We start from the raw sequence: 55,007 nt of genomic DNA, 5'->3' as shown, positions 1-55,007 counted from the left end.
TTTGACCGGCAGCTTTTCCTGTTTGAGCGTCAGCAGATCGCCCATGAGCATCGTCATGCCACCGTCGCCGCTCATCGAGATGACCTGACGGTCGGGATAGGCCGCCGCCGCGCCCATGGCCTGCGGATAGGCGTTGGCCATCGTGCCATGCAGCAGGCTGGTCAGGAAGTTCCGCTGGCCGTTCGCCGTCAGGTGCCGCAGCAGCCAGACCATGGGCGACCCGCCATCGGCGGTAAAGATCGCGTCAGGCGCGGCCAGGCGGTCGAGCGTGTGGGTGACGAACTGCGGATGGATGAGCGATGGATCGCTTTCCTCAGCCTCGTCAGCATAGCCGTCGAGATCCTTTTTCCACTGCTTTCGTGCGGCCTCCAGATGGGACTTGTCGTTTTTCTGCTTCAGCCGGTCCAGAAGCGCATCGATGGTCGCGCCGACATCGCCGACAAGGCCCATGCCCACCGGCGCGCGGCGTCCGATATGCGTTGGATCGCGGTCGATCTGCACAATCTTCTCCTGCCCGGGATAAAACTGCGTATAGGCGAAATCCGTGCCAAGGCAGAGCATCACATCGGCGGCGTCGATCGCCTCGACACCCGCCTTGTTGCCGAGGATGCCGATCATGCCGATGTTGTAGGGATTGTCGGGCTCGATGAATTCCTTCGAGCGGCTGGTGTGGGCGATGGGCGCGGCCAGCTTTTGTGCCAGCGCCACAAGCTGAGGCTTGGCATCGCGCGCGCCGATCCCGGCGTAAAGCGTGACGGTGCCCGCCGCGTTGAGCTTTTCAGCCAGCGCGTCAAGCTCTGCGTCCACGGGGCGCAGGTGCGATTTGGGCCGATGGACGGACCAGGGCAGGTCGTCCTTGCTGTCTTCTTCGAACATGTCGCCATTGACGATGACCACTGCGACGCCGCCCTTGGTCAGCGCCGCCTGAGCGGCCTGCACGGTGATCCGGCGTGCCTGATCTGGATGCGAGATGTATTCGCAGAACACGCTGTATTGTTCGTAGATCTTGCGTTGGTCCAGTTCTTGCGGGAAGCCAAGGCCGGTCTCGGCGCGCGCCACGTCCGAGGCGATCAGAACGACGGGTGCGCCATTGCGGTGGCTCTCGAACATCCCGTTGACGAAATGGAGCGTACCTGGCCCGCAGGTGCCTGCGCAGACCACCAGCTCACCGGTGAAGTAGGCTTCGCCACCCGCGGCCAGACCGCCGGCCTCTTCGTGGCGCACGTGCACCCAGCACAGGTCCGACTTCCGCACCGCATCGGTGAAGTGATTGATCGTATCGCCGACAATCCCCCAGCAGCGTTTTGCGCCGGCTTCCAACAGGGCATCCACAACGATTTCGGCAACTTTGGCCATGTTCGATATCCTTCGAAAAGAGTTTGTTTATTTTGCCCGCGCCTTGGCGAGATCGACTGCCGGTCGGAAACTGCCCGACTGTGCCGCACGCCAGAAATCCGCGTAGATCGTGTCTTCGGGCGCATCCAACAGGGCGCCTTCGGTGAGGAATGGATGAACCCGGTCAAACGGCACCGCTTTTTCAGGTCCCTTGCGGTGCATCAGATGATGCGGTTCCAGATCGCATGGATGTTCCAGCCCGGCAGACGCGACGATCTCCATCAGGGCATCGACGGTCTTGTCGTGGAACCGGGCCGAGCGTTCGCCCTGAACCTCCGGCACCAGTCCCCGCTGGCGGCTGGGGTCCTGCGCGGTGACGCCGGTCGGGCAAGTGCCCAGATGGCAGCGTTGCGCCTGAATGCACCCAACAGAGAACATGAAGGCCCGCGCCGCGTTGCACCAGTCCGCCCCCTGCGCGATGTTGCGCGCCAGGCCCATGCCGGAATAGACCTTGCCGCTCGCCGCCAGCCTGATTTGCGATTTGACGCCGGCCCCCACCAGCGCGTTGCGCATCAGGATCAGGCCTTCGGACAGGGGCATGCCGACCCAGTCTGACAGCTCCAGCGGCGCCGCGCCGGTGCCGCCCTCGCCACCGTCGACAACAATGAAATCTGGGTGGATGCCGGTCTCGATGATCGCCTTCATGATGGCGAAAGGTTCGTGCGGCTGGCCGATGCACAGTTTCAGGCCCACGGGTTTGCCGCCCGACAGATCCCGCATTTTCGCGGCGAATTCCAGCAGTTCGATCGGCGTGGAAAAAGCCGAATGGCCGCGCGGCGACAGGCAGTCCTGATGCGCGGGCACCTGACGGATCTTTGCGATTTCTTCAGTGACCTTGGCCGCGGGCAGGAGGCCCCCGTGGCCGGGTTTGGCGCCCTGGCTCAGCTTGATCTCGGTCATCTTGACCTCGTCGCGCTGCGCGGTCTCGGCGAACTTACCGGGGTCGAAATTGCCGTCCTTGTCGCGGGCGCCGAAATAGCCCGACCCCAGTTCCCACACGATATCGCCGCCGTTTTCCAGGTGATAGGGCGACAGCCCGCCTTCGCCGGTGTCGTGGTAATACCCGCCCTTCTTTGCGCCCAGGTTCAGCGCCCGCACGGCATTGGCCGACAGCGCGCCAAAGCTCATGGCCGAAATGTTCAGGACCGACGCCGAATATGGTTTGCTGCACTGATCCGACCCCACATCGACCCGAGGCGACTTTACCGGGTTCTTGGTGGGCGAGATGGAATGGCCAACCCAGTGATAGGTGTCCTCGTCGGTATTGCGCTCGGTGCCGAAGGGCTGCGTGTCAGTGACGCCATCGGCACGGGCATGGACAAGACGCCGGGCCGCCAGGGAGTATGGCGTGCCGCCGAGGTCGTCCTCGACGATATAGCTGTGGAGGTACGGCCGCAGATCGTGGAAAAGCCACCTGATCCGGCCGGCCACTGGATAGTTCCGTGTGATGGTCCAGCGGGTCTGGAATGCATCGTAGAGCCCCAGCAAGACCACAAGCGCCAGAAGCACCGCCACCCAGATCCACCCAGCGACAAGCGCGACCACGCACAGCACTGCGGCGATGATGGGAACGACCGCCCGTTTGCATGTGTCGAGAATGCTGTTCAGGTGGTCGCTCATGAGATCGGTCTTTCTTTTTTGGGTTCGCGTGCAGTTGGCATCCTCGGAACTTATCCCGGTTCGGCTTTGTGTCACTCTTTCCAGGTTCTTACTTTTTTGACAGGTGGGCGCGTGCTGTCCGTGCCGTGTCGGTTTTCGGAGGATCCCCGCTGTTTCAGAGCCTGCGCTGCTTCTTGGACAGGCTTCAACGCGCGGTTTTGCTCAAACGCACAACCGAACCGATACGACGGAGGTGTGGCGCCTGTTCGGCGCGGATCGAGGCAGCACAGAAACACTATGCGACTGCGCCCGACGTCGGCCTGCCGGAGCGCATCGGGTCGCGCGGGCCAGCGCGTACGATATTTTCACGAATGTAAAACTCCCGACAGTCAGGCGCAGAGTCACGCAGTCAAGAAGCCATCGTCGGATCCATGAAACCGTGGACCTTGATTGAAATGCAGAAATCCGCCCGAGGGGCGCGGGAGACGACACATGCAACTCTTTGCCGGCAATGTTCGCCCTTCTCCGGAGGGCCGCCAATGACCGCCCTTCGACGCCAAGCCGGACCGTTGGTCCATGCTCGTGGCGTCCCACGCCCGGCCGACTGACCTTGCCTCCTCACACACGAAAAAGGAAATCGCCATGACACGCATCGCCACCCTTGCTACCGCAGCTCTTCTTGCCGCGGTGGCCGCCGGACCTTCTGCCGCCCAAAATCAAGAACTGCAGCCCTTCACCACCGTGCCGGATACCCTGCTGACACCGGCGCAAAAGGCGTCTTCGATCATCGGGGCGACCGCCTACGCCAGTCCAGATGAGAATATCGGCACCGTGCACGACATCGTCTTCGACTGGCAGCATCCCGACCGTGTCATCGGCTACATCGTCGACGCGGGCGGTTTTCTTGGGATCGATGCGGCACATGTCTTTGTTCCCGTCGACAGTGCCGAAGTGCGGGTCGACGGTTGGAACGTCAGCCTGATCGTCGACATCGAAGCCTCCATCTTCAAGGCCGACGCAAAGCTCGACTGATCGCCAGCGACGCCGCGAGATACGTCGAACCTTGATCACGTGGCGGGTGCGATAACATGGCCAGCCACCGAAGCGCGGCGGTTGCACCCCAAGGACAAGGGCCAGCCGCGATTGATCCGAAAAATCCCTCGCGTGGGCGCGTTCCCAGTTTATTGCGCCCGCGTCATTTGCAATAACGTGGGCGGAGATTGCGATACGAGCCGCCACACATGTGTATTTCTGCCGAGGTCAATTTCGTGGCCAGTGCCGTCATCGGTGCTGTCGGTGTCGCGACACTTGCCCATGTCCGCCATCCGCGCGATGTCCTGTTTGGCGCGATGCCGCTGCTGTTCGCGCTTCACCAGTTCACCGAAGGCTTCGTCTGGCTGGGTCTTGACGGTGCGATCAGTGAACTGTCGCGGGACAATGCCGCTTTCCTGTTCCTGCTGTACGCACAGGGTATACTGCCCATCGCGATGCCGCTTTCGGTTCTTCTCATGGAAGACGTCCCGTGGCGACGTGTGGCGTTGGCCGCGATCACCGCGCTGGCGTTCGTGTTCGGTGCCTACATGATCTGGGGCGTCATGTCCTTCCCGACATCCTGCTACGCCGAGAACAGGTCTGTCGTCTATTCCAACCCGGTCACGGAAACGATGTGGACGGGCATCCTCTATATCCTCGTGACCTGTGGTGCGCTGGTCCTGTCGGGATTCCACGTGGTCCGTTGGTTCGGGGTCTTGAACCTGATCGGACTGACGGTCGTGTTCCTGATGAAATCCTATGCTTTCTCCTCGGTCTGGTGTTTCTACGCCGCCGTGATCAGTGTCTTGCTTTACTGGCAGTTCCGAACCGGAAAGATCCGGCCCTTGCCCGCCATGGCGTGAGGGTGGGCCCATGGCCCGGGCATGCAAGCAATTGCCCCGACCGAAAAACTTGCAAGAAAGGACTCCGCGCAGCCGGAGTTCGGCGCCGGTCTTAAAACTGGAGCCACGGACTTGAAGGCGGAGTTTGGCGCTCTAGAAAATACCCCGACATTTCAGGGGGTTTCCCTGGATGCGTTTCAAGCGATAATCTGGTTGCCTAGGGGGCAATAATGGACGTCACACAGATCATCCTGCACGATCATGCCGAACAACGCCGTCTGTTTGCCGCGATCAGCGAGATCGACCCAAGCGAAACCGACGCACTGAAAGCCATCTGGGGACGCCTGAAGGCTCTGCTCGACTCCCACGCGGAGGCCGAGGAACGCTTCTTCTATCCTGACTTGCTGAAGACAGGAACCGGTGCCGCCGACGCTGACGACGCCGACGATGAGACGCGCGATGCAATCGACGATCACAATGAGATCCGCGATACCGGCGAAGAGGTGCAGAAATACGAGGTTGGTTCGCCGGAGTGGTTCTCCGCGGTTGCGGCCTGCGAGGTCGCCAACAGCGATCACATGGGCGAAGAAGAGCGTCAGGGCCTGGTGGATTTCCGCAAGCGCAACTCGCTTGAAGTACGCCATGAGCTGGGCGTGAAATTCCTGGCGTTCCAGTGCGCGCACCTGACGGGCGTACCCGTCAAGGACAAGGACGTCGATGCCTATATCAAGGAGCCGGCGCAGACGCTGGATAACGCCTGATCCGCCCCTTCGTGCACGTTCGCCGGTCCCATTCGTTCCGCGGCTCCGTCTTTGGAGCAAACGGTTCCCAAGGCTGCCGGACTTGGGTCCGGCGGCAAGATCCGCGCTGGCGGGACACGACTGATGGGTGTTTCAAGCGACGTGGACCGGCGCATCCTGTCGCCAGCCCTTGCATGGCGGCTATAAAAACTGTCCCAAGCAGGTACGCGCGATGAGCGCACGTCCCGGTGTCGGCGAAGAGCGATCCATGCGGGTTGCAAGCTACAATATCCGCAAGGCCGTGGGGCTGGACTGGCGGCGCGACCCGCATAGGGTCGTCGATGTGTTGGGCGAGATCGACGCGGATGTCATCGCCTTGCAGGAAGCGGATCGGCGGATTGGCACGCGTGCGGGCGTGCTGCCCCTCGATCGCCTGGAAACCGAACTCGGTTACATCATGACCGATGTTTCAATTCGTCCTCTCAGTCACGGCTGGCAAGGAAACGCGATCCTGGTGCGATCGCGTCTGTTCGATCACGTTGCCGAACGTATCCTGTTGCCGACGATGGAGCCACGCGGCGCCGTCTCCGTTCGCCTGCGCCAGCCCGATCTTGAAGTGATCGGCGTGCATCTCGGCCTGACACCGGGAATGCGGCGCAAACAGATGCTGACCCTGCAGAAGCGGCTTGAGGATTGCGATCACCCGGTGCTCCTGGCGGGCGATTTCAACGAGTGGAATTCCGGGCGACTGCCGTTTGCGGCCCCTGCAACCGTCGTGTCTCCGGGTCTCAGCTTTCACGCAAGCCGACCCACGGCTTCGCTGGACAGGTTTGTGCTGGGACCCGGACTGCGCTCCGTTTCGGCTCATGTGCATCACTCTGCGCTGGCGAAACGGGCGTCAGACCATCTTCCGGTCGTCGTCGATATCGCCTTCACAACGCGCAACCCTTGACGCGCTTCCTGCGGCCGCTGCATCTGCTGGTCGTCACCGGCGTCAAGATCTGCGCGTCCTGCCGCGCGATGACGTGTTACCCCAAGTGCGCCTGGCCGGGTTCATTGTGATTGCGGCGCTGCCTCGTGACGGCGTGATGCATGTCCTGTTCGGCGAGATCAACCATGTTCTCTGGCGCCGCTCCGGTTCACCCAAGTCACTGCGGCAGGCGGTCAGGCCCGACCTTGCGCTTCGATGACACCGTCTTTCAGCATCATCACGGTTCCGCGGTCCAATGGCTCCCAACCTTCCGGATCGAGCGGCACCGAGGCGAAAAGATGCAACGGGCCGGACACCTTCGTGATGCTGGCGCCTGCCGCTACCCAAGGCTGCCCTGCGTGGCGCTCATCGAAGCTGCGCATGTTCAGACCGGGCTCGCGCGGCTCAGTCACACCGTCTTCGGTTTCAAAGCGTCGGCGGTCGGCATGCACGAACAGGCGTTCCCCGTCGAAGAACAGAAAGTTGGCACTTCCCAGATCGCACATGTCGCCGGCAAACCGGGTGAAGACATCGAAGCGTGCCGCCGGATCGGTGGCGCCAGATGCGTTCAGGCGGTCGAGAAGCAGCAGGAAGGCAAGCTCGGAGTCCGTGTCGCCGACCCTCTGGCCAAGCAGATCCTGCGTGTCCGCGCGGTCTTCGATCCCCGGCAATCCGCCATTGTGCGCAAATGCGTGGCGTCGTCCCCAAGCCACGCGGTCGAAGGGATGGGTATTGGCCAGTTCCACCCCTCCGACGCTGGCGCGGCGAACATGCGCCATGAGTTGTTTGCAGGGACGCTCGTTGCGGACGACCATGCGGGAAAGTTCGCTGGACGCCGCGGGATCCGGTTCGCGGAAAACATAGCAATCGCGATCCTGGGCGAACAGGATTCCCCAGCCGTCACGATTGCGGTGCTTCTCTCCCCCTTCCGCGGCGAAGAGGTCAAGTTCGTACCGAACCGTGTGCGGCTCCGCAGCACTCATCGCGAACAATTCACACATGGCCTTTGCTCCAGTCTCCGACAAGTTTCTCCGAACGCCCTGTTAGCCAAAGGGTCCGGTCCAAGAACCTAAACCCGAGACCCAGGCGACCGCCACGGTTTTCGCACGCACGCGACAAGTGGTTGAAGCACCCACGCGCTGCCAAGCAGATGCCTGCATAGGACGGTTTGGGGACCGGAAGCTGACACCGCACACCCTCCGCCACAGCTTCGCAATGCATCTGCTGGAAGCGAATACGGATGTTCGCGTCATCCAGGTCCTGTTGGGGCACGCCAAGCTGACCATAACGGCGCGCTACACCCAAGTGGCGACCCACACGCTCCTCAGCACGATCAGCCCCTACGAGCTGATCAAGTTGTTGCAGGACGAGACGCCGCGACGAGGAATGCATTAGCGCCCCGGGTACCGGTGCCCCTGCCAAAGCAGGAGATCTCTGACGTCTTTCGCGCCCATCACGCCGGAGGCGTGCTTCCAGCACAACGGTCCTGCGTGGCGGCACGCCAATGCCGGACGCGTCAGCCTTTCCCAGCTCAAGGTGATGTCAGCGATCGAAGCTTGCCGGACCGAGGATCTCGGCGAGCTGCTGGCCCTTCATCGTGCCGGAGAACTGGCCTTCTTCGGCGATTTCGAAGACTTGCGCAGGCGAATCCCTTCACCGCCTGGCTCGCGCCGTTCCGCAAATCCGAATGGGTCGTCTATGCCAAACCACCTTTTGGCGGACCGGAGGCCGCGCTTGCTTACCTCAGCCGATACACCCCCCGTTTCGCGATCTCGAAACATCGCCTGATCAGCGTCGACGCCGAGACCGTCGCGTTCCGCTGGACGGAATACCGCATCAAGTCCGGTGACAGGCAGAAGATCGTGCGTCTTTCCACGTCGAAGTTCGTCTGTCGGTTCCTGATCCATGTCCTGCCAAACGGGTTCCACCGCATCCGACACTATGGCTTGCTGGCCAGCGGGATCCGCAAGATGAAAACCAACAGGGTCCGTGCGCCGCTCAGAGACCCGATGGCAGACCCGATTCCAGTGCCGGAACACGAGGCCGAGATCGTCACGCTCACCCTGCGTGAACCCTGCCCATACTGCGGCGGTCCGATGCGCATCGTCGAGATCTTCCGTCGGGGACGGAAACCGGTGTCGCGCGCACCACCTAATGGGCAGGCCGCATGACGAAGCGCTCGTCCCTCTGCATACCTAAATGTCAACTGGCCTGCGCAGCGCCGGTGATGTCACCCTGCGCCACTTCCCTCGGATCGACATCCCAGGGGCAAGTAGGTGAAACGCACCTTGCCGCCAGCATCGAAAGACAGCAACCCACCGCCGGTCAACGCCACCGGCCAAATAGCCGCCACCATCTCGATCAGCGTGGCATCAACCGTCATCGCTCTTTACCCATAGCGCTCACCAAGCCCCGCGCGGCTTCATCCTTCCGAGGTTTGTCAACGCGGGCCGCCATCTCTTGGCAGTCAACGTCGCACCACGGCCCGCATCGGAAAACCTTCAGGAGAGCGGACCTTCGCCGCACCTTGGGCGAACGTCCGCTTTTCGCAGGCCTACCCGTGATCCTATCCGACGACCAAGCGACAGGCTTCTGGCACAGACCCGGGTCCTCAGGCCCCCACTGTGAGAGACCAGCAGCACCGCGATCGGTCGCACTCTGGTCGGGTCGAGAAGTACGCTCAGAAGCACGCCCTGTTCGATCGCATCCAGCTGGGAACTGATCTCGTCGCAGATCAGGACGCGCTAGCCCGGGTGGAACAGTCGCGCGAATAAGACCCGCGCCAGCTCGCCGCCTGACAATTGGTCCGGCACTCGGCTTGCACAGATACCCCGGATACCGAGTGCCGCAAGAACCGCGGGGTCGGGTGCCGTGCCCTTGGCCAGGATTTTGCGTACCGTCCAGCGCCGGTCGACCGCCAGTTCAGGCGATTGCGGGGCGTATTGCAATGGGGCTGGGCGGCCCGGTCTTGCCGAAGCCACTCTCCTTCCCTCCAGTAGAACCTGGCCATAGTCGGGTTCCAGGTGACCTGCGAGGATACGGCTCAGCATTGTCTTGCCGCGACCCGATCCCCGCCAAGGCCCATCATCTCTCCCGCGGCGAGGTCAAGGTCGACGCCGCTAAGGATCTGTCGTTGGCCATAGGAGAGGGAAAGTGCGCGGACATTCAACATGACGCAGCCGGTGCAAGTTGGCCTGCCACGGCGCGCAGGAAAACTCTTCTCGCAGACCGGTTTCCGAGAACGCGCACGTCGCTGCCGTCTCGACATGCCGGGCGTGGCGAAAGATCAGGACTCCGGACGCGATCCTCACCAAACCGACAAGGTCATGCGAAAAAAGTTCACCCCGCGCCCGCCGATGGACAGGTCTGCAAGCAGGGACAGGATCCGGCCCGCCGTGGCCTCGTCCGGTCCGACTGTCGGCTCGTCGGCGACGATCCAGTCCGCGCCGGTGGCCAGTGCCGTGACCAGCAGGACGCAGCGCGCCATGCCGCCTGACAGTTCATGCGGATAGAGCCTCGTTGTCTCTGCCGGCAGACCGACGCCGGCCAACGCGCCGGACACGTTGGCGGATCGGCCAGCAAGACGCGCGAACCGTTGGTTCTGACGGCTGACCTGCGCGAGCAGATCCAGCGCATCCAGCCGCTGCGGGGCCAGTGCGATGCGTCGTGGATCGACCGGCGCACCGTCGATGGTGATTTTGCCGGTCCGGGTGGCGTTAGGCGGCAGCGCGCCGGCCAGGGCCTTTGCCACAAGGCTCTTACCCGCGCCGGAGTTACCGGTCAGCCCGACGATTTCGCCGAACTGCACTGACAGTGAGGCTCCCTCTGGCACCGGGCCGGTCAGAAAGCGCACCGACAGGTCTTCGACTTTTAGGCTCATGACAGCCTCTCCAATGGGTCCGACAGTTGGCGCAGCGCCTCACCAAACCGTTCGAAAGCGTGAGCGACCAGCATTGGGCCAAGCCCCGGGGTGGCGGCGACCCGCCAGTGACCGGCCATGACCTCGCGCAGGCTTTCCGACAGCATCACTCCGATCGAGGGCAGATGCGGTTCGATCCCGAGACCGATGAAGCTAAGCCCGGCCTCGTGCAGGATGGTTTGTGGAAAGATTACGACGAACCCGGCGTTGATCTGCGGCACGAGATGCGGCGCCAAGTGATGGAGGGCGACCCAAGCCCGCGAACGTCCGAGCGCGCGCGAGTTGGCCACGTATTCGGAGGCGGCGATGGTCCGGGTCTCGTGACGCAGGACACGGGCGAGCCGCGGCCAATGGGTCAGCGCGACGGCGACGATCACGCCGATCGTCCCGGCTCCCATTGCGAAGGCGATCATGATGAGCAGAACGAAATGTGGCAGGCCGAGCGCGAGCTCGGTCAGCACGCCGACCGCGTGATCCGCAACGCGCCCGAAGGTTACCGCCAATCCAAGCGCCGCTGCGACGAGGGTCGAGGCCCCCGCCGCCAGCAGTCCGACCTGCAGACTCCCAGCGACAGCGGCGACGATCCGGGCGGCGATGTCGCGGCCAGCATATCGGTCCCCATCGGGTGCGCCGCCTGCGGTGGCAGCGCCCGGGCGGCGGTGTTTTTTCGACAGCGCGCTTTCTGGCAGCAGCGCCGCCCCCGCCAGCACAATGCCCAGAAGCGCCAGCGCGACGATCTCGTGACGCATCGCCCGTCGCCGCCGGTTACGGCGGCGGGCAGGCAACGCCAGGGTCAGCTCGGCCCTTTCGCTCATATGGGTCGCCTCAAACGTGGATCGGTCAGATGGGCGGCAATGTCCGCCAAGAGATTACCGGCGAAGACGTACAGCAGCGTCGCCAGCCCGATCCCCATCGGCATCGGCGCGTCCGCCCCCGTCGCCTGCCCGAGGCCGGGCCAGGCAAACACCGCCTCGGCCAGCACCGAGCCGCCGAAGAGCTCTCCGGCCCCAGCGAGGTGCACGGTCATCGCGACCCCGGCCGCGTGCTACAAGCAGGGGCCGAAGGCCAGCCGCAGGGCGGGCGCCGTGGGTCGAAAGGTGCCGCCCGGCGGGCGCCGTGGGTCGAAAGGTGCCGCCCGGCGGGGCTGTCGAGAAAGGCGGTCAGGCTCTGCCTCGTGTGTAGCACCAGCGGCGCGATGCCCACGACTGAAAGGGTGGCAACCGGCAGGATCATGTGACGCCAGCGATCCGCCAACGAGACCTCGGTGGCCAGTTGCCCGGGAGGCGTTGCGCAGCAGGCGGGCAGCCATCCCAGCCCGACGGCAAAGAAAGTGACCAGCGGTTTCGCCACCCAGAACCCCGGGCTGGCGGCAAGCACGACGGCAATGGCGCGGATCACTCGGTCGGGCCAACGCCCGCGCGTCGCGGCAGCTACCAGCGCTAGCAGGGTGCCGAGCCAGAAGGACCGCACAAAGGCGCCCCATAGACGCCAGCAGCCGCGCAGCAATCACCTGCACCACCGGCGCGTTGAAGGTGATAGATTGCCCAAGATCGCCCTGCGCCAGCTGGCGAAGCGCCGAGCGCCAGCGCCTGCCGTGTGCTGTCGCTTGCGGGGTACAGGATCCGCAAGGTCGCGCGCAGCCCGTCTTTCTCACGGATGCCGTCGCCGTCACTGTCAGCCCAGAGTCTCCACAGCAGTGGCGGGATCCTTGCCGGGGATCGCCGCTTTGGGATTGTCCCAGGGCAGGTCGTCGGCGGGGCCCATAGCGGGTCGTCCGTGGCCGATCAGCGCAAGCACCACCAGCGCCTCGCGGTGGAGTGCCTGATTGATCGCCACCCGGATCGCCCGGTCTGCCGTCACGTCGTTGCCGATCGGCATGCCCGCCTCGGTGGTCTCGCCCGTTGCCGGCAGCAGCGGCGTCAGGGCGACGGCAGCGGTATACAGCGGGCGAAGCATGCGGAACCTAACAGCAAGAAATATAGACGCATATCTCATGTTTTGTGGCTCATCGTTTTAAAGCGCGGACTTGCTTACGCCCAGCGTGCCGCCCACGGATACTTGGCCGCAAAGGACCGAAGAAGGTCATGCAGCGGACTACAATCGCCATCGAAGACGACCTGCTGGCCGAACTGGACCAACAGTTGGAGCGGTCCGGCGCAATCAATCGGTCGGAGGCGATCCGCGCCCTTCTGCGCCGTTCCCTGACGCGGGACACGCCACAGGAGGTGGAGTGCATCGGGGTCGTCAGCTACACCCTCGACTTCTCCGCCCGCGAATTGGGACGGCGCGTGCCCCATACCTGCCATTCCAGTCACGATCAGGCAGTTGCCGCCTTGTCGGTGCCGCTCGACCACACGAATGCCATGGAGGTGACCGTGATGAGCGGCCGAGTGGCAGATGTGGAGGACGACGCGCACGGTCTCTTCGCCGAACGCGGCATCCGTCACGGCCAACTGTCCTTGGTGCCGGTGAAAGATGTCCAGCAGGTTCACCAGCACGGCAGAGGCCAACCGCACCGGCACAGTCACCTGACTATCAAGGATCGGTTCTGACCCTGATAAAGTGATCCGAAGCCGTCAGTTGGGCCAAGTTCTCGCAAAATCGAACCGCCGCAGCCGTGAGCGTCTGCGACAGGCCGACATCGGTAGTACCTGCCCGCAATACGAATGCTGGGACCGGGTCGGGGAGCGACGGCCGCTGTTGCGCCAAGGGCTTGGCTCGCTGCGGCGGCGCAGATCGGTTTCGAGCCCAGCTCACCGCCTTGGTCGTTCATGAGCTTCAGCCCCCGGCCGAAAGAACCGGGGGCCTTGAAGTGGCACGGCGCGTCCTGGAGAGGCCAGCGTCGGCCCGGAGATTACATCCCCTGCGATACGGCGAAGCCGCTGAAGCCGCCCATGCCGAGCTCAGCGAGTTCGGTCAGCGCGCCGGTTTCAAGATCGACGGAATAGAGCCCGGCCATATCCTCGCCATCGATCTGCAGGAGCGCATAGGCCATGTCGGTGCCTTCCTCGGGCGAGACGATGTCAAAGCCGCCCCAGTCGGTCACGTCGACCGTTTCGCCGTCCAGCGTCAGGTAGCCGACGCTGGCAAGCTCGCCTGCATTGTTGGCCAGGGTCACAAGCGCGTTGGCCCGCGCGTCGATGGCGTATTGGGCGGTCGATCCGGCCGTCTCGCCGGAAATGGCATTGGTGTAGGCATTGGCGAAGATCTGGGGCTCGGCGCCGGCCGACATGTCGCCCTCGACGTAGAAGGCATCGGTGAAACGGCGGACCGAGTTTGCGCGCTCGTCGTTGTCGCCAAAGCCATCGGGGAAATACACGAGATTCGATCCGTCGGCGCCCACGGCACGGACCGCGTCGATCTGGTTGTTGAAATCGAAGGCCACAGCGCCTTCTCCGATCATAGCATCTTCCATGAAAGTTGCGCCGAGGTCGGTCAGCGCACCCGACGTTGGATCGATTTCGTAGATCGTGCCATCGGCATACCCGAGAAGCTGCCCCGTCACGGGGCGATAGGCGATCGCCCGCAGCGTGGTTTCAAGCGCGTAGGTTTCTACTTCGCCGGGCTGTGCGATATCCGCCATTGTGACGAGCGTTCCGCCATCTTCTGCCAAGGCGTAGCCCATCATGCCCGCATGATCCTGGGCCAGGGCGGCAGAGCCGAAAGCGAGCGAAAGAGCGGCGACGGGAAGCGTGGTCTTGAAAAACATGGGTCATCCTGTTGTTAAGGTCAGCCAGCATCAGTCCGGCCAGATGCACCAAACCACGAATGAACCGGCGGCACGGTTTCAGCCTATTGAAGCTCTTTTTCTCGCGAGGCAGGAATACACGAGGTCTTCGGAAACCCGCTTCGCACCTCTTTCTTGCGTCAGGACCAAGTGAGGACCGCCTTCTTCCGGAGGCATTCTGCGATCGCGATGACGCTGCGACGAGTTTGCGCTTCCGCATGTCTGCTCCGAGCCCATTGCGGCCATGCGACGTGTGAAGCGTACCGCAGATTCAGCGTTTCAAACTGCGCTCCATGTCGATCTTCTCGTAGATGAAAGCACTTCGTGACGCTTCAATGTAACTTTGCAAAACCGGACATTCGCGGTTGCCGTTTCTTGGGCGCCAGTCTGCTCGAGCGATTATCGATTCCTTGCCTACTTTCTCACGCGAATGGCTCTGGTAGAGGCGCAACAGTCGTCTAGAGCTCTCAAAGTATAGCTCCGGCCTTTGGAAAAATCACCGCGGCGGTGCCGAATTTGCGCAAGCAGGATGATGAATTCCAGAATTTTCCATGCTCCCATTCCAGCGTGTCAGGGCTCTCCATAAAGTAACTTTTGGGAACTATTACATTATTTAAAATGATCTTTTGTCACGATGCGAGCGGGCCTACGGTGATCTCAAGACACGGATGAGGCCAACGACAAGACATGAAAGATATGGCGAACACCATGAAACTGCATCAGGGGCTGGCTCGGGCCTTAGCTGCTCACGAGGTCACACACCTCTATGGCCTTGTCGGAGATGCCAATCTCTTCATGGTGGACGCCTATGTCGAAGACGGGCACGGTCGCTATATCGCCTGCACGCACGAAGCGAACGCGGTACTCGCCTCGATCGGCTTTGCTCAGGCGACAGGTCGCACCGGCGTTGCAACGATCACCCATGGGCCTGCGCTGACCAATGTGGTGACTGCACTGGCCGAGGCGGCGCGCGGCGGCATTCCGCTGGTGGTTCTGTGCGGCGATACCGCACCGGGGGACCTGCAACACCTGCAAAAGATCGACCAGCGCGAGGTCGTTGCCAGTTCCGGCGCTGCGTTCGTCGAAATGCGGAACGCGGCCACCGCGATTGAGGACCTCGACCGCGCGTTCCGCATTGCAGCGCACCGGCGATGCCCGGTTGTTTTCAACATGCGCGTCGACCTGATGTGGGAAGACTTCGCTGCGCCTACCGCGCCTGCGCCGGTGCCCAACTGTGCATTTGCACCAGCCTCGGGCGATGCTCTGGAAGAGGCGGCGGGCATGTTGGCCTCGGCCCGGCGCCCGCTGATCCTTGCGGGCCGGGGAGCTGCGAACCCCGAGGCCCGTGCGGCCCTTCTGGAATTGGCGGCGCGCATCGAGGCCCCGGTCGCCACCACGCTAAAGGCGCAGGGCCTGTTCCACGGCGAGCGCTTCGATCTCGGCATCTGTGGCGGTCTCAGTCACCCGACAGCCACCGAGGTCATCATGCAGTCGGACTGCATCCTTGCCTTCGGCGCGAGCCTGAGCAAACACACCACCGAGGAGCGGGCTTATACCAAGGGCAAGCGCGTGGTGCAGATCCTTCCCGATGTGCAGGAAACGCCGCGGCTCGACACGCCGACGCTGCGCCTGATCGGCGACATCGCCGGCACGGCGCGGGCTTTTGCCGAACTTCTGGACATGGCCGATATCCCGGGATCGGGCGTCACCGATGACGACCTGGCCCGGCGGTTGCGCGCCGAGGCCGAGACCTTCGCGCAGGTGCCCGCCGCGGCAAAGACCGCCCCCGGCACCGTCGACATAACCCCGGCGCTGCGCCGCCTGCACCAGGCGTTGCCGGCAGAGCGAGTGCTTGTCGCCGACCTTGGGCGCTTTGTTACCACCGCCTGGCGAAACCTGCCGGTCACCCAGCCGCAGGACCTTGTCTACACGTCGCATTTCGGTGCCATCGGCTGCGGCCTCGGCCAGGCAATCGGCACCGCGACCGCCATCGAGGACCGACCCACGGTTCTGGTCGCAGGCGACGGTGGGTTCACGCTATCGGGACTGAGCGAACTCGTGACCGCGGTTCATGAACAGGCCGATCTCGTCGTGATCCTGTGCAACGACGGCAGCTTTGGTGCCGAGCATGTGCAGTTCACCAACCGCAAGATGAACCCCCAATTGTCGATGATCGCCCGGATCGATTTCGCCACGACCTGCGCGACGCTGGGCTTCGCCACGGTGCGGGTCAGCGATGATGCGAGCCTCGACGCGGCCTGCACCGCCATCGCCGAACGCTCTGGCCCAGTATTGATCGACCTGCGTCTCGATCCCACGATGATCGAGATGTAAGGCCACCCCGAAATTCCGCCCGAACGGCAGGAAGACCGGTCGGTCGCGGCTAGTTCCTCCCCTTTTGCCGCGACCGACCTCAATAAAAGACCAACAGGAGACTCCCTTATGACACTCACGCGACGCAGCTTCCTCAAGACCTCGGCCGGTGCCGCGGCCCTTGGCGCAATCGGCGTTCCAGCCATTGCCCAGTCCGACACGTTCATCGTGAACATGTTCGGGGGCCGCTGGGAAAACGACTGGCGCCAGCACGTCATGCCGAAATTCGCCGAGCAGATCGGAAAGGATTTCGACCTCGACATCGGCCTCGGCATGGCCTGGATCTCGAACTTCCGCGCAGCCGGCCCGGACAACCCGCCGTTCCCGGCCGTGATGCTGAACGAGAAATATACGGCAATGATCCGGAATGACGGGTACTTTGCCAAACTGACCCCCGAGAACGTGCCGAACCTGGCGGACGTGATCGAGCCGGCGATCCTCAAGGGCGGCACCGCCGTTACGGGCATGCTGGCCCCGCTGGTCATCGCCTATCGCACCGACATGGTCGACGAGCCGCCGAAGGGCTGGGCCGACCTCTGGGACGAGCGTTTCAAAGGCCAGCTGGGTCTGTACAAGATCACCAACTCCGCCGCGACGATGATGGCGCTCTGGGCCGGCGAGCACTTCGGCTCGGGCCGCGACGACATCGAGACCGCCGTGGCGAAATTCAAGGAACTCGCGCCTTTCCCGCAGATCGGCTACTCGGCGCAGTTGACGCCGCTGCTGTCGCAGGGCCAGATCGCCGTCGCGCCGATCGACCTTGGCGAAGTCAAGTCCATGCAGGAACAGGGTCTGCCCATCGACTACGTGGTGCCCGAAGAAGGCATGCTGGTGTTCGACCACTCGTTCTCGGTGTTCGAGAACAGCCCGGACAAACAGCTTGGTTTCGACTACGTCAACTTCGTGCTGTCGCCGGAAATCCAGCTGTGGATGGCAGAGAACTGGCTCATCGCGCCGACCAACAAGACTGTCGAACTGCCCGAAGAGCTTCAGAAGTGGCCGCTGCAGCCGGAGATTGTCAGCAAGGCGATCCGCTTCGACTGGGACGAGACGCTCGCGGTCATGCCGGCCTTGAACGACCTCTGGGAACGGACGATCTGAGCTATGGCGACGGTTGAAGTCAGGGATCTGCGCAAGCGGTATCACGATTTTCTCGCGCTCGACGGCGTGTCACTCAAGGCCGAGTCCGGCCAACTGGTGACGCTGCTCGGGCCCTCGGGATGCGGCAAGAGCACCACGCTTCGGTGCCTCGCCGGGTTCCTAGAGCCCAACGGCGGGGAAATCATGGTGGAGGGGGAGTCTATCCTCGGCGTCCCTGCCAACCGTCGCGGCTTTGGCGTGGTCTTCCAGAACTACGCCCTGTTTCCACACATGTCCGTAGCCGAGAACATCGGCTACGGACTCAAACTGCAGAAGCTGTCGAAATCCGAGATCGCGACCCGGGTTCACGACGTGATGGAGTTGGTGCGGCTGGGCGGCCTTGACGACCGCTTGCCGCGCCAGATTTCCGGCGGCCAGCAGCAGCGCGTGGCCCTGGCGCGCGCGCTGGTGCTGAAACCCAAACTGCTGCTGCTCGACGAGCCGCTGGCCAACCTCGATGCGCGGCTGCGCGACGAGGTGCGCTGGCTTATCCGGGACTTGCAGCAGCAATCCGGGATCACCGCCTTCTACGTCACCCACGACCAGTCCGAGGCCATGGCCATGTCGGACATGGTTGCGGTCATGAAGGCGGGCCGCGTGGCACAATTCGCGACCCCGCGCGAGATCTACCAGAGGCCGGTCGAGCGCTACGTCGCCGATTTCACCGGCGAGGCGAATTTCCTGACCTGCCAGTCGGTCACGCCCCAGGCGGAGGGCCGCTACGCCATCACCGCCGCGGGCACCACGCTCGAGCTGGAAGGCGTGCCGGGCATCGGCGCGGGCGCCCCGGCCGAGCTGCTGCTGCGCCCCGAGGCCCTGTCGCTGACCACGCCCGAGACGGGCACCTTCCGGGGCCGGGTTACCAAGTCTGCCTTCCTCGGTGCGGCGCTGCATTGCGAGATCACCCTGCCGGGGGACAATATCCTGAAGCTGGCGGCGGAGCCCAACACGGACGTGCGGACCGGCGACGAGGTCGGCATCGACATCGACCGCAGTCACGCCTGGCTGATGCCCGAGGTCGCGCCATGACCCTGAAGAGCCCCAGGCTGCTGCTCGCCATCCCGGCGATCGCGCTGATCTTCGTCTTCATGATCCTGCCGATCACCAACATGGTCGAGATGAGCTTTCGCACGCCGGGGACCTCTGCGCCCTTCGGCGAAGATTACACCGTGATGCACTACACCCGCATCCTGGGCGACGGCTATTACTGGTCCGTGCTTGCGCGTTCGCTTCTGACAGCAGGCGCGGTGACGGTGCTCTGCCTGATCGTCAGCTATCCCATCGCCTGGCACATGTCGAAGGCCGCCGGGCTGAAGGCGGTCTTTCTCTACGCCTGCATCGCCTCGCCGCTGATGACCGGCGTGCTGGTGCGCAACTTCGGATGGATGATCGCGGCGGCGCTCAACGGGCCGCTCAACGAGACGCTGCTGGCGCTCGGCATCCTCGAACGACCGCTGCGCCTGCTGTTCACGCAAGGACTGGTGATCCTGGCGCTGGTCCACGTCTTCGTGCCCTTCATGGTGCTGCCGATCAACAACGCGCTGCGCAACATCTCTCCGACCCTGGTCGAGGCCTCGTCCTCGATGGGGGCGAACCGCCGCGAGGTGTTCCGCGACATCATCCTGCCACTGAGCTTTCCGGGCATCTACCCGGGCATGATCCTCGTCTACGTCCTGGCCGTGGCCGCCTATGTCACCCCCGCCCTGCTGGGTGGGCAGATGGTCAGCTACATGCCGACGCTCATCATCGGCGAGTTGACCGGCACGTTCCAGTGGCCCTTCGGCTCGGCGCTCGCCATCGTGCTGTCGGTCTCCACCATCCTCGTCGTCGGGCTGTTCACGGCGCTGACCTCGCGGCTCATGGAAAGGTCCAAGGCATGAGCGAGATGACCAACACTTTCCCGCATCAGAAGCCAGTCAACATCGGCTTCGGCGTGCTCATCGTGCTGCTCTACGTCTTCCTGCTGGCGCCGCTCGTGATGATCATTGGTGCGTCCTTCACCGACGGGCTGATGATCGAATTCCCGCCGCAGGGCATTTCGCTCCGCTGGTACGTCGAGTTCTTCAACCGGCAGGACCTGGTGGACGGGCTGCTGATGTCGCTGCGCATCGGCGCGATCACGGCCGTTGTCACCATGAGCGTCGCAATGATGGCGGCCATGGCCGGACAGGTGATCTCGGGCAGGCTTTCGGGCTGGTTCCAGCTGGGCATGACCCTGCCGCTGCTGGTGCCCGAGCTGCTGACCGCCGTCGGCCTGCTGTTCTTCCTCTACAAGATCCAGATGGCCAAGACCGTGCTCGGGTTGCAGATGGGGCATATCCTGATGTCCTTCCCCTATGCCTATGTCTCGATCGCCGCCGCACTGCGGCAGGTGCCTTCCTCGCTCGAGGAAGCCTCCGCCAGTCTCGGCGCGACCGGGTGGCAGACCTTCCGGCTGGTGATCCTGCCGCTGGTGATGCCGGGGCTGGCGATGGGCGGGATCTTCGCCTTCATCAACAGCTTCGATCTCTACACCATCTCGCTGCTGCTCAAGCCACTTGGCGGCAACACCCTGCCCCTCGCGCTGTTCGACTTCCTGACCTACGAGTTCAAGCCCACCGCCGCCGCCGCCGCGACCTTGTCGATCCTGCTGTCGATCCTCGGCGTGGCACTGGTGCAGAAACTCGTCGGCCTGCAACGCGCCTTCTGACCGGCCCCGGTCAGAGGCACCAACCTGCGAAAGACTTTGCCCATGTCCGATCCGTCGGCCCCGCCCCGTATCCTCTACCAGCTTGCCAGCCCGCTTCACCGCACCGCCGGAACAGAAGCTGTCGAACGGCGCGCGGCAATGCTGCAGGGATGGACCCCGTCCGCCCGGGTCGAGATCGCCTCGCTCGGGGATGGCCCCTCTGCCATCGAAAGCGCTGCCGATGCGGCGATGGTCTTTCCGGCCCTGCGCACCGATGCCGCCGGCTGGGCCGACAATCACGACGCCGTAGTCGTCGGCTGCTTCAGCGATCCCGCCGTCGATGCGCTGACCGAGATCGCCGGTATCCCGGTGATCGGCGCGGGCGAGGCGGGCATGCTGGCCGCCGTGCAACTGGGCGAACGGTTCTCGGTGCTCTCGTCGGATCCGACCCCGCCGGGGCTGCGCCGCCGCATCCGGGGCATCGGGATAGAAGGCAGCTTTGTCTCCGAGGTGACGGTGGGCGGGTCGGTCGCCGATCTCAACCGCGATCCCGACACGCACCTGCCGGCCATCGTCGCGCAGGCGCGGGACTGCGTCGCGCAGGGCGCCGACATTCTGGTGCTGGGCTGCTTCGCGCTGTCCTTCATCCCCGGTCTGCCCGGAAAACTGGCGCAGGCGGTCGGCGTGCCAATCGTCAACCCGGTGATCGCCGGGCTCAAGGCCGCCGAGGCGGCCGTTCTCTACCGCGCAGGCCTGCCTCGCGACCCCCAGATCTCCCCAAAGACCCGGAGTACGGAATGACCCCCAAGGACACCACCGCCCCGGCCCCGGACGCCTTCCAGGGCCTCGTCGACACCGCGCGGTTCCAGCGTGCGCGGCGCATCCCGATCCCGGACTTCGCCTACCCCGAAGGTGTGAAGCTCGCGGTGAACTTCACCCTCGATTTCGACGCGATGCTGCTGCGCCGCCTGCTGAACGAACCCTGGGGCCAGAAGGCCAAGGGCGAGTTCGGCGGCCGCGTCGGTGTGTGGCGGATCATGGAGATGTTCGACGCGGAAGATGTGAAGGTCACGCTCTTCACCCCGGGCCGCATCTGCGAGCTTTACCCGCAGGTCCTGCACCACGTCGTCGCCAAGGGCCACGAGCTGGCCGATCACATGTGGGAACACGAGGTCTATGCCGATCCGCAGATCGAGGACGCGCACCTGACCCGCACCCTCGCGGCGCTGTCGCAGATCGCGGGCAAGCCCATCACCGGCACCCGCTCGAGCCACACCCCCGGGCTGCTGAGGTCGAAGGGCGTGGTCTACAACTCTTTCACCTCCGCCGATTACCTGCCGTTCTACGAACTTGACGCGCAGGGCGAGAATCCGATCCTGCAGCTGCCGTTCCACTACGCGCTCGATGACGCGATGTTCTTCAGCTTCGGCTGGCTCGACACGCCCAATCAGGCGCAGCGGGTCATGGATGTGGACGAGGTCTTCGAGATCTGGTGGGACGCCTTCCTGCAACAATACAAGACGGGCGGCTACGTGAACTTCCTGCTGCATCCCTTCGTGTCGGGCCATGCCATGCGGGTCGACATGCTGCAGCGGCTGATCCAGCGGATGAAGACCCTGCCGGGCGTCTGGTTCCCGACCTGTGACACGCTTGCGCAGCACATCCTGACGCAGCACCCCTACACGCCCGCCGCGGAGTAAGCCCATGCCCTGGAAAGACAATTACACCACATCCGACGAAATCGGCATGCGTGACGGCACCATCGCCTGGCCCGACGGGCAGCAGATGGCGCTGGGGCTGACGGTCAACCTCAACCCCGCCGCCAAGGGAACGGGCATCGGCGCCAAGGACCTGGCCTACCCGACCTGGCACTTCGGGCTGACCCAGGGGCTTGATGCCTTCCTTGCGCTCTTTGCCGAAACCGGCGTGCGCGCCACCTTCGCGACGCCCGCAGTGGTGGCCGAGGCCTATCCCGACGTGATCGAACGCATCCTGACCGCAGGGCACGAGATCGCCGCGCAGGGGCTCTTGGGCGAAGACCCGGCCACCCTCGCCCCGGGGCAGGAGGCCGAGCACATGGCCCGCGCCACCGAGGTGCTGACCCGTGCGACCGGGGCCGCGCCCAAGGGCTGGTACGCGCTCTCGCGTCCCGATGACCGCGCCGCCACCGGCTGTGCCACCGATGACACGGTCGCTCTGCTCAGGGCGCAGGGCTACGCCTACTTCGGCAACGGTCTGGCGGATGACGCGCCCTACTACTGGGTGAGCGATGCCCAAAAGGCCGGGGCCTTGCTGGCACTGCCCTACTACTACCATTTCGACGACACCTTCTTCCTGATGTTCCCGCGCGAGGGCACGGGGCTGGAACGCCCGCAGGCCCTGCTGAACAACTGGCGGGCCGAGTTCCGCGCGCAGTACCGCCGTGGGCGCTACTTCAACCTGTGCGTTTCGCCCGCGCGGTCGGGCTGGGGTCACCGCTTCGACAACCTCGCCACCGCCCTGCGCGAAGCCATGGCGCATCCGGGCGTCTGGGCCGCGACTGGTGCCGAGATCGCCGCGCATTGGCAGGCGCGCTATCCCGCCTCCGGGACGCTGAAGCTTGCGCCGAGCATCTGGCAAGACTACGCAGACAGCCTGACCTGACCCATGATGACAAGCGAAGACATCCTGAAGGAAATCATGCGCTGGGTCGAGCTCGACACGCCCACCGGCTCGGTTGCGACGATTGCGCAGCTCGTGGACCTGATCGCCTCGGAGCTGGAGCCGTTGGGCTGTGAGATCGAGCGCATTCCCGGCCGTGACGGCATGGGCGACCACCTGATCGCCCGTTTCGCCGGAGGGAACGGGCCGGGCGTGCTGGTGACCAGCCATATCGACACGGTCTGCGCCCCCGGCACCGTCGAGATCCACCGCGACGGTGACCGGCAGTACGGTCCGGGCATCGCCGACATGAAGGGCGGCGGGTATCTCGCGCTCTGCGCCATGCGAAACATCGTCGAAAGTGGCACCGCGCTGCCGGGGCCGGTTACGCTGATCTACAATTCCGACGAGGAGATCGGCTCGCCCACCTCGCACGCCATGATCCAGGCCGAGGCGCGCAAGCACGGCGCGGCGCTGATCCCCGAACCGGCGCGCGGCGACGAGGCCATCACCTTTCGCAAGGGCCGCGCCAAGTACACGCTGGAGTTCCAAGGCCGCGAAAGCCACGCCGGATCGGCCTTTGCCGACGGGCGCTCGGCGATCTTGCAAATGGCCCGAACCATCGGCGTGCTCGAGGCAATGACCGATCTGGAAACGGAAACGACGGTGAACGTCGGCCGCGTGCGCGGCGGCACAGAACCGAACGTGGTCGCGGGCCATGCCGCCTGCGACATCGACGTGCGCTTTGCAGATGATGCGCTCGGGCATGCGGTCGAGGCACGGCTGAAGGGCCTGGGATCCGACGATCCCGAAGTCAGCATCACCGTCTCTGGCGAGATCGAGAAGCCGAGCCTGGCGCGCACACCGGAGACCCTCGCCATGTTCGCCCGTGCGAGCGAGATCAACGCTGGTCTGGGTGCGCCCATGGTGGAAACACGCTCAGGCGGCGGCAGCGACGGTAATTTCACCTGCGCAGCTGGCGTGCCCACGCTCGACGGGCTCGGGGCGATCGGCAACAACTGGCATTCGCCGCAGGAGCATATCCTCGTCGCGCCGCTGGCGCGGCGCGAGGCGCTGCTGCGCGAGCTCATCCTGACCTATGCGGGCGCACGCCCGACCGGAGACAATTCATGAGACCCAGCTTCGGACAAACCCGCTCGGACATTCGGCGCAACCATGGGCTGCTCACTCCCGAGAGCCACGAATGGATCACCCAGCCCGACTGGCCGGGTGCGGAGCTTGCGGTCCTGATCAGCCCAGACATGGGCGCGAAATTTGCCATGGCGCTGGTGCGCAGCGCGCAAGGCCTGTCAGAGATCGCGCCCGCGCGCGAGGGCATCGCGCGGTTCCTCTTCGTTCTGGAGGGTAGCATCGAAACCTCGACCGGGCAGGAATTGCAACCCGAGGGCTTTGCCTTCCTGCCACCCGGCGACAGCGCGACACTGAATGCCGGCGCGGACACGCGTTTCGTGCTATTCGAATGGCGTTTTCTGTCGCGCGGCGCGCTGCCCGCCGCGGTCTTCGGATCCGTGGCCGAGATCGACAACACCCCCCTGCGCGGCGACGACTGGCTGATGGTGCAGAAGATGCTGCCCACAGATGCGGGTTTTGACGGCGAGTTCAACATCATGAACTTCCATCCCGGCGCTTCGCTTGCCTATGTCGAGACGCATTTCATGGAACATGGCCTTTTGATGCTGGACGGCGGCGGGGTCTACCGGCTGGACGACCGATGGTACCCGGTGGGCGCGGGCGACGCGATCTGGATGGGGCCGCATGTGCCACAGTGGTTCGGCGCCCTGGGCCGCACGCCCTCGCGCTATCTCATCTACAAGAACTACAACCGGTCCCCCCTGGCGGAGCGATGAGCGCCCTAGCCCCCGTAATTGGCAAAGAGCGTCTTGATCGCGGCGGCAAAGGCCACCGAAGAGGCGGTCGGCGTGCGTCCGGCCATGCGGCAGCAGGCCACCGGCGGGCTGTCGAAGGGCAGAGCCTTGAGTTCGACGAAGGCGATTTTCTCGCGGCGGATCTGCAGGAAGCGCCCAAAGACGATGCCGATGCCGATGCCGCTTTCGACCATTTGCCGCAGCAGGGTAAAGCTGTTGGTGTCCATCACCTCGCGGACGCTGACACCGCTTTGCATCAGCGCGTCCTCGAGCAGCTGGCGCATCGGGATCGACGTGTCGGGAAAGATCATCTTTTCGCCGTCGATTTCCTGGAGACGGACGCTGCGCAGCCGTGCCAGCGGATGGTCCAGCGAGGTGACCACATAGGTGCGCCGCTTGAGCGTCGCCAGTATCTCTATCTCGGGCGAGGGCGGAAAGTTGTAGCCAAGCGCGATGTCGATATCGCCGTCCTGCATCCGCGTGACGATCTCGCGGGTGTTCTCGACGATGATGGTGAACTTGAGCCCGGGGTGGTTGTAGCCCATGTCTCGCAGGATGCCGGGCAGAAGGTCCGAGGCGAGCACCTCGTTGACGCCCAGCCGCAGGTGCCCGCGCTGCAGGCCCTGAAGCTGGTGGATCTCGTCCTGTGCGATGGTCAGCTCGTTGACCACCGAAGCGCAGCGAAACAGCAGGATCTCGCCGGCCTCGGTCAGCTCGAGCCCGGCGCGGCCCCGGTCGCGACGGAACAGTTCGACGCCAAGCGCAAGTTCGAGGTTCTTGATCTGCTTGCTTACCGCCGAGGGGGCCACGTGCATCTTGTCCGCCGCCTCGCGGAACGACCCGAGCTGGGCGACTTCGATGAAATGCCTCAACCCGGGCAGGCGCCCGAGGATCTTGCTGGGTGGCATCGGGGTCTCCCGCGATCGAACAGTCAAACGTCAAGGAGCGCATCATAGATGGACCGAACCGGCATTCAACCTGACAGTGCGCTGGCGGGCGCGGTGACCGAGCTGGCCGAAGTGCTTGGTCCGAAAGGCATCTTTACGCAGGCCGGCGACCGGGCGCGCTATGCCTCGGACCAGTCCGGCCTTGTGGGCGACACACCGGTTGCCGTGCTGCGTCCGGCAAGCACCGAAGAGGTGTCGCGCGTTCTTGCGATCTGCAGCCGTCACCGCATCGGTGTGGTGCCGCAGGGCGGGCGCACCGGACTTTCGGGCGGGGCCTGCAGCCCGCAGGATGCGGTCGTTCTGTCGACCGAGCGCATGTCGGGCGTCGTCGAGGTCGACCGCGAGGCGATGACCCTCACGGCTTGGGCCGGCACCCCGCTTGAAGCGGTGCAGGAGGCGGCGCGGGCTGCCGACCTCGACTATCCGGTCGACATCGGGGCACGCGGCACGGCCACCATTGGCGGCACCATTGCGACCAACGCGGGCGGTATTCGCGTTTTGCAGCACGGCATGACGCGGCCCAACGTTCTGGGGCTCGAGGCGGTTCTGGCGGACGGGTCTGTGGTGTCCCGGCTCGGAAAGACGGTCAAGGATAACTCCGGTTTCGACCTTAAACAGCTCTTCATCGGCTCCGAGGGCACGCTTGGCGTAGTCACCAAGGCTGTACTGCAACTGCGCCGCCACGTTCCGCAAAGCGCCTTGGCGCTCTTTGCGCTGCCGGACCACGCCTCCGCGCTGGTGTGCCTCACCGCGGCGCGCCAGCGGTTCGGCTCGCGGATCAGGGCCTTCGAGGGAATGTGGCCCGATTACTGGAACTTCGTCTGCCACCAGACCGCCCTGGCAACTGCGCCGTTGGCGGGGCAGCACGGGTTCTATCTGCTGGTGGAGATCGAAGCGGCCTCGACGCAGACCGAGGAGGAGCTTGAAGCGTTCTTCGCGGACCTTTTCGAGCGAGGTGTGTTCGAGGACGGTGTGCTGGCCAAGTCCCTGGCAGAGATGCGCGCGCTTTGGTCCGTGCGCGAAGCAGTTGGAGAAGTCGATGACGACTTCGGGCACCACATCAACTTTGACATCGGCGTGTCGCCGTCGGCCCTGGGCAACTTCTGTGACGCCGCCGATTCGGTTCTTGCCGAGCTGCCCGAGGCTGTCGGAGTGTTAAAAGTGGGGCACGTCGGGGACGGCAACGTCCATCTGCTCGTGGCGCATGACGGCAGTGCCGCAGCGGAAGAGCGGATCGAGGCCGCGATCTATGGCTTGCTGCGGGATTGGCAGGGGGCGGTCACCGCGGAGCATGGGGTCGGCCGGATCAAGGCACGCTGGTTGGGCCATTGCCGCACGCCGGAGGAACTTGCGCTCATGCGCGGCCTCAAGACTCAAATGGACCCGCTTGGCATCCTCAACCCATCCGTTCTGTTTCGGGATACGGAGATCTGAAGACGAGATAGCCGCCACACATATGGCGCGACAGATGGCGTGCAGGCAGCATATCAGGTCCTCGCGACGGACTACGCCACCGCGAGGGTGGGAGGTGATCTTGTGGCCTAAGTCGGATCGAAGTAGCCGGTAAACGATTTCCTTTATCTTCCTTGAAAATGTGGGTCCGCTTTGAGGCAATGCGAAGGCTACCACATTGGCTGCTGCAACAGCACGGCCCCCACTGGCGACCCATGGGCCTTCGCAGCCGCAATGAAATCGCGCATTCGAAGCTAGCGGCGGCTTGGTCCCGCGTTCGGGACCTTCCGCCCTCGACCGGGTTCGCAAACGCAGCGAATAGTGGCTTCGGTGGAGCTGTGGTGAAGCGCTGTCGATCGCACTGGATGACCGCGTAGGGCAGTTTCTTGCAGTCAGATCGTTCGCCCAAAGGCAGGGAATACGATCAGGACTATTAGGATGGCGATCAGAAACGCAATATTGGGGTCCAAGTCTGGCATCAGGCACCTCTTTCGCGAACTCGGGAATGAGGCACATAAAATCCAGTCAAATCAAGACCGCGGCCGCAATTGAGGGTTACGTGCGCTCCCTGCGGTCGCCAAGCCGGTTTTTAACGCTGAGCCGAAGCTCAAGTTCATCCTGCTGAGAAGTAGGCCGCTGCCTCGGTTGATGTTCAATACACATCAACCGAGGCAGAAAGGCAAAGCTCTTTCGTTTTGCAGACGCTGTCCTACGCGCCTGCGCGAAGCAGTCCAAAAAATCGCAACGGCCAAGATTTCAAAATAACCATCTGAAAGACATAGGAAACGCTGTCACGCTCCGACCCGGTCACGCGAAAAACTATGCACACCGCAAAAACTACGCGCGCGCCTACACCCGCTCAGAAGTCCAGATTCTCCACTGACAGCGCGTTCTGCTGGATGAAGTCGCGGCGCGGTTCTACCACGTCGCCCATCAACTTGGTGAACAGATCGTCAGCTTCAGTCATGTCGTCGATCGTGACCTGCAGCAGCGTTCTGGCGTTCGGGTCCAGCGTGGTTTCCCACAACTGATCGGGGTTCATTTCGCCCAGTCCCTTGTACCGTTGCAGCGACAGTCCCTTTTCGCCCTCTTCCAAGATCGCCTTGAGAAGTTCGAGCGGGCCATGGATCAGCTGTCTGCGGTCCTTGCGCTCAAGCGTCGCAGGGCTTCCGTAGACGGCTTGCAGGCTCTCGGTCAGGGTGCCGGTCCGCCGCGCTTCGCCGGAGCGCAGCATCGGGCCGTCGAGTGTCCGCACCTCCTCGACGCCGCGCAGGATACGGGCGAGACGGACCCCTTTGTCCTGCGTGATCCGGCCGATCCAGCCGCGCTCATACTCGAGGGCCACAAGGTCGAGACGTGCGGCCACCTTGTCGGCCACGCCCTGCAGGTCGGAATCCACCGCACCCGGCACGAATGCCCCGGCAATGGCAGCCTGTTCGAGGATGTGTCGCGGGTAGTGCGTCGGGAAAGCGTCAAGGACACGCTTCAACTGGCGGGCTTCCTCCACCACGCGCACGAGATCCTGACCGACGATCACTTCGCCGTTGCCCTGAAAAAGCTGTGCGTTCTCGATGCCTTGCTGGATGAGGTAGTCCTCAAGCGCGGTTTGGTCCTTCAGGTAGACCTCCGACTTTCCGCGCGCGACTTTGTAAAGCGGCGGCTGCGCGATGTAGAGATACCCCCCTTCGATGAGTTCCGGCATCTGGCGATAGAAGAACGTAAGCAGAAGCGTGCGGATGTGGGCACCGTCCACGTCCGCGTCGGTCATGATGATGATCTTGTGGTAGCGCAGCTTGGAGATGTTGAATTCGTCCCGGCCGATCCCGGTTCCAAGCGCCATCACAAGGTTGCCGATTTCCTGGCTGCCGAGCATCCGGTCGAACCGGGCACGTTCCACGTTCAGGATCTTGCCGCGCAGGGGCAGGATGGCTTGCGTCCGCCGATCTCGCCCTGTCTGGGCAGAGCCGCCGGCGGAGTCACCCTCGACCAGAAAGAGTTCGGTCTTTGAGGCGTCCTTCTCCGAACAATCCTTCAGCTTGGCGGCATTGAACGAGACGTCCATCGCCGTCTTGCGGCGGGTCAGTTCCCGCGCCTTGCGGGCAGCTTCACGGGCCATGGCGGCCTCGATGATCTTGCCGGTGATCTGCTTGGCTTCGTTCGGATTCTCCTCGAACCACTCGCCCAGTTTCTCGTTCATCAGGGATTCCACCGCCGGGCGAACCTCCGACGACACCAGCTTGTCCTTGGTTTGGCTGGAGAACTTTGGATCGGGCACCTTCACGGACAGGACAGCGGTCAGCCCTTCGCGGGCGTCATCGCCGGTGAAGTTGATCTTCTCCCGCTTCGCAATTCCGCTTTCCTGCGCGTATTTCTGCAACTGACGGGTCAGCGCGCCCCGGAAGCCGGCCAAGTGCGTGCCGCCGTCGCGCTGCGGGATGTTGTTTGTAAAGGGCAGGACGTTCTCGTGGTAGCTGTCGTTCCACCACATCGCCACTTCGACACCGATGCCGTCCTTCTCGCCCTCCATGTAAATCGGGTCCGGCATGACGGCCTGCTTCGACCGGTCGAGATACTTGACGAATTCACGCACCCCGCCCTCGTAGTGCAACTCGATGTGCAGCGGTTCCGCGGGACGATCGTCATCGAGGATGATCCGCACGCCGGAGTTCAGGAACGCCAGTTCGCGCAGGCGCTTTTCCAGCGTGTGGAAATCGTAGTCGAGGTTGGAGAAGGTGTCCGTGGACGCAAGGAAACGCACCTCTGTCCCCTGCTCGCCCTCGGCATCGCCTACGACGCGCAGGTGTTCCGAGGTCTCGCCATGCTCGAACTTGGCGTAGTGTTCCTTGCCGTTGCGCCAGATGCGCAGCTCCAGCCAGACCGAAAGCGCGTTCACGACCGAGACGCCCACGCCGTGCAGACCGCCCGACACCTTGTAGGAGTTCTGATCGAACTTACCGCCCGCGTGCAGCTGGGTCATGATGACTTCGGCGGCAGAGACGCCTTCTTCGGCGTGGATATCGGTGGGAATACCGCGCCCGTTGTCGCGCACGGACACACTGGAATCCGCGTGGATCTTCACGTGAACGTAGTCCGCGTGTTTGGCCAAAGCCTCGTCGATGCCGTTGTCCACGACCTCGTAAACCATGTGGTGCAGACCCGAACCGTCATCCGTGTCGCCGATGTACATGCCGGGACGCTTGCGGACCGCTTCCAAGCCCTTGAGAACCTTGATGGAATCGGCGCCGTATTCGTATGCTTCGCTCGGCTGGTCGGACATGCCCATTTCCCTTGTTATTTTGCCCCGATTTATAGACTCCGGGGCCGGGATTGTCACGTCTCAGACACAAGATTTGGTATAAAGTTCAGGGTTTTGAAACTACGGATCCGGAGGGTCCGTCAGAGACCTCTAACGCCTGCGCCCTGTCGCCCAGTTCCGCGAAAAGTTCCGGTCCCGTCCCGGTCATCCACGCCTGCGCGCCAAGGGCGCAAATCTCGTCGAACAGGGCGGCGCGGCGGCCCGCGTCGAGATGTGCGGCGACTTCGTCCAGCAGCAGGATCGGCGGATGCCCTTCGTCCGCTGCCAGTGCCCGGGCGTTCGACAGGATGAGCGAGATCAGCAGCGCCTTTTGCTCGCCTGTTGAACAGTCCGCAGCAAGTACACCCTTCTCGGCAAAAGTGCCGATCAGGTCGGCGCGGTGGGGGCCGACCAGTGTACGCCCCGCAGCGAGGTCGCGTTTGCGGCTCTCCTCCAGCGCGATGCGCAGTTCGGCGGCGGACCCAGGCATCTCGCCGTCGCCATGCACCAGGTCGAGAGTCGCAGCCGGAAACCGCGTTTCCGCGCCGTCCTGCGCCTCTGCGATCCGGTCGAGGGCCGCCAGCCGGTTGACGTGCAGGGCGGCACCCGCCTCGGCCATCTGGCGTTCCAGAGCTGTGTACCAATGTGGGTCGCGCACCATGTCCTTCAGGAGCCGGTTACGCTCTCGCATCGCCTTTTCGTAGTCGAGCGCGGCCTGCGCGTGATCGGGAAAGAATGACAGGGCGATCCGGTCGAGGAACCGCCTCCGCCCTTCTGCCCCTTCGATCCACAGCCGATCCATCGCCGGAATCAGCCAGACGGCACGGGCGATCCGGCCGAGTGCAACCTGGCTGGCTGGCTTGTCATCTATGCGAACGGCGCGCGCGCCGCCGCCTTCCGAGGTGAATGCGATTTCGTGGGCGCCCTGCGGGCCTTCCAGCGCGCCGGTGATCTTCCAGCCCAGCGATTCCGGTCGGCGCGCCATGTCCTGCGCCGACGCGCGGCGCAGTCCCCGCCCGGGCGAGAAAAGAGAGACCGCCTCGATAAGGTTCGTCTTGCCGGAGCCGTTCGGCCCCCAAATCGCAACAGGGCGCAGGTCGACGTCGATTGCCACTCGCTTGTGCGACCGGAAATGCGACAGCGTCAGGTGCGACAGGTACACGGATGCGCCCCAGACTGCGCCACGGTGGCGATGCTCCCGGCAGAGGTCGCGAGTTCTCGGTGAAAAACCTGCGCTCTCCGGGTCACACGCGCATCGGCATAACCACGTAGACAGCGCTGGTGTCGTTGCCTTCCCGCATCAGAGTCGGGTCGCCGGACGAGTTGAACATGAATACCGCGTTCTCGCGATCCACCTGACTAGCGATCTCCAGCAGGTATTTCGCGTTAAAGCCGATCTCCAGCCGCTCGTCGCCATAGGCAACCGCCAGCTCTTCCTCTGCTGCGCCGCTGTCGGGGGCGTTGACCGACAGAACGAGCCGATCCTCGTCAAGCTGCAGCTTGACGGCGCGCGATCGCTCAGACGAGACGGTGGCCACTCGGTCGACCGCCTTGGCGAACTCGGACGCATCGACTTCCAGCTTGCGGGTGTTGCCCTGCGGAATGACACGCGTGTAGTCGGGGAACGTGCCGTCGATGACCTTCGAGGTCAGCGTGATATCGGGCGTCGCGAAACGGACCTTGGTCTCGGACACCGAAACGGCGATGTCCATATCGTCCTCATCCAGAAGCTTGCGCATTTCGCCCACGGTCTTGCGCGGCACGATGACGCCGGGCATGTCCGCCGCCCCGTCCGGCAGCGGCGCGTCGATGCGGGCCAGCCTGTGACCGTCGGTCGCCACGCAGCGCAGGGCCTGCCCGCCATCGCCGTCGGCCACGTGCATGTACACGCCGTTCAGGTAGTAACGCGTTTCCTCGGTCGAAATCGCGAACTTCGACTTGTCGAACAGGCGCCGAAGGACTTCGGCCTTGGCGGTGAAGTTCGACCCGTATTCGGACGACGCCATGACCGGGAAATCCTCTTTCGGCAGGGTCGCGAGATTGAAGTTCGAGCGGCCCGCCGAGACGGTCAGGCGACCTGTGCCCGGCTCTTCGGCGAGGACGACAAGCGCGCCGTCTGGCAGCTTGCGAACGATTTCGTGCAGGGTGACGGCGGACACTGTTGTGCCGCCTGGCTTCTCGACCTGTGCTTCGGCCTTGTCAAGCACCTCGATGTCGAGATCCGTGGCGCGGAACGTGACCGTTTCGCCTTCCGCTTCGATCAGGACGTTAGCCAGGATCGGGATCGTGTTGCGCCGCTCCACGACCGATTGCGCCTGCGCGACCGCGCGCAACAGCGTCGCCCGTTCCATGCTGATCTTCATCGCACTACACCCTCTCCGCCAGTCCGGACGCGCACGTTAGCGCGGAGCGGACCCCGCTCCAAGCCGGTTTTCGCCATTTGTCTGTTGGAATTCCGGGGTCGTCAAGGCACGCCGCCCCGAAACGGCATGCCACGGCTCCAAGTGTTGTGAGGCAGACTCAGGATGCCCCGGATCACGCTTCGAGAGCGCGGCGCAGCATCTCCACGTCTTCGTCGATCTGGCCATCCTGCTGGCGCAGTTCCTCGATCCGCCGCACGCCGTGCATCACGGTGGTGTGGTCGCGCCCGCCGAACCGCCGCCCGATCTCCGGAAGCGACCGCGACGTAAGCTGCTTGCACAGGTACATCGCCACCTGCCGCGGGCGGGCAAAGTTGCGGACCCGCTTCGGCCCGATCATGTCCGACAGACGGATGTTGTAGTGCTCGGCCACCTTGCGCTGGATCTCGTCTATGGAAATCTTCCGCTCGGAGGCGCGCAGCACGTCGGCGAGGCTATCCTGCACCAGGTCCATGTTGATCGGCTTGCCGACCAGCGAGGCGAAGGCGAACAGACGGGTCAGCGCGCCTTCAAGCACCCGCACGTTGGTCGAGATGCGATGCGCGAGGAATTCCAGAACGCCATCGTCGATCTGCAAGCCCGGGTGCATACCGCGATAAACCTCGACTTTCGACTGCAGGATGCCGAGGCGAAGCTCGTAGTCGGTCGGGTGCAAGTCGACGACCAGACCGGACTGAAGGCGGGAACGGATGCGGTTCTCCAGGTCCTTGATTTCGTCCGGGGCACGGTCGGCGGAGATGATGATCTGCTTGTTCTGATCGACCAGCGCGTTGAACGTGTGGAAGAACTCTTCCTGCGTGGAATCCTTGCCGGCGATGAACTGCACGTCGTCGACCATGAGCACGTCGACGGACCTGAACATTTCCTTGAAGTCCATCATCTTCCGTTCGCGCAGCGCCTGCACGAAACGGTACATGAACTGTTCCGCCGAGAGGTACAGCACCGTCAGCCCCGGATTGCGCTGAGACAACTCCCACGCGATGGCGTGCATCAGGTGCGTCTTGCCGAGGCCGACACCACCGTACAGGAACAGCGGGTTGAACGTCACCGGGCCGCCTTCGGCGACGCGGCGCGCGGCAGCATGCGCCAGTTCGTTCGGCTTGCCGACCACGAAGGTGTCGAAGGTGAAGCGCATGTCCAGCGGCGCGCCCGGCAGTTGCTGGTCGCGGGAAGACGTGACCGGCGCCTGTTCCGCTTCGGGAATGTTCAGCGGCTTGGCCTTTTCCTCGGCGTCTTCGCTGGAGTCGTCCAGGATTCCCGCCTGGAACGCCAACCGACGCGCCGACGGTTCCACCGTCGATATCTGTGCCAGAAGCATGTCGCCGAAGTTCTGGGAGACATACGTCCCGAAGAAGTTCGTCGGTGCCTGAAGCGTGACGATTCCGTCAGCCGTGATGCCTCGGAAACGCAAAGGTTGGATCCAGGTCTTGTAGTTGTTCTGACCGATCGTCTTGCAAATCTGCTCTTGGAGGGCGCCCCATTGTTCTTTTTTCATCCGCCAACTGTGTCCTCAGTTCCGTTCCTGCTCTCCGCCTGCCGACGGACGCGGTCACGGGCGATGAGGAACAAAACAGCCCGCTCGAAACCCGTAAGGTTCGAGGTGTGGAGCAACTGCTCCGACGATCCACGGCTTCCCGCGCCCGATGTCCCTTCGGTGCGCAGGTCCATTGACCCGGTCTGTTTCATGGACATGGCCAGGGTTTCCCCTGAACATCATCAAAGGCACGTATGTGCCCCGACAAGTTTGCCCCGCTTTCCCCAATGAATGCGTGGGCTGGCAGCCTTGTCCCCCCATTGCGACGTGACTCGCCCGGTGAAATTACCAACCTTCGTCAGTTTCCGGCAACCGATCTTGTAGCTTGACTCGGTGAATCCCGAAAAAGAATCTGGCGTTCGTGCAACACCTTGAAAACGCAAAAAAGCGCCCCAAAAAAGGGCGCTTTTCGTAAACATGTCATTGGATCTTAAGGCGTTTCAGGCGCCGACCGCCTTCACGCGCGCCGCAAGGCGCGACATTTTGCGAGAAGCGGTGTTCTTGTGGAACACGCCCTTGGTTACGCCGCGCATCAGTTCCGGCTGAGCCACTTTGAGAGCTTCCTGAGCCGCGGCCTGATCGCCGGATGCGATCGCTTCTTCGACCTTGCGGATGAAGGTCCGGATGCGCGAGCGACGTGCCTTGTTGACAGCGAAACGCTTTTCAGACTGACGCGCGCGCTTCTTGGACTGGGGTGTGTTTGCCATGATGATCGGTCCTGTTCGTAGTATCGGTTCGAGTTTTCTGTGACGACGCAATGCCTCTCCAGACCCGAACGGATTGCGGGACCGATTCTTGCCTGAGCGGGCATCACGCGCATGTATGACGGGCGCCTATACAGCAGGCGCCCGGTTTCGGCAAGCATCACGTTCAGACGCATGCCGGAATCGGTGCGATCCGACGTGGCCCCGGGTCAGCGGTCCCGGAACTGGGCCGAGCGCTTCTCCATGAATGCGCCCATGCCTTCCTTCTGGTCCTCTGTGTTGAACAACGCATGGAACGCGCGCCGTTCGAACAAAAGACCCTGCGACAGTGTCGTTTCGTAAGAGATGTTGACCGCTTCCTTGCAGGCGATGGTCGAGATCATCGACTTCTCTGCGATTTTCTCTGCCGCCGCGCGGGCCTCTTCCATCAGCTGCTTTGCCGGGACAACACGGCTGACCAGTCCGGAACGCTCTGCTTCTTCCGCGTCCATGAACCGGCCGGTCAGCGCCATGTCCATGGCCTTCGACTTGCCGACAAAACGCGTCAGGCGCTGCGTTCCGCCAAGGCCGGGAATGACGCCCAGGTTGATCTCCGGCTGGCCGAACTTTGCGTTGTCCGCCGCGATGATGAAGTCGCACATCATCGCCAGCTCGCAACCGCCACCCAGCGCATATCCGGCGACAGCGGCGATGATCGGCTTGCGGGTGCGTCCGATTGTGCCGCCTTCCGTGCCGAAAAAATCCGACATGAACATGTCGACATAGCTTTTGTCGGACATTTCCTTGATGTCGGCACCGGCGGCAAAGGCCTTCTGCGAACCGGTGATGATGATGCAGCGCACCTTGTCATTGCCGTCAGCCTCTTTCAGCGCCTGGCAAACCTCTCCCAACAGCTCGGAGTTGAGCGCGTTCAGGGCGTCCGGTCGATTGAGTCTGATGGTGGCGACGTGGTCTTCTACTTCGACGATGATCGTCTCATAGGCCATGAGAATAGGGCTCCGTCCGGTTCCGTCAGAGGCCAAGCCTTAACACTTCGGCGAAGACGATCAAGCTTATCTTTGGCACTTCGGGCAGAAGAAAGACGACCGTCCCGACTGCACGATGCGGTGGATCGTGCCGGTGCAGCCGGGCGCCTTGCACGGCGCCCCCTCACGCCCGTACACGTCGAAGCTGTGCTGGAAATATCCAAGTTCTCCATCGGCTTGGCGAAAATCTCGGAGCGACGAGCCGCCCGCCGCAATAGCATCTTCAAGCACGTCGCGGACGATCGGAACCAGCGTCGAAATCCGTGCTGCAGAGATGCGGACACAACGTCGCGCCGGATGGATGCCGCTGCGGAACAGAGCCTCGCAGACATAGATGTTGCCCAGCCCAGCGACTATCTTCTGGTCGAGAAGCGCGGATTTGATCGGCGTGTTGCGCCCCTTGAGTCGCTCGACAAGGTGGGATTCGGTGAACGCATTTCCCAACGGTTCCGGCCCGATCCTGGCCAGCAGCGGGTGCGCATCGACAGCCCGGGTGGACATCAGGTCCATGGCCCCGAAACGGCGCGGATCGTTGAAGGTGACGCGGGCGCCGTTGTCCATGTCGAACACGACGTGGTCGTGTTTCTCGGGCATCGGGTGATCATGGACGAACTGGCCCAGGGGATCGCCGGACACCAGCATCCGACCCGACATGCCTAGATGGATCAGCAGAGTTTCGTCCGTCGAAAGGTCCGCGAGGATATACTTCGACCGCCGCCTTAGCTGCAGGACATGCGCACCCGTCAACCGCTGGGCCATCCTTTCGGGGAAAGGCCAACGAAGGTCCGGCCGGTTGACTTGCGCGTGAGCGATGACCTGTCCTTCCATGACAGGGGCCAAACCGCGGCGCACGGTTTCTACTTCGGGCAGTTCGGGCATTGCGCATCTCCGCGGAGGTGAAGCCGACATGTAGTCAGCGGCCGGCCTCCCGTAAAGCGCATGCGCTGGCCTGTGCGACGACCCGGCGCCTTGATCGTGACCACCTCGACGCATACTTCCCTCGCGTTGGCGGTACTTCAATTCCGGCGACCCCATGCAACGCGCCGCATTGCAGAGCGATGCCCACGCCCTATAAGTCTCTGCCACACGAAAGGACGCCTCGCATGAACGAAAATAGCGGAAAAACCACCCATTTCGGCTTCTCTGAAGTGCCCGAGGACGAGAAGGCAGGGCGTGTCCAGGGGGTTTTCCGTTCTGTCGCGTCCAAATATGATGTCATGAACGACGCCATGTCTTTCGGCATACACCGCGTCTGGAAAGATGCGATGATGGACTGGCTTGCGCCGCGCCGCGGTACGAAACTGCTGGACGTGGCGGGGGGCACTGGCGACATTTCCTTCCGTTACCTGAAACGTGCGGGTGGCGGGCACGCGACGGTGCTCGACCTGACGGAACCTATGCTGGTCGAAGGACGCAAGCGTGCAGAGGCCGCGTCGCTGGGCGAGCAACTCGACTGGGTGGTTGGCGATGCGATGAAGCTGCCGTTCCCGGACAACAGTTTCGACGTCTACACTATCTCCTTCGGCATCCGGAACGTCACCCGACCGCAGGAGGCCCTCAACGAGGCTTACCGTGTACTTCGCCCGGGCGGTCGCCTGATGGTCCTGGAGTTTTCGCAGATTCCCAACGAGCTGATGCAATGGGCGTATGACCTCTACTCGTTCCACATCATCCCACGCATGGGACAGGTGATTGCCGGAGACCGCGACTCCTACCAGTACCTCGTCGAATCCATACGGAAATTCCCCGACCAGGAAACCTTCCTCGGGATGGTACGGACGGCAGGCTTCGGCAACGCCAAGTACCGGAACCTCACCATGGGCGTGGCCAGCCTGCATTCGGGTTGGAAACTTTGAGGGGGCCCCACAATATCTGGCGTCTGATCCAGACGGGTGCGACGCTTGAACGGACCGGCGCGATGCGCGTGGTGCTGGATGCCTTCGAAGCGCCCGCGCCGCTGCGCGTGGCCGCCCGCGTTGTCGGCTGGCCGTTCAAATGGCTGGGCGACGAAGGCGATCCGTCGATGCCGCCCGCCGTGCGCGCGCTGAGCGCGCTTGGCCCCGCCTACATCAAGTTCGGCCAGATTCTTTCCACGCGACCGGATGTGGTCGGCGCGGAAATGGCCACGCAATTGCGCGTCCTTCAGGACAAGTTGCCGCCGTTCTCCGTCGAAGCGGCCGAAGAACAGATCCTCGCAGAGATCGGGCTGCCAGTGGACGAGCTGTTTTCCGAATTCAGCGCGCCGGTCGCCGCGGCCTCCATTGCGCAGGTGCACAAGGCCACGTTGCGGGAGACCGGCGAAAGCGTCGCCGTCAAGGTTCTGCGCCCCGGCATCGAACGCGCGTTCCGCCGTGACATCGACGCGTTCTATTTTGCGGCTTGGGTGATCGAGACCCTGTCACCGTCGTCCCGTCGTCTGCGACCCCGCGACGTCATTGCGCATTTCGAAGGCGTGGTGATGGGTGAACTCGATCTGCGCCTTGAATCCGCCGCGGCAAGCGAGTTTGCGGCCAACACGGTGAACGACGCCGGTTTCCAACTGCCGCAGGTCAATTGGATGTTGTCGGGTCGCCGGGTCATGACGATGAGCTGGGCGGAAGGCGTGCCCCTTGGCGACAACGCCGCGATCGATGCCATGGGCCACGACCGCGTCGCACTTTCCCGGCGGGTGCTTGAACTTTTCCTGAACCACGCGCTTCGCGACGGCTTCTTTCACGCCGACATGCACCAGGGCAACCTGAAGGTCGCCCCGAACGGGGATATCATCGCCTACGATTTCGGCATCATGGGGCATATCGACGAATACACGCGCCGGGTCTACGCCGAGATTCTCTTCGGTTTCATCCGGCGCGACTACAAACGCGTCGCCGAAGTGCATTTCGAAGCGGGGTACGTCCCTGCAGACCGTGACATCGACGAATTTGCCCGCGCGCTTCGCGCTGTCGGAGAGCCGATCTTCGGCATGGACGCGACCCGCATCTCCATGGGGAAACTGCTGGCCTACCTGTTCGAGGTAACCGAACGCTTCGGTATGGAGACTAGGACAGAACTGATCCTGCTGCAGCGCACCATGGTGGTTGTGGAGGGTGTCGCCCGGTCGCTCGATCCGCACATGAATATCTGGCGCGTCGCCCATCCGGTTGTCGAGGACTACATAAAAAAGTCCATTGGCCCGCGTGCGGCTGCGTCGGACCTGATGAAGACGGCGGCGGTGATGGCCCGGTTCGGCCCGCGGCTTCCCAAGCTGGTCGAGGCAGCCCTGATCCGACAGTCCCAGCCGGAACCGGAACCGCAGCGCAATCCATGGCCCGCTCGGGTGTTCTGGGCCTCAGGCGGCGCCGCGGTTTCTGCCGCCGTCATCCTGCTTGCCCCATTCTTCGGGTAGGTCATTTTGGTAGATTTTCAAAAGAAAAACGGCGGCACATGTGCCGCCGTTCTCCTATTCTTGATTATATCGACCTGATCGTCGACGCGGTCCGTTAATTGGTGCCGGTCGAGGAGTCGTCGTTGGAACCCGCAGTGATCGCGATGGTCGCGGCAACACCGCCGATGATGAACAGCGGCGTCAGTGCGGAAACCTGCGAGGATGCGAACGGGTCAGCCTGTTGGGCAGAAGCCGGCGCGCTGAAGGAAGCTGCGAGGGCCACGACCGCCGCGATGGTAGAGATCTTTTTCATGACTATGCTCCAGTCTCAGAATGATGGACGCGGTACGCCCTACTCAAGGCAACGTAGCGTTTTCGATGCTGCCTATCAAATGGCAAATTCTGCAGGTGCGCGGAACGGCACCTTGCCGCCTGCAAAATTCACCGGTTTGCGCAATCAGTGTGGCACGTTTGCATGTTTTTTCCGCGCATGCAAAATGCTGATCGCACCAGGACACGCATACACGTTGAAGATGCACTGCCCAGTTTGTGTCCTGACCACGACTCTCCCGTCTCCACACCCGTTTTTCGAATCAGTTTCATCCCGCCGTGCGTCATGGCCGCGCCTGCCGCAGTCCGCCGATCTCTTCCGACGTCGCCTCTGACCCGTCCGCGAAGCGCAGCAGGACCGTCCCGTTGTCGTTCCGCACTTCGTCAATGCGGCTGTAGACACGTGCCATGGTAGATCCGTCAAACCGCTTGTCGATATAGCTCTCGACATCGAAACGGTAGACGCCCACCGGCAGCGCGTTGCCTTCGCTGTCATGCCCACCCCAGACCACGGCATCCTCGCCGACGTCGATATCAAAGCGCTGAACCTCTTCTCCCGCAGCATCGCGCACCACGAGGACAGCACGGTCCGCGTCTTCAGAAAAGTCGGGGCGGATCGTCACCGGTGCAACCCCGTCGAACATGGCAGGCGCCCGCACCAACCCTTCCATACCAATCCAGCGGCCGAACTCATTTAACGAATTTCCCCCAAGGGTTGCGCTGATGTTGCGGAGCAGTTCATTCGTCTGCACTTGCTGTTCAACCGACGAGAACGTTGCCAGCTGCGTCGCATACTCTGTCGAGTCCACGGGGTTCAATGGATCCTGGTTCTGGACCTGTACGGTCAACATCTTGAGGAAAGTCTCAAAGTCGGAACTCAGGACGGCGCGGGTATTCTGCTCGGCGGATTGCTTCTGGGCAGACTGGCCCGATTGGTTGCCATAAAGCGGCGCTGGATCAGAGACTGTAACCATGTTTCCTCACATCCGTATGTCGAGGCCGTCGGCCCCATCGGTTTCAATGCTCGGCAGAGGCGCGAGTTCTTCGTCCACGGCAGGAACCAGATCCAACGGATCTCCAAGGGACGTGTCGCGCTGCCGCTGGTCGTCGCCAAAGGTGAACCCGGCATTTTCATAGCCTGCGTCCGCCAGGTTCCGCGCCAGTTCATCGACATGGCGCCGCATCAGGTCCAACGTCTCTGTCCGATCCGCCTGGATGTTGACCACGATGCCGTGCTCGCCGGAATGCAGATACATTCGGATCCGGCCGAGCTCTTCCGGCGCCAGACGAAGCTCGACCGTTTGGTCGCTCAAACGCGCAAATGCCTCCGTTACTTGCCGGATCACTGCATTGCCGTCGAACCTGAGAATCGATTGGTGTTGAGGTGCGCCGGCATGGGTTGCCTGCATCGTTCCGCCGGATTGCGAACCTCCAAAGGTAATATCGCTTCCTTTGGGCTCGTCGTCGGGAGTGTCATGCGGCACATTCTGTGAGAGGACAGCGGGATTCCCAACCATACCGGGCGCCTGCTCAAAATTGGGTCGGGCGGCAGGACGAGGCGCAGACGCGTAAAAAATTTCGCCCATTGTAGCTTTGCCATCAGTATCGGCATCACTGGCCCGCGGGGTGACAGTGTTTTCACGCTCGTCAATCTTCATCACCTGACGGACGACAACTGTCTCGAGAGGTGCCGATTTCTGCACGGAACTGCTTTCGAAGACGGTATTTCGAGCTGCGGCTTTCAACGGGTTAAACGTTTCGGTTTGGCTTTGAAGAATCGGCCGAGAATCGATCGCGACGGAATTTACTGGCCATTCTCTGTGTTTAGGCTGCACATCAAAGAACTTCGAATCCAGAGACGGCAGAGGATCGGCGGGGACACTCAGCGACGTTTCGGTCCCGATATTAAGACCGGCTGTGTCTCCCCTATCCAAGACCCCGACATCGCCAGCAGGCATTTTTTTCTGGTAATCGAAGTCCTTACCTCCAGTACTACTAATTTCCGGCTCGCCGCGAGTTGTCCGTTCCAGCGGAGTGGAATCGTTCTTTACTGTAACGTCTTGGCTTTTCTCTAGGAATTGGACATTATGAATCACAACATTCGGTAACTTCGGATCGCGTTCTAATTTTTCATTTGCGCCGATTCCACGTGTGGCGTTTCCAATCTCAAACCTACTTTTTGAAGCATCTCGGTCAACCGATCTTCCATATCCCGCTCGACCGGGAAGTATCGCTTCAACGCCGGCAACCTCGGCGTTGACAACGTTTTTTTGATATGCGCTCGATTCACCTGTACTGCGGTCTATAGAAGAGGCATTCGTGAGGCCCACGAAACCTCCTTCCTCCGCTGGCTCATTTCGCAGTATTGGCGTCTCAAGGGACATATCAGTAGAAATCACGCCATCTCTTGCGGTGCGAACCGACCCAAAGGGCTGATGTGGTTCCTTTGATTCTTCATGCCTTGGGATCACCGCGGTTTTTGATACGATGCGCCGACTTGGCACGCTTTCTGACATTTTATTAATATGACTTATGTTTTCCGCGTCTTCCATGCCTGAACTTCGGGAGACCGTTTGCAAAGGTAATTTCTCCAGATTCGAATTTACTGGATAAGCACTTTGGCCGCTCTCTCGTTTACCGCCACGGTTCTCTTCCACTTTCCAGTTTTCTCTATTAGAAATTGATCGGGTAGAGAATCTCGTTTCTGCCCCTTCATTTTTTGAATTGAAGGAGGAAGTATGTCCTATGTACCCTGCCTCCACAATCATACTGTCTTGATCTGAAATTTTCTCTCTGAGATCAGTTACTTTCCTCAATTCGTCATGGAAATATGACTCCACCTTTTCTTCGGCTGTCCGTACATCCTCTACGAGAGTTTGGTTTTTGTCCCCGAGATCCGCTCTGATATTGGATTCGGATGCAAACGCTTTGCGTTTGAATTGAAGTCCAGATTCAATTGCCTTCCCGCTATCGTGTGTATTATCGGACCTGCCATCTTCTATTGATCTGGCGTACAAAAACTCTGACTGATATTTATCGATGGAACTGTCCATATTATTGACCAGCGTCTTTTCAGAACTCGGCTTGTGGCCGTTTCCCGTCGCATAAGAGACCTCAAAGGTGCCGCTGTACTGGTCTGAAAACTCCTGGCCAGTCAAGGGTTTTGAAGCAATCAGATCCACAAACTCTGTTTTTGAACGCGCAGTTTTTTGGGGGAGCTTTTTCGGCACCTCGATAAGGTAGGCATCAATGTCAAGATCGATTTCTGTCGAATCTTCAATTTCAACATGCTCTGAGTCAGACCTTTCAGAATCACTCACGTTTGCCTCGAGAGTACCTGATTTGGCGGGTGTGGTTCTCACGCCTTCATCAACAATCCGAATTTTTGACCCGACAGGGTCATCCGCTTCCGCCTGATACTCATTTTCGAAAGTCTGAGTAAGAAGATTTTCAAGATTGGTGTTTTGATTCTGGCCATTGCGTCCAGAAGTCCCATTCGGGCCCGTTTGGTTCGTCGGATGGATGATCATTACAGCTCCGGGAGTTCTTCCGCTACTGGAACGTACGGCCAACATCCTTACCAGTTCTTTACTGGACTCGCGGCAGAAGGGTCCAACTGAGTCGAATTGGAGACATTGGCCATGGAACTGACACCTGACTTGCCTCTTTCCGCGCGTGGTAGCGAACAGAACCTTCGTGCTGCCGCGTTGGAGCTGGAAGCGAACTTCCTGGCGGAAATGCTGAAGGCGGCCGGCGTAGGGGAAACACCGGAAGGGTTCGGTGGTGGTGCGGGGGAGGACCAGTTTTCGTCCCTGTTGCGGCTCGAACAGGCGCGACGGATGGCGGCAACTGGCGGGGTGGGACTTACAGAAATGATCTTCGAGACACTGAAGGAGAGAGCCAATGGATGAGCGCACACTATCACAACAACTGGAAGAGTTGATCGATGCTGAGCGGACGGCGCTCATCAATGGCGACTTCGATCGGATTGCGGAGCTTCTGGAAGAGAAACAGCGCCTTATCGGTTCCTTGCATGATCTGCCGCTGGACCGCCAGACGGTGGCGCCGCTAAGTGACGGCCTGCGCCGGAACCAGGAGTTGTTCGACGCGGCCCTGGCCGGAATTCGCAACGTCGCTGCTCGGCTGGGTGACCTCAACCGCGTTCGGAAATCCGTGGAAACCTACGATTCTAAAGGGAAAAAGCACAGCCTGGACGCTCCGGACGTGCAGCGCCTGGAGCGTCGCGCGTGAGTTTACTCAAATTATCGAGAGACGAGTCGGAGGTCTTAGCGCTCCTTTAGGACTCAATGGCGAATTTGGCAGCGCACCTGAAAAGGGTGGCGCAGGCCGAGGAAGGTTCGGGCTGTAAGCGTCAGAAAGACGTCAGAGATGCCGTGCGCGGCAAAAGCAACCGGCGCAAAGCGCCTTTTGAACAGCAAGGACAAAACATGTCTAGCATCCTGACGAACAATGGCGCGATGGTCGCGCTGCAGACCCTGAAAACAATCAACTCCCGGCTATCCCAGACCCAGGAACAGATCTCGACCGGCAAACGTGTATCCACCGCAAAGGACAACTCGGCGGTCTGGGCAATTTCCAAGGTTATGGAAGCCGACGTCAAAGGCTTCAAGGGTATCTCGGACAGCCTGAACCTCGGCCAATCGACTGTCTCCGTGGCGCGCCAAGCAGCCGAAACCGTCTCTGAACTGCTCACCGACATCAAAGGCAAGGTCGTCGCCGCGCAGGAGGAGAACGTCGACCGTGACAAGATCCAGGACGACATCAGCGCATTGCGCGACCAGATTGCGGCGGTCGTCGGTGCGGCCCAGTTCAACGGCCTGAACCTGCTGTCGAACACCAGCCTCACGGCAGGGTCCGGTATCATCAACATTCTTTCGTCGCTTGATCGGTCCGGCGACGGTGTGACCGCTTCCGACATTTCGGTGCGCAAGCAGGATCTCGGCACGGGATCGTCCAGCATCGGCGCCACCCTGACCGCGCTGACCGGCGCCAACAACGATGTCACCGGCGACGGTGACGGCGCAGCTTTCGTGATGACCGGTAACAACACCACGGCGCCGACCGGAACCACGACATTTGGAACGGCATCGACCGACACCGTGGTCGCAGGCACCGGTTTCTCCATCGCAATCACCGGCACCGCAGGTAACGGACTGGCGGCAACCACGGACCGCAACGACATTTCTTATGTTGCTCGCGATGGCGACACGATGGCGGAAGTTGTCGCCGGCTTGGCCGCAGCCTTCAACAGCTACGCGACCGCCGATCTGGGCACCGACATTGGCACAGTCGGGGCAGTCGTCCAAAACGGCAACGAGATCGTTTTCACGGGCCATCAAGTGACCGGCGACAACTTCTCGTACACTCTCAACCAGTATGACACGGATGCGACCACGGTTATCGGTGGCAAGCTTGAGGCCCTCAGCGATATCGACGTGACGACGCAAACCGGCGCGGATTCCGCTCTGACGGACATCGAAGGGCTGATCCAGATCGCCATCGACTCGGCCTCTGCTTTCGGTTCCGCGCAAGGCCGCATCGAAACGCAGACCGATTTCATCTCCGGTCTGACAGATGCGCTCAAATCAGGCATCGGCACGCTGATCGACGCAGACATGGAAGAAGCCTCGGCGCGACTGCAGGCCCTTCAGGTCCAGCAACAGCTGGGCGTCCAGGCGCTGTCGATCGCCAACCAGGCGCCGCAGTCGCTGCTGTCGCTGTTCCAGTAAGACGAGCTTTCGGAGGCTGGACCGCTCCAGCCTCCGATATTCAAAAATAATGATCCTCTAGATCAGAAGGTTGTCCTGTGAACGTCCAGACCCAAGCGCTACGTGCCTACGCTCAGAATGCCCGGACTACCCAGACTCCGCGCGGCACCGAATATGAGCTGATCGCACGCGTCACACACCGTATCAAAGCGGCAGCAGAAGCTGGTCCAATGGCATATCCGAAACTTGTCGAGGCGCTCTCCGACAATCAAAGGCTGTGGACCACGCTTGCCATCGACGTGGCCGACGAAGGCAATGCCTTGCCGCAAGACCTGCGAGCCAGGATCTTTTACCTCGCCGAGTTCGTCCAGCAGCAAACGTCCAAGGTCCTGACCCGCAAAGGTCGGATCACCCCCTTGCTCGAAATCAATGCCGCCATCCTGAAGGGACTGAGCGGGCGGAGGACAAACCGATGAGCGGGCTGGTCTTGAAGCTGGGCCCGAGAGAAAGGGTCCTGATCAACGGCGCCGTCATTGAAAACGGTGACAAGCGAAGCAGGCTGTCCATCGTCACGCCCAACGCCAACGTTCTGCGTCTCAGGGACGCGATGCATCCGGACGAAGCCCGGACACCCGTGCGCCGCTTGTGCTATTCGGCGCAACTGATCCTGACCGGCGATGCCCAGCCAGAGGATGCACGTTCCCAGCTCCTGCCAAGGATCGAGGAGCTCAGTCATATTCTCGTTGATCCGGACAGTCGCCGACTGCTGACCCAGGCGACGGACGCCTTGCTGGGCGACCAGTTCTACCAATGCCTCAAAGCGTTGAGAGCCTTGATTCCACGCGAGGACAGGCTTTTGGCTACGGGTACGAAATAATGCCTATCACGCCCATGATCCCGGGATCCGGCCTGATCGGATGGCAGGTCCTTCAGACCACGATGTCCAAGCAGCGGACGGCTTTCAACGCCAGTGCCTACCTTGCTCGGGACACTGAATACTTCAAGGAAAAGATCGGCGGCGTCACGTCTGGCGACGACCTCGTCAATGATCGGCGGCTTTTGAGTGTCGCGCTGGCAGCATTCGGTCTGAGTGACCAGATCGACAGCGCGTATCTCATAAAACGTGTTCTGAATGAAGGAGCGGAAAACGACGACGCCTTGGCCAACAAATTGAAGGACGGTCGATACGTCGCCCTCGCCCGTGCGTTCAGCTTCGAGGAAACCACCAACTTTCCCTTCCAGGAAGAGGGCTTCGCCGGGGACATACTGGCGTCATACGACAAAAGAATCCGTTCCGACTTGGCTGACCTTTTGGAAGAACCGGAATACGCGAACAACCCCATCGCTGCCGAGACGCTGGAAGCGACCGTCCTGGATGGCCTCGAAACCACGAAAACATATTTCAGGGAAACCATCGGATCAGTCACAAGCGTCGACGATCTGATGAAAGACAACGATCTTCTTAAGGTGGCGCTTACCGCTTTCGGGGTCGAGGAGCGCACAAACAGCAAGACCCTCTTGAAGCGCGTCTTCGAAGAAGGTGCAACGAATCCAGGTGCCTTGGCAAACGTCCTTGGCGACAAGGGCCTGATTGCGATGACCAAAGCCTTCGGCTTCGACACCGAACCGACGACTGCAATCCGGACAGAAGAGTTTGCTGACAAAATCATCGACAACTACCAATGGCAAGCGTTCGAGGACGCAGTGAACGAGGTAAACCCAACCATCGGCACCGCGCTCAGTTTCCAACGTGGTGCCCCGGCGCTGGCAGGGTTGTCCGGCTCGGAAAACACGAAATGGTTCAACGTGTTGGGTGATTCCACCATGCGAGAGGTTTTTCAGACGGCTCTGGGCCTGCCTAGCAGTTTCAGCCAGATCGACATCGACAAGCAGGTGGAGATGATGAAGGAGAAAGCCGCCAGCCGTTTTGGGATCACGCAGTTCAAGGACCTTGAAGATGAGGCCATTCGCAACAAAGTCATATATAGCTACCTGCTGCAATCCGACGTCGCGGCAAACGCGGGCTTCGGGTCTCAGCAGATTGCCTTGACGCTATTGTCTTCGATCCAGAACCAGCGCACGTAAAGGCGGCCCGCCATTAGCGGGCCTGCAGACCGGGGCGGCCGCGTTGCGGCGCAGGTGATCGGCGCAGCTTGGCGGATTGGGAGCGCCGCAGGATCAGTTCGAGCCGCTGGAACGCGCGCTGAGGACCAGCCGGCGATGCCTCAGCCAGGAAATCATCGAGATCTGCCCACGCACGGACCGCTTGATCCAGGATCGGGTCCTCTCCCTCTCGATAGAGACCAGCACGGATCATTGTTTCCGACCGGGCGTATGAACCTAACAGTTGCCGTACATCCCCGATCAGCACGTTCTCCGGCTCGGTCGCCGCTTCGGGCAAGCTTCGCGAAACGGAGCGCAACAAATCGATGGCCGGAAACCGGCCACGTTCGGCGATTTGGCGATCCAGCACCACATGCCCGTCGAGAACGCCCCGCAGGATATCGGCGATAGGTTCCTCCATATCCGACCCGGCAACGAGCACGCTGAGAACGGCGGTAATATCACCCGATCCGTCGACACCGCATCCGGCCCTTTCGGCCAATCGCATGATCTGGTGCGCAACCGACGGAGGATGGCCGCGCAGCGCGGGCAATTCGCCCGATGCGATGGCCACCTCGCGGTGCGCCTCGGCAAAGCGCGTAATCGAATCGGCCATATAGAGCACGTGCTTGCCCTGATCACGGAAATGCTCGGCAATCGTCATGGCGGCAAGCGGGCAGCGGCGCCGTTCCAAAGGCGAGCGGTCGGATGTCGCGGCGACGACAATACTGCGTTTCATGCCCTCGGGTCCAAGCACCTTGGTGACGAAATCGAGCACTTCACGCCCCCTCTCACCGACAAGCGCAAGGACCACGACGTCCGCCTGCATGCCCTGTGCGAGTTGCGCAAGAAGCCGCGATTTGCCGACCCCGGAACCCGCAAAAAGGCCAATCCTCTGCCCCTGGGCGATAGGTAGGAGAGTATCGAACACCGACAGGCCGGTTGACAGGCGCGGACCGAGTCGTCGCCTGGCTGCGGCCGGCGGTGGACTGGCCCGGAACGGCCGACGCTTAAGTCCAGGGCCGAGCGGGGCCCCATCCAGGGGCTGACCATAGGCATCGATGACCCGCCCGATCCAGCTATCGCAGGGCGCAAGAGTTGGCGGCCCCAGAACCGCCACACGGTCCCCCTTGGACACACCTTCCGCGACCTCGTCCGGGAGCATGGCGACAAGGTCGTTCCGAATGCGAAGAACCTCTCCGCCAAGTGTGTGTGCGCCGTGATACAGGCGCAGCCGGTCACCGATACTCGCCACCTCCGACAAACCGCTGACCCAGATCGTCGTGCCGTCGACAGCCGTCACCCGCCCGACATCACGCACGGGTTGCATCTGCGCGATCCGGGCGCGCAGGCCGCTGATCTCTTCATCCATCGTACGCTCCGTTCAGGGTCCGCAAACCGTTTCTAAAGGAATCACGGTTAAGCCTTGATTGAAACAAATCGAGGGAGAATCCCCGATGTTCCAAAATCTGGACGTCTTCAGAACGGCGATGGCGATGGCACGACATGCGGGCGTGCAACAGGCGTATTCCGCTCAGAATATGGCGAATGCCGACACACCCGGTTACCACAGCAAGGCGGTCGCGGAATTCAGTTCGAGTGTACGCCAGGGTCTCTCGGGGCAGCGGGCCACGCGCGAACGGCACCTGAACGGAAGCACCTCGCACGCCCCCGAGATCACCGAGCGCGACACGCCGGCCGATCCGAACGGCAACACGGTCTCCGTCGAAGAGGAGATGATGTTTGCCGTGAACGCCAAGCGTCAGCATGACCGGGCCCTAGCGATCTATCGCAGCAATCTGAACATCCTCCGCTCCAGCCTTGGTCGCAGATAACAGGAGAACCTCATGAGCGCTTTTTCAGACGCCCTGTCCGTCACCTCCGGCGGTCTGACGTCGCAAGCCGCACGGCTGCGCGTCGTGTCCGAGAATATCGCAAACGTCGATACGCCGGGTTACCGCAGGAAACAGCTCAACTTCGCCGTGACGAGAGGAGATTCATCGCTGGCGCGGGTAGAGCCAGGACGTATGGATCTGTCGCGTACACCTCTAGAAGAGGTCTACGACCCTTCGCATCCCCTGGCGGACGAGACCGGAAAGTACCTCGGATCGAACGTCGATTTGATGATCGAATTGGCCGACGCGCGCGAAGCACAGCGGTCGTACGAGGCCAACCTCAAGATGTTCGACCAGACGCGCCAGATGTCGAGTGCGCTTCTCGACCTGCTGCGCCGTTAACCCCCCAGTGAAAGGAGACCAGAATGGACGTCCGTTCGCTCTATGCAGCCCAGAAATACGCCGCTTCGCGCCCCGCGATGGAGCCCGATTCCGCTGATCCGACCAAGATGGAGGCCGACTTTGCCCGGGTGACCGAAGATTTCGTCCAACAGCTCCGGGCGGCGGAGGAGACCTCTCAGGAAGCGATGACCGGCGATGCGGATCCGCACGCACTGGTCGAGGCGCTCGCCCAGTCGGAACTAGCCGTCGAGACCGTGGTGGCCGTCCGCGACAAGGTCGTCGAAGCCTACCAGGAAATCCTGCGGATGCCGGTCTGAACCGTGCTGAACGAAACCGTCTTCTTCGACACCCTGCGCATGGGCCTTTGGGTCGCGGCCGTCACATCGGTCCCGATCCTTGCCGCCGCATTGATCGCCGGTGTCGGAATCGGGCTTCTGCAGGCGCTGACCTCTATCCAGGAGATGACGCTGACCTTCGTGCCCAAGCTTCTCGCCATCGTGGCGGTATTCTGGATGTCCATGAGCTTCATGACCAACACGCTCGTGGGGTTCTTCCAGGAACGCATCTTACCGATCATCGCAGGAGGGTGACATGGAAACCGCCGGTTACATCGCGCTAAGCCGCCAATCGAGCCTGCTGCGTGAAATGCAGGTCATCGCGAACAACATCGCCAACGCCAACACAACGGGTTTCCGGCAGGAGGGCATGATCTTCTCCGAGTACCTGTCTGAAGGGGACCGGCTGGATTCGGTCTCCATGGCGGCGGGACGTATTCACAAGACGTCCTTTGCGCAGGGCGAACTGGAACCCACGGGCAGTGCCTACGATCTTGCCATAGAAGGCGAAGGGTTTTTCCTGGTCGGCACGCCAAATGGCGAACGTCTGACCCGGGCCGGGGCGTTTTCGCCCAGTGCCGAGGGGCTGCTGGTTACGCCGGACGGAAACCCCGTCCTGGACGGAGGCGGAGCACCGATCTTTGTGCCCCCCGATGCCACGGACCTGGCCATCGCGCAGGACGGCACGCTCAGCACGGGCGGACGCCCTATCGGACAGATCGGCGTGGTGCGGCCGGTCGATGAACTGGCGATGGTCCGCGAAGGATCGCAACTGTTCGACGCCACGGCCGGGTTCGAGCCTGTGGACAACCCACGTGTCATGCAGGGGTTCACCGAGGCCTCGAACGTCGACACGGTCCTGCAACTGGCCCGCATGGTCGAAGTCCAACGCGCTTACGAACTGGGCCAGAGCTTTTCCGAACGCGAAGACGAACGCATCAGAGATGCCATCAAGGCATTCATGAAATAGGAGCAGTAGAATGCGCGCCCTGAAAATCGCCGCAACCGGCATGAGTGCCCAGCAAATGCGGGTCGAAGTCATCTCCAACAACCTCTCGAACATGAGCACGACGGGTTACAATGCCCGCCGGGCCGAGTTTGCCGACCTACACTACCAGCAGATGGCCCGGGCCGGGACCGTCAACGCCTCCAACGGGACAGTCCTGCCGACCGGAATCCAGTTGGGTCTTGGAGTGCGGCCCGCAGCCGTGTCGGTGCAATTGTCCCAAGGCGCCTTGTCTGCCACGGGCGGCGATCTGGATGTCGCGATCGAGGGCAACGGCTATCTCGAAGTCACGCTACCGTCGGGTCAGGCTGCCTACACCCGCGACGGCGGGCTGAAACGCACCGGCGAAGGCCTGATCGTGACGTCCGACGGACACCCTGTGGCGCCGGAAATCACGATCCCCGACGACGCGCGCCGCATTTCCATCAATGCCGACGGCGAGGTCTACGCTTATTTCGCCGGGCAGGCACAGGCGCAGCTTCTGGGTCAGTTCACCCTGGCGGGGTTCGCGAATGCCAAGGGTCTGGAAGCGATCGGTTCGAACCTCTTCGTCGAGACCGAGGCTTCAGGCCCGGCGATCCAGTCCACGCCCGGTCAGGACGGACTTGGCACGCTGCGACAGGGCTACCTTGAAGACAGCTCGGTCGATGCCGTCAAGGAAATCACCGACCTGATCGAGGCGCAGCGCGGCTACGAACTGAACTCCAAGGTGATTTCGGCAGCCGACCAGATGCTTGGCGCGACGGCACAGGTGCGTTGATGCGCCTCGCGCTTGCCCTCCTGTGTTCACTGGCCGGCGGCGCGCAGGCGGAGACGGTCGTTGCCACACAGACGATCCGCCCGCAGCAGATCATTTCTCCGGACGCGGTTCGAATGGATCAGGCCACGATATCAGGTGCTTATGTCTCGCTCGACGATGTGATCGGACAGGAATCCCGGTACGTGATCTATCCTGGCCGCCCACTGATGATTGGCGCGGTCGGAGAACCGGCTTTGGTGGACCGCAATCAGATTGTCGAACTGATCTATGCACACGGCGGTCTGAGAATTCTGGCAGAGGGTCGCGCATTGGATCGCGGTGCCGAGGGCGAGCGTATCCGCGTCATGAACAGCGACTCCCGAACGGTACTGTTCGGAACAATCCAGCCGGACGGATCCGTCCTGGTGAAAAAGTGAGGATCTCCATGCTGCGCGTCACGTTTCTGATTGCGCTGGTCGCGACCGCCTCGGCCTGCGCACGCATGAACCATATCGGCAAGGCGCCCGATTTCACGCCCCAGACGGAAAGTACGGAACGGGTCGCGATGGTTGCCTCCGGCATTCCCGAAGCAGCGCCCCCGGGGCGCGCCAGCGACGGCGCTTCGCTTTGGAGCGCGGGGCAGGCCTCCCTTCTGGGGGACCGGCGCGCCATGAAACGTGGCGACATCCTGACAGTCGTGATCCTGATCGACGACAGTGCAGAGATACAGAACAGCACGTCGCGGTCGCGAAACGGCTCTGAATCGCTTGCGATTCCGGATCTCTTCGGCGTGCCGGAACGGATCAACCAGGGGATTACGGACGGTGCCAGTCTGGACAGTGCTGTAGATCTGAACAGCAGCGCGTCGTCAGGCGGGGACGGATCGGTCCGCCGCAGCGAAAGCCTGACGTTGCGCATCGCTGCCACGGTCGTCGACGTGCTGCCCAACGGCATCCTTTCGATCGAGGGCAGCCAGGAGGTGCGCGTGAATTTCGAGCTGCGGGAGTTGCTGGTCTCGGGGTACGTCCGACCCGAGGACATCTCTCGCCAGAACGAGATCACCTACGACAAGATTGCATCTGCACGGATCTCCTACGGCGGACGCGGTCAGATCACCGACGTCCAGCAACCGAGGATCGGCCAGCAGGTGCTGGACGCCATCCTGCCGTTCTGAGGGTTCGATCATGATCAAGAAACTCCTTCCCATCCTCCTTGCCCTGATCGGGACCGGCGCCGGGATCGGCGCCGGCATCATGCTCAAGCCCGCCCCCCCGCCAGAAGAGGAGGTCGCGGCAGTGGACTGCATCGCACCGGAGGGCGCAGTCTCGCATGGCACGGTCGAAGATGCCTCTGAACACGGGGCCGAACCGGTCACGAACGAATACGTCAAACTGACCAACCAGTTCATCGTACCGGTCATGAGCGAAGAGCGGGTGCAGGCGCTGGTCGTCGCATCCCTCAGCGTCGAGGTGACACAAGGCATGACCGAAACCGTCTATGCGCGTGAACCGAAGCTGCGGGACGTCTTCCTGCAGATCCTGTTCGATCACGCCAACATCGGCGGGTTCGACGGCTCGTTCACGGCCGGACAGCGCATGGACATCCTCCGCAGTGCATTGCTCGACGGAGCGAGATCCGTTCTGGGACCCGAGGCGCGCGACGTCCTGATCACTGAAATCGCACGCCAGGACGCCTGACCCCTAAGCATCGTTCCCATTTTCCGCGCGCCGCATGGCGATCCGCAATTGACCCAGCGCCTCCATGGCGTCGGCTTCGCGTGCGCGTGCCTTCCGGATTGCCTCGTTCCTTGCGTCACGGCAGATCGTTTCTGCCGCCTCGGTCCGAGAGAACGCCAGCCGCGCGCGGTCGAGCGTCATCAGTTCCTGCGCCCGCGCCCGTGCCGCCAGCCGCAGCATCTCCTGCCGCTTGCGCGCAAGCCAGCCCTGCCACAGAGTGTCGGCACCGAGGATCTGCCGCGACGTGATCGTGCCCGGATCGGACTGCGCCGCCTTTCGCATGGCGTCAAGCTGCGCCAGCTCTCCGTCGATGCGCCGGCTCTGTTCGAGGTTGCGGCGATGCGCGTCCAGTTCTTGCTCCAGAAGAAGGCGAGTCGCCTCGGCCAGTTCGTCGTACCTGCTCATTTTCCGTAGCTCCGTTTGGCCTTTGCGCGCATGCTTTCCGCGAAGCGGATGGCAGCGGCGACCGGGCGGTAATGTTCGGTTGCGATCTCATCACCGATGCGTGTGGTCGCAAAGAGCGCCCTAGCGGTCGGCGGATCGGAGTGGATCGGCACACCTGCATCGGTCGCAACCTCCCTGATCCGGGCGGCGACATGGTCGGTGCCCTTGGCGACGCAGACCGGGGCGGAGCCGGGCATCCTGCTCCACTTCAGGGCAATCGCGTAATGCGTCGGGTTGACGATCACCACATCGGCATCGGGCACGTCCGGCAGCATCTGGTTCAGCGCCATTTCCTGAGCCCGCATCCTGCGGTGTTGCTTGATGTGCGGATCGCCTTCCGAATCCTTCATCTCGTCCCGCAATTCCTTCTGCGACATGCGGTTCTTCCGGATATGTTCCATCCGCTGCCAGAAGGCGTCGATGCCACCTATGACAACGGCGATCAGGACCACGACCAGAAGGAAGCGCAATATGAGGTCCGTCATGAGCAGGATGGCCTCGGCCGGGGTGCCGAAGACGGTGCCGACGATACTGTCGAGTTGGTGCTGAAGGAAAACCGCGAGAAGGGCCGAATAGATCGTCAGTTTGACAAAGCTCTTGAAGAATTCGAACAGCCCGCGGCGTCCGAACTTGTTCTTCGCACCCTCGATCGGATTGATCCGAGACACCTTGGGCT

At 62.3% G+C, this 55,007-nt stretch carries 58 protein-coding genes and 2 pseudogenes (2 of these 60 running past the window's edge); 35 read left to right on the top strand and 25 right to left on the bottom strand.

What is annotated here, in order from left to right; genetic code table 11:
- Both ABFK29_RS01945 and ABFK29_RS01940 read right to left on the bottom strand, forming a co-directional pair.
- A protein-coding gene (locus tag ABFK29_RS01945; RefSeq protein WP_005858647.1) for a ubiquinone-dependent pyruvate dehydrogenase crosses the window boundary here: on the bottom strand, positions 1–1,356 show its 5' portion. The gene continues 357 nt to the left of window position 1, outside the view; only the first 1,356 of its 1,713 coding nucleotides appear in the window; the start codon lies at positions 1,354–1,356; its stop codon lies beyond the left edge, outside the window.
- A 27-nt stretch (positions 1,357–1,383) separates the two neighbouring features.
- Positions 1,384–3,015: an FMN-binding glutamate synthase family protein gene (locus ABFK29_RS01940; RefSeq protein ID WP_005858646.1), complete on the bottom strand. Its 1,632-nt coding sequence runs from the start codon at positions 3,013–3,015 to the stop codon at positions 1,384–1,386.
- 621 nt (positions 3,016–3,636) lie between these two features.
- Here ABFK29_RS01940 and ABFK29_RS01935 point away from each other — a divergent pair.
- The 4 genes from ABFK29_RS01935 to ABFK29_RS01920 all read left to right on the top strand — a co-directional run bounded on the left by ABFK29_RS01935 (position 3,637) and on the right by ABFK29_RS01920 (position 6,560).
- Complete coding sequence (locus ABFK29_RS01935; RefSeq protein ID WP_050772409.1) at positions 3,637–4,026, top strand: PRC-barrel domain-containing protein; 390 nt, start codon at positions 3,637–3,639, stop codon at positions 4,024–4,026.
- A 209-nt stretch (positions 4,027–4,235) separates the two neighbouring features.
- Complete coding sequence (locus tag ABFK29_RS01930) at positions 4,236–4,889, top strand: DUF6629 family protein (RefSeq protein WP_005858642.1); 654 nt, start codon at positions 4,236–4,238, stop codon at positions 4,887–4,889.
- A 209-nt stretch (positions 4,890–5,098) separates the two neighbouring features.
- Positions 5,099–5,629 carry a hemerythrin domain-containing protein gene (locus ABFK29_RS01925; RefSeq protein WP_005858638.1) on the top strand — a complete coding sequence of 177 codons (531 nt, stop codon included), beginning with the start codon at positions 5,099–5,101 and terminating at the stop codon, positions 5,627–5,629.
- 169 nt (positions 5,630–5,798) lie between these two features.
- Entirely contained in the window at positions 5,799–6,560 is a 762-nt protein-coding gene (locus tag ABFK29_RS01920) for an endonuclease/exonuclease/phosphatase family protein (protein ID WP_347099972.1), read from the top strand.
- A gap of 212 nt (positions 6,561–6,772) precedes the next feature.
- On the opposite strand, the gene ABFK29_RS01915 is transcribed toward ABFK29_RS01920, so the two are convergent.
- Positions 6,773–7,579, bottom strand: a complete 807-nt coding sequence (locus ABFK29_RS01915) for a class II glutamine amidotransferase (RefSeq protein ID WP_005858634.1) — start codon at positions 7,577–7,579, stop codon at positions 6,773–6,775.
- Between the two features lie 184 nt (positions 7,580–7,763).
- Between ABFK29_RS01915 and ABFK29_RS01910 the strand changes: the two are divergent.
- Positions 7,764–7,973: pseudogene (locus tag ABFK29_RS01910) on the top strand (tyrosine-type recombinase/integrase); the annotation flags it as partial.
- Between the two features lie 186 nt (positions 7,974–8,159).
- Positions 8,160–8,749: pseudogene (locus ABFK29_RS01905) on the top strand (IS91 family transposase); the annotation flags it as partial.
- A 59-nt stretch (positions 8,750–8,808) separates the two neighbouring features.
- Here ABFK29_RS01905 and ABFK29_RS01900 read toward each other — a convergent pair.
- From ABFK29_RS01900 to ABFK29_RS01875, 7 genes are all read right to left on the bottom strand, one after another.
- The gene (locus tag ABFK29_RS01900; protein ID WP_157136460.1) at positions 8,809–8,961 is read right to left on the bottom strand and encodes a hypothetical protein; all 153 of its coding nucleotides are present in this window, start codon (positions 8,959–8,961) and stop codon (positions 8,809–8,811) included.
- Positions 8,962–9,322: 361 nt separating this feature from the next.
- On the bottom strand, positions 9,323–9,628 hold the full coding sequence (locus ABFK29_RS25135; protein WP_083803441.1) for an ATP-binding cassette domain-containing protein: 306 nt from the start codon (positions 9,626–9,628) through the stop codon (positions 9,323–9,325).
- Between the two features lie 257 nt (positions 9,629–9,885).
- Complete coding sequence (locus ABFK29_RS01895) at positions 9,886–10,458, bottom strand: ATP-binding cassette domain-containing protein (protein ID WP_005858626.1); 573 nt, start codon at positions 10,456–10,458, stop codon at positions 9,886–9,888.
- The gene (locus ABFK29_RS01890; RefSeq protein ID WP_040604494.1) at positions 10,455–11,312 is read right to left on the bottom strand and encodes an ABC transporter permease; all 858 of its coding nucleotides are present in this window, start codon (positions 11,310–11,312) and stop codon (positions 10,455–10,457) included. Before ABFK29_RS01890 ends, ABFK29_RS01895 begins: the two co-directional genes overlap by 4 nt.
- On the bottom strand, positions 11,309–11,524 hold the full coding sequence (locus ABFK29_RS01885) for an ABC transporter permease subunit (protein ID WP_005858622.1): 216 nt from the start codon (positions 11,522–11,524) through the stop codon (positions 11,309–11,311). The genes ABFK29_RS01890 and ABFK29_RS01885 overlap by 4 nt, the downstream gene beginning before the upstream one ends.
- Positions 11,521–11,967, bottom strand: a complete 447-nt coding sequence (locus tag ABFK29_RS01880) for an ABC transporter permease subunit (RefSeq protein ID WP_347099967.1) — start codon at positions 11,965–11,967, stop codon at positions 11,521–11,523. Before ABFK29_RS01880 ends, ABFK29_RS01885 begins: the two co-directional genes overlap by 4 nt.
- Before the next feature lie 204 nt (positions 11,968–12,171).
- On the bottom strand, positions 12,172–12,453 hold the full coding sequence (locus ABFK29_RS01875; protein WP_005858618.1) for a hypothetical protein: 282 nt from the start codon (positions 12,451–12,453) through the stop codon (positions 12,172–12,174).
- A gap of 128 nt (positions 12,454–12,581) precedes the next feature.
- On the opposite strand from ABFK29_RS01875, the gene nikR reads away from it, so the two are divergent.
- Positions 12,582–13,049: a nickel-responsive transcriptional regulator NikR gene (gene nikR / locus ABFK29_RS01870; protein ID WP_005858617.1), complete on the top strand. Its 468-nt coding sequence runs from the start codon at positions 12,582–12,584 to the stop codon at positions 13,047–13,049.
- Between the two features lie 302 nt (positions 13,050–13,351).
- Here nikR and ABFK29_RS01865 read toward each other — a convergent pair whose 3' ends face one another.
- On the bottom strand, positions 13,352–14,206 hold the full coding sequence (locus ABFK29_RS01865; RefSeq protein WP_005858615.1) for a DUF4394 domain-containing protein: 855 nt from the start codon (positions 14,204–14,206) through the stop codon (positions 13,352–13,354).
- 726 nt (positions 14,207–14,932) lie between these two features.
- Between ABFK29_RS01865 and ABFK29_RS01860 the strand changes: the two genes are divergently transcribed.
- From ABFK29_RS01860 to allE, 10 genes are all read left to right on the top strand, one after another.
- A complete protein-coding gene (locus ABFK29_RS01860) occupies positions 14,933–16,558 on the top strand; it encodes a thiamine pyrophosphate-binding protein (RefSeq protein WP_157136459.1) in 1,626 nt (541 codons plus the stop codon).
- Positions 16,559–16,666: 108 nt separating this feature from the next.
- Positions 16,667–17,698: an ABC transporter substrate-binding protein gene (locus tag ABFK29_RS01855; RefSeq protein WP_005858611.1), complete on the top strand. Its 1,032-nt coding sequence runs from the start codon at positions 16,667–16,669 to the stop codon at positions 17,696–17,698.
- A 3-nt stretch (positions 17,699–17,701) separates the two neighbouring features.
- On the top strand, positions 17,702–18,766 hold the full coding sequence (locus ABFK29_RS01850; protein ID WP_005858609.1) for an ABC transporter ATP-binding protein: 1,065 nt from the start codon (positions 17,702–17,704) through the stop codon (positions 18,764–18,766).
- Positions 18,763–19,617, top strand: a complete 855-nt coding sequence (locus ABFK29_RS01845) for an ABC transporter permease (RefSeq protein ID WP_005858607.1) — start codon at positions 18,763–18,765, stop codon at positions 19,615–19,617. Before ABFK29_RS01850 ends, ABFK29_RS01845 begins: the two co-directional genes overlap by 4 nt.
- Positions 19,614–20,426 (top strand): ABC transporter permease, encoded by an 813-nt coding sequence (locus ABFK29_RS01840; RefSeq protein WP_005858605.1) that lies wholly within the window; start codon positions 19,614–19,616, stop codon positions 20,424–20,426. Before ABFK29_RS01845 ends, ABFK29_RS01840 begins: the two co-directional genes overlap by 4 nt.
- 42 nt (positions 20,427–20,468) lie before the next feature.
- Positions 20,469–21,206 carry an aspartate/glutamate racemase family protein gene (locus ABFK29_RS01835; protein WP_005858604.1) on the top strand — a complete coding sequence of 246 codons (738 nt, stop codon included), beginning with the start codon at positions 20,469–20,471 and terminating at the stop codon, positions 21,204–21,206.
- Positions 21,203–22,105, top strand: a complete 903-nt coding sequence (locus tag ABFK29_RS01830; protein ID WP_005858602.1) for a polysaccharide deacetylase family protein — start codon at positions 21,203–21,205, stop codon at positions 22,103–22,105. The genes ABFK29_RS01835 and ABFK29_RS01830 overlap by 4 nt, the downstream gene beginning before the upstream one ends.
- 4 nt (positions 22,106–22,109) lie before the next feature.
- The gene (locus ABFK29_RS01825) at positions 22,110–23,048 is read left to right on the top strand and encodes a polysaccharide deacetylase family protein (RefSeq protein WP_005858601.1); all 939 of its coding nucleotides are present in this window, start codon (positions 22,110–22,112) and stop codon (positions 23,046–23,048) included.
- A 3-nt stretch (positions 23,049–23,051) separates the two neighbouring features.
- Positions 23,052–24,179: a M20 family metallopeptidase gene (locus ABFK29_RS01820; protein ID WP_005858600.1), complete on the top strand. Its 1,128-nt coding sequence runs from the start codon at positions 23,052–23,054 to the stop codon at positions 24,177–24,179.
- Positions 24,176–24,913 (top strand): (S)-ureidoglycine aminohydrolase, encoded by a 738-nt coding sequence (gene allE / locus ABFK29_RS01815; RefSeq protein WP_005858598.1) that lies wholly within the window; start codon positions 24,176–24,178, stop codon positions 24,911–24,913. Before ABFK29_RS01820 ends, allE begins: the two co-directional genes overlap by 4 nt.
- Positions 24,914–24,918: 5 nt before the next feature.
- On the opposite strand, the gene ABFK29_RS01810 is transcribed toward allE, so the two are convergent.
- Positions 24,919–25,839, bottom strand: coding sequence for a LysR family transcriptional regulator (locus ABFK29_RS01810; RefSeq protein WP_005858596.1), 921 nt, complete (start codon positions 25,837–25,839; stop codon positions 24,919–24,921).
- Positions 25,840–25,887: 48 nt separating this feature from the next.
- On the opposite strand from ABFK29_RS01810, the gene ABFK29_RS01805 reads away from it, so the two are divergent.
- Complete coding sequence (locus ABFK29_RS01805; RefSeq protein ID WP_005858594.1) at positions 25,888–27,312, top strand: FAD-binding oxidoreductase; 1,425 nt, start codon at positions 25,888–25,890, stop codon at positions 27,310–27,312.
- Between the two features lie 877 nt (positions 27,313–28,189).
- On the opposite strand, the gene gyrB is transcribed toward ABFK29_RS01805, so the two are convergent.
- The 7 genes from gyrB to mutM all read right to left on the bottom strand — a co-directional run bounded on the left by gyrB (position 28,190) and on the right by mutM (position 37,187).
- Positions 28,190–30,607 carry a DNA topoisomerase (ATP-hydrolyzing) subunit B gene (gene gyrB, locus ABFK29_RS01800; RefSeq protein WP_040604493.1) on the bottom strand — a complete coding sequence of 806 codons (2,418 nt, stop codon included), beginning with the start codon at positions 30,605–30,607 and terminating at the stop codon, positions 28,190–28,192.
- 85 nt (positions 30,608–30,692) lie between these two features.
- A complete protein-coding gene (gene recF, locus ABFK29_RS01795) occupies positions 30,693–31,787 on the bottom strand; it encodes a DNA replication/repair protein RecF (protein ID WP_005858588.1) in 1,095 nt (364 codons plus the stop codon).
- A gap of 82 nt (positions 31,788–31,869) precedes the next feature.
- Positions 31,870–32,988 (bottom strand): DNA polymerase III subunit beta, encoded by a 1,119-nt coding sequence (gene dnaN / locus ABFK29_RS01790; RefSeq protein WP_005858586.1) that lies wholly within the window; start codon positions 32,986–32,988, stop codon positions 31,870–31,872.
- Between the two features lie 172 nt (positions 32,989–33,160).
- A complete protein-coding gene (dnaA, locus tag ABFK29_RS01785) occupies positions 33,161–34,540 on the bottom strand; it encodes a chromosomal replication initiator protein DnaA (protein ID WP_005858584.1) in 1,380 nt (459 codons plus the stop codon).
- Between the two features lie 479 nt (positions 34,541–35,019).
- Entirely contained in the window at positions 35,020–35,286 is a 267-nt protein-coding gene (gene rpsT / locus ABFK29_RS01780; protein ID WP_005858580.1) for a 30S ribosomal protein S20, read from the bottom strand.
- Between the two features lie 206 nt (positions 35,287–35,492).
- A complete protein-coding gene (locus ABFK29_RS01775) occupies positions 35,493–36,269 on the bottom strand; it encodes an enoyl-CoA hydratase (protein ID WP_005858578.1) in 777 nt (258 codons plus the stop codon).
- A 66-nt stretch (positions 36,270–36,335) separates the two neighbouring features.
- Positions 36,336–37,187 (bottom strand): bifunctional DNA-formamidopyrimidine glycosylase/DNA-(apurinic or apyrimidinic site) lyase, encoded by an 852-nt coding sequence (mutM, locus tag ABFK29_RS01770; protein ID WP_005858576.1) that lies wholly within the window; start codon positions 37,185–37,187, stop codon positions 36,336–36,338.
- Between the two features lie 224 nt (positions 37,188–37,411).
- Between mutM and ubiE the strand changes: the two genes are divergently transcribed.
- Both ubiE and ubiB read left to right on the top strand, forming a co-directional pair.
- Positions 37,412–38,164 carry a bifunctional demethylmenaquinone methyltransferase/2-methoxy-6-polyprenyl-1,4-benzoquinol methylase UbiE gene (ubiE, locus tag ABFK29_RS01765; RefSeq protein WP_005858574.1) on the top strand — a complete coding sequence of 251 codons (753 nt, stop codon included), beginning with the start codon at positions 37,412–37,414 and terminating at the stop codon, positions 38,162–38,164.
- Positions 38,161–39,693, top strand: a complete 1,533-nt coding sequence (gene ubiB / locus ABFK29_RS01760) for a 2-polyprenylphenol 6-hydroxylase (protein ID WP_040604533.1) — start codon at positions 38,161–38,163, stop codon at positions 39,691–39,693. Before ubiE ends, ubiB begins: the two co-directional genes overlap by 4 nt.
- Before the next feature lie 94 nt (positions 39,694–39,787).
- On the opposite strand, the gene ABFK29_RS01755 is transcribed toward ubiB, so the two are convergent.
- The 3 genes from ABFK29_RS01755 to ABFK29_RS01745 all read right to left on the bottom strand — a co-directional run bounded on the left by ABFK29_RS01755 (position 39,788) and on the right by ABFK29_RS01745 (position 43,532).
- Positions 39,788–39,985: a hypothetical protein gene (locus ABFK29_RS01755; RefSeq protein ID WP_005858570.1), complete on the bottom strand. Its 198-nt coding sequence runs from the start codon at positions 39,983–39,985 to the stop codon at positions 39,788–39,790.
- A gap of 301 nt (positions 39,986–40,286) precedes the next feature.
- Positions 40,287–40,976: a flagellar hook capping FlgD N-terminal domain-containing protein gene (locus tag ABFK29_RS01750; protein ID WP_040604492.1), complete on the bottom strand. Its 690-nt coding sequence runs from the start codon at positions 40,974–40,976 to the stop codon at positions 40,287–40,289.
- Positions 40,977–40,982: 6 nt separating this feature from the next.
- Positions 40,983–43,532 (bottom strand): flagellar hook-length control protein FliK, encoded by a 2,550-nt coding sequence (locus ABFK29_RS01745; protein WP_157136458.1) that lies wholly within the window; start codon positions 43,530–43,532, stop codon positions 40,983–40,985.
- Between the two features lie 111 nt (positions 43,533–43,643).
- Here ABFK29_RS01745 and ABFK29_RS01740 point away from each other — a divergent pair, with 111 nt between their 5' ends.
- The 6 genes from ABFK29_RS01740 (at position 43,644) to ABFK29_RS01715 (ending at position 47,816) form a co-directional block, all read left to right on the top strand.
- Positions 43,644–43,913 carry a rod-binding protein gene (locus tag ABFK29_RS01740; protein WP_005858564.1) on the top strand — a complete coding sequence of 90 codons (270 nt, stop codon included), beginning with the start codon at positions 43,644–43,646 and terminating at the stop codon, positions 43,911–43,913.
- Positions 43,906–44,253: a flagellar protein FlgN gene (locus tag ABFK29_RS01735; RefSeq protein ID WP_005858562.1), complete on the top strand. Its 348-nt coding sequence runs from the start codon at positions 43,906–43,908 to the stop codon at positions 44,251–44,253. The genes ABFK29_RS01740 and ABFK29_RS01735 overlap by 8 nt, the downstream gene beginning before the upstream one ends.
- Positions 44,254–44,450: 197 nt before the next feature.
- Positions 44,451–45,752 (top strand): flagellin, encoded by a 1,302-nt coding sequence (locus ABFK29_RS01730; protein ID WP_040604532.1) that lies wholly within the window; start codon positions 44,451–44,453, stop codon positions 45,750–45,752.
- Between the two features lie 77 nt (positions 45,753–45,829).
- Complete coding sequence (flaF, locus tag ABFK29_RS01725; RefSeq protein ID WP_040604491.1) at positions 45,830–46,207, top strand: flagellar biosynthesis regulator FlaF; 378 nt, start codon at positions 45,830–45,832, stop codon at positions 46,205–46,207.
- Entirely contained in the window at positions 46,204–46,608 is a 405-nt protein-coding gene (flbT, locus tag ABFK29_RS01720; protein WP_005858556.1) for a flagellar biosynthesis repressor FlbT, read from the top strand. The genes flaF and flbT overlap by 4 nt, the downstream gene beginning before the upstream one ends.
- Complete coding sequence (locus tag ABFK29_RS01715; protein WP_040604490.1) at positions 46,608–47,816, top strand: DUF1217 domain-containing protein; 1,209 nt, start codon at positions 46,608–46,610, stop codon at positions 47,814–47,816. The genes flbT and ABFK29_RS01715 overlap by 1 nt, the downstream gene beginning before the upstream one ends.
- A gap of 13 nt (positions 47,817–47,829) precedes the next feature.
- Here the strand turns inward: ABFK29_RS01715 and ABFK29_RS01710 are convergent, their stop codons facing one another.
- Positions 47,830–49,206: a FliI/YscN family ATPase gene (locus tag ABFK29_RS01710; protein ID WP_005858552.1), complete on the bottom strand. Its 1,377-nt coding sequence runs from the start codon at positions 49,204–49,206 to the stop codon at positions 47,830–47,832.
- Positions 49,207–49,291: 85 nt separating this feature from the next.
- Here ABFK29_RS01710 and ABFK29_RS01705 point away from each other — a divergent pair, with 85 nt between their 5' ends.
- Genes ABFK29_RS01705 through ABFK29_RS01665 form a run of 9 tightly spaced genes read left to right on the top strand, consistent with a single transcriptional unit; the run spans position 49,292 to position 53,848 of the window.
- The gene (locus ABFK29_RS01705; RefSeq protein WP_005858551.1) at positions 49,292–49,669 is read left to right on the top strand and encodes a FlgB family protein; all 378 of its coding nucleotides are present in this window, start codon (positions 49,292–49,294) and stop codon (positions 49,667–49,669) included.
- 12 nt (positions 49,670–49,681) lie between these two features.
- Positions 49,682–50,071, top strand: coding sequence for a flagellar basal body rod protein FlgC (gene flgC, locus ABFK29_RS01700; RefSeq protein WP_005858549.1), 390 nt, complete (start codon positions 49,682–49,684; stop codon positions 50,069–50,071).
- 23 nt (positions 50,072–50,094) lie between these two features.
- Positions 50,095–50,388, top strand: a complete 294-nt coding sequence (fliE, locus tag ABFK29_RS01695; RefSeq protein ID WP_005858547.1) for a flagellar hook-basal body complex protein FliE — start codon at positions 50,095–50,097, stop codon at positions 50,386–50,388.
- 3 nt (positions 50,389–50,391) lie between these two features.
- Positions 50,392–50,661: a flagellar biosynthetic protein FliQ gene (locus ABFK29_RS01690; protein WP_005858545.1), complete on the top strand. Its 270-nt coding sequence runs from the start codon at positions 50,392–50,394 to the stop codon at positions 50,659–50,661.
- 1 nt (position 50,662) lies between these two features.
- A complete protein-coding gene (locus ABFK29_RS01685) occupies positions 50,663–51,376 on the top strand; it encodes a flagellar hook-basal body complex protein (RefSeq protein ID WP_005858543.1) in 714 nt (237 codons plus the stop codon).
- 10 nt (positions 51,377–51,386) lie between these two features.
- Positions 51,387–52,172 (top strand): flagellar basal-body rod protein FlgG, encoded by a 786-nt coding sequence (gene flgG / locus ABFK29_RS01680; protein WP_005858541.1) that lies wholly within the window; start codon positions 51,387–51,389, stop codon positions 52,170–52,172.
- Positions 52,172–52,588: a flagellar basal body P-ring formation chaperone FlgA gene (gene flgA / locus ABFK29_RS01675; protein WP_005858539.1), complete on the top strand. Its 417-nt coding sequence runs from the start codon at positions 52,172–52,174 to the stop codon at positions 52,586–52,588. The genes flgG and flgA overlap by 1 nt, the downstream gene beginning before the upstream one ends.
- Before the next feature lie 8 nt (positions 52,589–52,596).
- Entirely contained in the window at positions 52,597–53,325 is a 729-nt protein-coding gene (gene flgH, locus ABFK29_RS01670; protein ID WP_040604489.1) for a flagellar basal body L-ring protein FlgH, read from the top strand.
- A gap of 10 nt (positions 53,326–53,335) precedes the next feature.
- Entirely contained in the window at positions 53,336–53,848 is a 513-nt protein-coding gene (locus tag ABFK29_RS01665) for a flagellar basal body-associated FliL family protein (protein ID WP_005858535.1), read from the top strand.
- A 3-nt stretch (positions 53,849–53,851) separates the two neighbouring features.
- Here the strand turns inward: ABFK29_RS01665 and ABFK29_RS01660 are convergent, their stop codons facing one another.
- Both ABFK29_RS01660 and ABFK29_RS01655 read right to left on the bottom strand, forming a co-directional pair.
- Positions 53,852–54,292 (bottom strand): hypothetical protein, encoded by a 441-nt coding sequence (locus ABFK29_RS01660; RefSeq protein ID WP_005858533.1) that lies wholly within the window; start codon positions 54,290–54,292, stop codon positions 53,852–53,854.
- Positions 54,289–55,007, bottom strand: the 3' portion of a protein-coding gene (locus tag ABFK29_RS01655; protein ID WP_005858532.1) for an EscU/YscU/HrcU family type III secretion system export apparatus switch protein. Its footprint extends 373 nt past the window's final position; the window shows 719 of its 1,092 coding nt (coding positions 374–1,092); its start codon lies beyond the right edge, outside the window — the gene reads right to left on this strand; the stop codon is at positions 54,289–54,291. The genes ABFK29_RS01660 and ABFK29_RS01655 overlap by 4 nt, the downstream gene beginning before the upstream one ends.

It is taken from the genome of Sagittula stellata E-37, assembly GCF_039724765.1.
GTDB classification, from domain to species: Bacteria; Pseudomonadota; Alphaproteobacteria; order Rhodobacterales; family Rhodobacteraceae; genus Sagittula; species Sagittula stellata.
The sequence above is the reverse complement of the archived record's forward strand: the minus strand, read 5'-3'. Positions and strand labels throughout refer to the sequence as shown.

Excerpts from the sequence above, each read along its gene's own strand:
- ABFK29_RS01775 (WP_005858578.1), bottom strand. The coding sequence starts at position 36,269 with ATGGCCTATGAGACGATCATCGTCGAAGTAGAAGACCACGTCGCCACC.
- ABFK29_RS01820 (WP_005858600.1), top strand. The coding sequence starts at position 23,052 with ATGATGACAAGCGAAGACATCCTGAAGGAAATCATGCGCTGGGTCGAG.
- ABFK29_RS01940 (WP_005858646.1), bottom strand. The coding sequence starts at position 3,015 with ATGAGCGACCACCTGAACAGCATTCTCGACACATGCAAACGGGCGGTC.
- flbT (WP_005858556.1), top strand. The coding sequence starts at position 46,204 with ATGAGCGGGCTGGTCTTGAAGCTGGGCCCGAGAGAAAGGGTCCTGATC.
- ABFK29_RS01860 (WP_157136459.1), top strand. The coding sequence starts at position 14,933 with ATGAAACTGCATCAGGGGCTGGCTCGGGCCTTAGCTGCTCACGAGGTC.
- ABFK29_RS01925 (WP_005858638.1), top strand. The coding sequence starts at position 5,099 with ATGGACGTCACACAGATCATCCTGCACGATCATGCCGAACAACGCCGT.
- ABFK29_RS01810 (WP_005858596.1), bottom strand. The coding sequence starts at position 25,839 with ATGCCACCCAGCAAGATCCTCGGGCGCCTGCCCGGGTTGAGGCATTTC.
- ABFK29_RS01915 (WP_005858634.1), bottom strand. The coding sequence starts at position 7,579 with ATGTGTGAATTGTTCGCGATGAGTGCTGCGGAGCCGCACACGGTTCGG.
- ABFK29_RS01660 (WP_005858533.1), bottom strand. The coding sequence starts at position 54,292 with ATGAGCAGGTACGACGAACTGGCCGAGGCGACTCGCCTTCTTCTGGAG.
- ABFK29_RS01895 (WP_005858626.1), bottom strand. The coding sequence starts at position 10,458 with ATGAGCCTAAAAGTCGAAGACCTGTCGGTGCGCTTTCTGACCGGCCCG.
- gyrB (WP_040604493.1), bottom strand. The coding sequence starts at position 30,607 with ATGTCCGACCAGCCGAGCGAAGCATACGAATACGGCGCCGATTCCATC.
- ABFK29_RS01750 (WP_040604492.1), bottom strand. The coding sequence starts at position 40,976 with ATGGTTACAGTCTCTGATCCAGCGCCGCTTTATGGCAACCAATCGGGC.
- ABFK29_RS01710 (WP_005858552.1), bottom strand. The coding sequence starts at position 49,206 with ATGGATGAAGAGATCAGCGGCCTGCGCGCCCGGATCGCGCAGATGCAA.
- ABFK29_RS01890 (WP_040604494.1), bottom strand. The coding sequence starts at position 11,312 with ATGAGCGAAAGGGCCGAGCTGACCCTGGCGTTGCCTGCCCGCCGCCGT.
- ABFK29_RS01735 (WP_005858562.1), top strand. The coding sequence starts at position 43,906 with ATGGATGAGCGCACACTATCACAACAACTGGAAGAGTTGATCGATGCT.
- ABFK29_RS01730 (WP_040604532.1), top strand. The coding sequence starts at position 44,451 with ATGTCTAGCATCCTGACGAACAATGGCGCGATGGTCGCGCTGCAGACC.
- ubiE (WP_005858574.1), top strand. The coding sequence starts at position 37,412 with ATGAACGAAAATAGCGGAAAAACCACCCATTTCGGCTTCTCTGAAGTG.
- ABFK29_RS01715 (WP_040604490.1), top strand. The coding sequence starts at position 46,608 with ATGCCTATCACGCCCATGATCCCGGGATCCGGCCTGATCGGATGGCAG.
- ABFK29_RS01745 (WP_157136458.1), bottom strand. The coding sequence starts at position 43,532 with ATGATCATCCATCCGACGAACCAAACGGGCCCGAATGGGACTTCTGGA.
- ABFK29_RS01885 (WP_005858622.1), bottom strand. The coding sequence starts at position 11,524 with ATGACCGTGCACCTCGCTGGGGCCGGAGAGCTCTTCGGCGGCTCGGTG.
- mutM (WP_005858576.1), bottom strand. The coding sequence starts at position 37,187 with ATGCCCGAACTGCCCGAAGTAGAAACCGTGCGCCGCGGTTTGGCCCCT.
- dnaN (WP_005858586.1), bottom strand. The coding sequence starts at position 32,988 with ATGAAGATCAGCATGGAACGGGCGACGCTGTTGCGCGCGGTCGCGCAG.
- ABFK29_RS01740 (WP_005858564.1), top strand. The coding sequence starts at position 43,644 with ATGGAACTGACACCTGACTTGCCTCTTTCCGCGCGTGGTAGCGAACAG.
- ABFK29_RS01805 (WP_005858594.1), top strand. The coding sequence starts at position 25,888 with ATGGACCGAACCGGCATTCAACCTGACAGTGCGCTGGCGGGCGCGGTG.
- ABFK29_RS01835 (WP_005858604.1), top strand. The coding sequence starts at position 20,469 with ATGTCCGATCCGTCGGCCCCGCCCCGTATCCTCTACCAGCTTGCCAGC.
- ABFK29_RS01755 (WP_005858570.1), bottom strand. The coding sequence starts at position 39,985 with ATGAAAAAGATCTCTACCATCGCGGCGGTCGTGGCCCTCGCAGCTTCC.
- fliE (WP_005858547.1), top strand. The coding sequence starts at position 50,095 with ATGGACGTCCGTTCGCTCTATGCAGCCCAGAAATACGCCGCTTCGCGC.
- ABFK29_RS01935 (WP_050772409.1), top strand. The coding sequence starts at position 3,637 with ATGACACGCATCGCCACCCTTGCTACCGCAGCTCTTCTTGCCGCGGTG.
- ABFK29_RS01830 (WP_005858602.1), top strand. The coding sequence starts at position 21,203 with ATGACCCCCAAGGACACCACCGCCCCGGCCCCGGACGCCTTCCAGGGC.
- flgH (WP_040604489.1), top strand. The coding sequence starts at position 52,597 with ATGCTGCGCGTCACGTTTCTGATTGCGCTGGTCGCGACCGCCTCGGCC.
- ABFK29_RS01705 (WP_005858551.1), top strand. The coding sequence starts at position 49,292 with ATGTTCCAAAATCTGGACGTCTTCAGAACGGCGATGGCGATGGCACGA.
- flgC (WP_005858549.1), top strand. The coding sequence starts at position 49,682 with ATGAGCGCTTTTTCAGACGCCCTGTCCGTCACCTCCGGCGGTCTGACG.
- ABFK29_RS01685 (WP_005858543.1), top strand. The coding sequence starts at position 50,663 with ATGGAAACCGCCGGTTACATCGCGCTAAGCCGCCAATCGAGCCTGCTG.
- dnaA (WP_005858584.1), bottom strand. The coding sequence starts at position 34,540 with ATGAAAAAAGAACAATGGGGCGCCCTCCAAGAGCAGATTTGCAAGACG.
- flgA (WP_005858539.1), top strand. The coding sequence starts at position 52,172 with ATGCGCCTCGCGCTTGCCCTCCTGTGTTCACTGGCCGGCGGCGCGCAG.
- ABFK29_RS01875 (WP_005858618.1), bottom strand. The coding sequence starts at position 12,453 with ATGCTTCGCCCGCTGTATACCGCTGCCGTCGCCCTGACGCCGCTGCTG.
- rpsT (WP_005858580.1), bottom strand. The coding sequence starts at position 35,286 with ATGGCAAACACACCCCAGTCCAAGAAGCGCGCGCGTCAGTCTGAAAAG.
- ABFK29_RS01840 (WP_005858605.1), top strand. The coding sequence starts at position 19,614 with ATGAGCGAGATGACCAACACTTTCCCGCATCAGAAGCCAGTCAACATC.
- ABFK29_RS01865 (WP_005858615.1), bottom strand. The coding sequence starts at position 14,206 with ATGTTTTTCAAGACCACGCTTCCCGTCGCCGCTCTTTCGCTCGCTTTC.
- allE (WP_005858598.1), top strand. The coding sequence starts at position 24,176 with ATGAGACCCAGCTTCGGACAAACCCGCTCGGACATTCGGCGCAACCAT.
- ABFK29_RS25135 (WP_083803441.1), bottom strand. The coding sequence starts at position 9,628 with ATGCTGAGCCGTATCCTCGCAGGTCACCTGGAACCCGACTATGGCCAG.
- ABFK29_RS01850 (WP_005858609.1), top strand. The coding sequence starts at position 17,702 with ATGGCGACGGTTGAAGTCAGGGATCTGCGCAAGCGGTATCACGATTTT.
- nikR (WP_005858617.1), top strand. The coding sequence starts at position 12,582 with ATGCAGCGGACTACAATCGCCATCGAAGACGACCTGCTGGCCGAACTG.
- ABFK29_RS01855 (WP_005858611.1), top strand. The coding sequence starts at position 16,667 with ATGACACTCACGCGACGCAGCTTCCTCAAGACCTCGGCCGGTGCCGCG.
- flgG (WP_005858541.1), top strand. The coding sequence starts at position 51,387 with ATGCGCGCCCTGAAAATCGCCGCAACCGGCATGAGTGCCCAGCAAATG.
- ABFK29_RS01900 (WP_157136460.1), bottom strand. The coding sequence starts at position 8,961 with ATGACGGTTGATGCCACGCTGATCGAGATGGTGGCGGCTATTTGGCCG.
- ABFK29_RS01845 (WP_005858607.1), top strand. The coding sequence starts at position 18,763 with ATGACCCTGAAGAGCCCCAGGCTGCTGCTCGCCATCCCGGCGATCGCG.
- ABFK29_RS01665 (WP_005858535.1), top strand. The coding sequence starts at position 53,336 with ATGATCAAGAAACTCCTTCCCATCCTCCTTGCCCTGATCGGGACCGGC.
- ABFK29_RS01930 (WP_005858642.1), top strand. The coding sequence starts at position 4,236 with ATGTGTATTTCTGCCGAGGTCAATTTCGTGGCCAGTGCCGTCATCGGT.
- ABFK29_RS01825 (WP_005858601.1), top strand. The coding sequence starts at position 22,110 with ATGCCCTGGAAAGACAATTACACCACATCCGACGAAATCGGCATGCGT.